A 46,031-nucleotide genomic window follows, 5' to 3' on the forward strand; every position below is an offset into this window, starting at 1 on the left:
CTTCGGTAAAGGCCCTGGGTCGCTGCGGAACTGGCAGGCCATGCTGTCTATCCTGAAATGGTTAGCCGCAGTTCGGGGGAAGCGGGCTACGCCCATTTTGCCCTCCGCCGAGCAAGGATTTTCGTGGCATTCGCAGAGTACGACGTCATCATCCACCGTGACGCCCTGAGTGTGTACAACTTCCTCCTGGACCCGGGCCATCTGCCCATGTGGCGCGAAGGCGTGCGGAGCGTGGAGCTACTCTCCGGCGCCGCCGGTGCTAAAGGTGCCGTGTACCGGCAGACGATTGCCGGGCCCGGCGGGCGCCCCGTGGCGGCGGACTTCGAAATCATCGAGGCCCGGATGGGGGCCGAGATCCAGTACCAGGTCATCGTCGGGCCGGCCCGGCCGCACGGCGGCTACTACCTGAGCACCGAGGGTCCCAACACGCGGGTCCGGTTCGCCCTGAACTACGAACCCAAGGGATTTATGGTCCGGGTGACCAACCCGTTCCGCCGGCGGATGAAGGCCGAGGTGGGCCAGCTCGAGCGGCTCAAAACTGTCCTCGAAGATATGCCCGTTGCGGAATAAAGGTGCCGGGTGCCGGGTGGCAGGTGCTGGCGCCGGGAAAGTAACACTGGGCGGCCGGGCGCGTCCGTGCAGCGCCTGTGAAGCCGTGCCGGGCGCCGTGCGGTATTTTTGAACTTGTGCTGATCTCCGACCGCGACATTCGAACCGAAATTGACTCCCAGCGGATTGTCCTCGAACCGTTCGAGCCCGCCATGGTCCAGCCGTCCTCGGTGGACGTCAGGATCGACAAATTCTTCCGGCTGTTCGACAACCACAAATACGCCCACATCGACCCCGCCGAGGAGCAGCCCGAGCTGACCCGCCTGGTGGAAGTGGAATCCGGCGAGCCGTTCATCCTGCACCCGGGGGAGTTCGTTCTTGGCTCCACATACGAGACCGTGACGCTGCCGGACGACATTGCGGCCCGCCTCGAGGGCAAGTCCTCGCTCGGCCGGCTCGGCCTCCTGACCCACTCCACGGCGGGCTTCATCGACCCCGGATTTTCCGGCCATGTGACGCTGGAGCTGTCCAACATGGCCACCCTGCCCATCAAGCTGTGGCCCGGCATGAAGATCGGCCAGCTGTGCTTCTTCCGGCTTTCCTCTGCGGCGGAGTTCCCCTACGGTTCGGGGGAGTACGGCAACCGCTACCAGGGCCAGCGCGGCCCCACTGCGAGCCGCAGCCACCAGAATTTCCACCTCACGAAAATCTAGGGCGCGGGGCCGCTGATCCGGCGGGCTCGGACCCTCCGAATCAGCCCTATGCCTGCCCGGTGGTCCGGACTTCCGGCCGTCTCACGGGACGGCGCACGAGCCGGACGAACGGCTCCACGAAGCGGGCGGCCAGCGGCCCCACGATCGCCATGATCAGGACATAGGCGGTGGCGAGGGCCGCCAGCTCCGAGGCCACCACGCCGGAGGCCACGGCCAGGCCGGCGATCACAATCGAGAACTCGCCGCGGGCGATCAGGGCGGCCCCCGCGCGGAAGCGGCCCGGAATGCCAATCCCTGCCTTTTTCGCCGCCCAGAACCCGGTGAGCACCTTGGTGGCCGCCGTCACCACGGCCAGCAGCAGCGCCCAGCCCAGGACCGGCGGGATGGACCGGGGGTCCGTGTTGAGGCCAAAGACAACAAAGAAGATCGCGGCGAAGAGGTCCCGGAGCGGCTCCAGGACGCGGGTGGCGCTGTGGGCCGTGGCGCCGGAAATCGCGATGCCGAGCATGAACGCACCGACTGCGGCGGAGACCTGCATGGCGGCGGCGAGCCCTGCCACGAGCAGCGCCGCGCCCAGCAGGTTGAGCAGGAAGACCTCGGAGTTCTCGCTGTGCACGGCCTTGGATACGTGGTGGCCGTGCCGCAGGGCCACCACCAGGACCAGGGTGACGACGGCCAGGGAGATGCCGACGGTCTGCAGGCCCATCAGGAAGCTGACGCCGGCCAGCGTGGCGGTCAGAACCGGCAGGTACACGGCCATGGCCAGGTCCTCGAACACCAGGATGGCCAGGACCACCGGGGTTTCCCGGTTGCCGATCCGGCCGAGATCGGTGATCACCTTGGCCGCGATCCCGGAGGATGAAATGTAGGTCACGCCGCCCATCACCATGGCCCCCACGACGCCCCAGCCCAGCATCACCGCGAGCCCCGCGCCGGGCAGGAAATTGAGCAGCAGGTCCAGGACCCCGGCCTGCCAGGACCTCCGGAGGCCGGTGACAAGCTCGGCTGCCGTATATTCCAGGCCAAGCATAAGCAGGAGGAGGATCACGCCGATCTCGCCGGACAGATGGGCGAACTCGTGCATGCCTTCAAGTTTGACCAGGCCGCCGGCCCCGAAGAAGAGGCCGCCCACCAGATAAAGCGGGATGGGGGACATCCCGATCCGCCCGGCCAGTCTGGCCAGCAGGCCGAGACAGAAGACGACAGCCCCCAGCTCGATCAGGGTCAGGGCGAGCGGATCCATGCCGTTTATCCGTTACGAAGGATGCCGGCCGCCGTGTCCAGGCCTTCTTGCGTTCCCACCGCAACGAGGAGGTCACCGGGGTGAAGGACGACGTCGGGTCCCGGCGAGGGCAGGACCTCCCCTTCGCGCATGATGGCCACGATCGAGACCCCGCTGCGGGTCCGGATGCACGCCTTGCCCATCGGCTGGTTCTGGAAGGGTGACTCGGCGCTGATCGAAAACTGCCGGGTCACGATGCCCGGGATTTCCCGGTGGGCCTCTGAAAGTTGCATGGCAATGCGCTGGCCGCCCAGGAGGTTGCCCAGGGTGGCGGCCTCGTCCGCGGTCAGCGGGATGGAGGCTTGGCATGTGTCCGGATCGTCCCAGGTCGAGACGATGAGTTCGCTCTGGCCCTCCCGGTACTCGACCACGCCGATCCGGCGTCCGGAGGCAGTCATGAAGTCCTTGCGCCGGCCGAGGCCGGGGAGGTCCGTCTCATCCACGTTCATATCATCAGCCTAGTGTGCGAACGGGATTTTCGGCCGCCTCAGGCCGCGGGGACGACGGCGATTTCGGTCTTGTCCGGGGCCTTGACCGGCAGGAGCACCAGCAGGCCCGTGAGCAGCACCACCATGATGCCCAGGATGCCCCAGCGCTGGGCCTCCCCGGTGGCCACGAACGGCGTGGCCACGGCGATGCACAGGGTGAACAGGGCCGGGGCCAGGAAGCTCACGGCCCGGCCCGTGGTGGCGTAGAGGCCGAAGAGTTCGCCGGATTCGCCGTGCGGGGCGAGCCGGGCGAGGTAGGCGCGGGAGGAGGACTGGGCCGGCCCCACGAAGAGGCACAGCAACAGGCCGAAAATCCAGAACGTGGTGGTCCCGGTCCAGGTCATGCCCAGGACCTCGTGGGTGTCGTTGCCGAGCACCAGGATTGCGGTGCCCGCGACCAGCAGGCCGGCGAGGGACGCGATGATCACGGCCTTGGGCCCGACTCTGTCGTCCAGGAAGCCGCCGAAGATGGCGCCGACGGCGGCCACCACGTTGCCGAAGATGGCGAAGAAGATGACGTCCTTGAGCTCGAAGCCGAAGATGCCGGCCGCGATCACCCCGCCAAAGGTGAAGACGGCGGCCAGCCCGTCCCGGAAGATCGCGCTGGCGAGAAGGAAGTAAATGGTGTGCGGGCTGGTCCGGTAGATGGCCTTGATCCGCCGGACAAGCAGGCCATAGGAGGCGAGGAACCCCAGGCCGGCGCCCCGTTCGGCGCGTGGCACTTCCGGCACCGCGAACAGCACGGGCAAGGCAAAGATGAAGAACCACAGGGCCGAGAACACGGCTACGAGCCTGATGTTCAGGCTGTCAGCGGTCGAGGCGCCAAACCAGTCGAAGCTGGGCTGCACAAAGAGCTGGAGCACGATCAGCAGTGCCACGATGCCGCCGAGATATCCCATGCCCCAGCCGAAGCCGCTCACCTTTCCGATGTTCCGCGGTGTGGAGATCTGGGCGAGCATGGCGTTGTAGTTGACGCCGGCGAATTCGAAGAAGACGTTGCCCAGCGCGATCAGGGTGACGCCGAGGATCAGGAAGTCCGGCCGGGGGAAGACGAAGAAGCACAGCCCGGTCAGGAGCGCGACGGCGGCCGTGTTGACTCCCAGCCACATCTTGCGCCGGCCGCCGGTGTCCGAGCGCTGCCCGGTGACCGGGGCCAGCAGGGCGACGGCTGCGCCGGCGACGGCCAGCGCGGCGCCCAGGACCGCCGAGGCCTGGTCTTCCCCGCCGAAGGCTTTGGACGTCAGGTAGACGGTGAAAACGAACGTCGTCATGACGGCGTTGAAGGCGGCAGAACCCCAGTCCCAGGCCGCCCACGCCAGGATCCGTCCCTTGCGCGAGACGGGACTTCCCGATTCCAGTTCCGACTCTCGCGTGGCCTCTGGGGCGGCGGCAGTGTTCATAGCCTGAATGGTAGCCGCCCGGGGTGTCCTCCGAGGGGCGGCAGGGCGGGCCAACGGCGGGACTTACGACGCAGTGTTTGGCTGCGGTCTCGTTTTTGCTACGAATTGTCCGGTGAACGGCGTCCGGGCCAAAAGAATTTGTACACGCTTGGTAAACTGTCGGCACCGAACCTAACAAATGAACCGCCTGCTCCAACTTGCTGACAATCGAAATTCTGACGTTGCGGAGACACCAGTGATCACAGTCCTTGCCGTGCTGTTTGCGGTGGCTGCTGTGGCCCCGCTGCTGTTCCGGAAATTTGGCAGGAACGCGTTCTTCGCCCTCGCCGCGGTCCCCGCGGGCTCCTTTGTGTGGCTGGTTCTGCAGCACGACGCAATTTATTCAGACGCAGGCGATCCCACCGGGGCGATCACCGAAGTGGTGCCCTGGATTCCCGGGCTGCAGCTGGATCTCGCGTTCAGGATGGATGCCCTGGCCTGGGTCATGTCCCTGCTGATCCTGGGTGTGGGCGCGCTGGTGCTGGTGTACTGCGCCCGGTATTTCAGTGACAAGGACGACTCCCTCGGCGGGTTTGGCGCCCAGCTCCTGGCCTTCGCCGGGGCGATGTTCGGCCTGGTCACCGCCGATGACCTCCTGCTCATGTTCATCTTCTGGGAACTCACCACGGTGCTGTCCTATCTGCTGATCGGCTATGCCCGCACCCGGCTCTCCGCCCGGCGCTCCGCGCTGCAGGCCCTCGTGGTGACCACCGCCGGCGGGCTGGCCATGCTCGTGGGGCTGATCATCCTCGGTTCATCCGCCGGCACCTACCGGATCCAGGCCATCCTGGACGAGGCCCCCGCCCTGCTCGCCGGCCCGGCCGGGGGAGCCGTGAGCGCCGCCGTCATCCTTATTCTGATCGGTGCGATCACCAAATCCGCCCTGGTGCCCTTCCACTTCTGGCTCCCCGGCGCGATGGCCGCGCCCACACCCGTAAGCGCCTACCTGCACGCCGCCGCCATGGTGAAGGCCGGGATCTACCTGGTGGCCCGCCTGGCACCCGGATTCGCCGACGCCCCGCCGTGGCTGCCGATCGTGCTCGGCCTGGGCCTGACCACCATGCTGGTGGGCGGCTACCGGGCCCTCCGGCAAACCGACATCAAGCTCATCCTCGCCTACGGCACAGTGAGCCAGCTGGGCTTCCTGACCATGGTGATGGGCCTCGGCACCCCCGAGGCCGCGCTGGCCGGACTCGCCCTGCTCGTGGCGCACGCGCTGTTCAAGGCCACCCTCTTCCTGGTGGTGGGCATCATCGACCACCAGTCCGGGACCCGGGATATCCGCGAGCTGTCCGGCGTTTACGGCTCGGCCCGGGCGCTGGCGATCGTGGCGGCGATCGGCACGGCCTCGATGGCGGGCATCCCCCCGCTGGCCGGCTTCGTTGCCAAGGAATCCGTGTTCGAGGCCTTTGTGCACTACCGCTCCGAGTCCGGAACCGGGCCCTGGCTGCTGGCAGGCCTGGTGGTGGGTTCCGTCCTGACCTTCGCCTACAGCGCCCGGTTCATGTGGGGCGCCTTCGCCCTCAAGCCCGGCGTGGAGCCCACAGCCTTCAAGCCGATCACACCGGCCTTCCTGGCCGCGCCGGCCATCCTGAGCTTCCTGACGGTCCTCTACGGACTATGGCCCGTCCCGGTTGATGGCTGGGTCCAGCCTTATGCGGCGCTCTTTGTGGACGGCTCCGCTGCCGGCGGCGCCACGTCCTCGCCCGGGCACCTGGCGCTGTGGCACGGCATCACCCCGGCCCTGGGCCTGACCGCGCTGACGTTCGCCCTGGGCCTGGCCATGTTCTACGGACGCAACGCCGCGTCCAGGGTGCAGTCGAGGGTGCCGGGCTGGATCGACGCCGACCGTGCTTACCAGCAAACGATCGGCGCCCTCGACGACACCGCCGTCTGGATCACCGGACGGACCCAGCGTGGTTCGCTGTTCTTCTACCTCTCCGTGATCCTGACCGTGGCGTTCGCCCTGCCGCTGACTGCGCTGCTGCTGGCCAACAAGCCGCTGCCGCCGAATATGTACTTCATTGATCCCGGCTCGCCGCTGCAGCTGGTGGCCGGCGCCGGGATCGTGATCGGGGCGCTCGCCGCCGTCCGCGCCAACAAACGCTTCCTGGCCGTCCTGATGGTCTCTGTCACCGGCTACGGCATTGCCCTGATGTTCGCGCTGCAGGGCGCACCGGACCTCGCGCTGACCCAGATGCTGGTCGAAACCATCATCCTGGTGGCGTTCGTGCTGGCCATGCGGAGCCTTCCCGCGGGCTTGCGCGACCGCACCGGAGGGAAATACCGGGTCATCCGGGTGGTGATCGGCCTGGCCTTCGGCGTCACCATGATTTTCGTGGCCATCCACGCCCTCGGCGCCCGGGTGGTGCCGCCGGTTTCCCTGCAGTTCCCGCAACTGGCCTACGAGGGCGGCGGCGGCCTCAACGTCGTCAACGTGACCCTGGTGGACATCCGGGCCTGGGACACGTTTGGCGAGATCTCGGTCCTGGCCCTGGCCGCCACCGGCGTGGCCAGCCTCATCTTCGTCCGCGGCCGCGGCGACCGCATCCGGGCGTCCGCGTCCGTCGCGGAAGGCACTGTTGGCCGGCGTGCCGGGGCCAGGGGCAGCACCCGCGATGACGCCGCCCTGGCGATGAACCGGCGGTTCGCTGCCGCCACCCGGGACGCCTGGCTGGTGGCCGGCCGGACCCTCGCGCCCGAACGCCGCTCGATCATCTTCGAGGTGGTCACCCGCCTCATTTTCCACTCGATGATCGTGTTCTCCATCTATCTGCTCCTCGCCGGCCACAACTTGCCCGGTGGCGGCTTCGCCGGCGGCCTCACCGCCGGCCTCGCCCTGACCATCCGCTACCTCGCCGGCGGCCGCTTCGAACTCCGCGAAGCCACCCCCGTCGGCGCCGGCACGCTGCTGGGGATCGGCCTGGCCACGGCGGCGGCCGCCGGGATGACGCCGCTGCTGCTGGGCGGCCAGGTGTTCCAGAGCGCGATCGTGGAGCTGTGGCTGCCCGTCTTTGGTGACATCAAGTTCGTCACCTCCACGATCTTCGACATCGGCGTGTACATCGTGGTGGTGGGACTTGCCCTGGACGTGCTGCGCAGCCTGGGCGCTGAGATCGATGAACACTTCGAGGAACAGCCCGAACCGTCCGAAGACCGGGAGGCCGCCGGCGGCCTCGCGGATGCGGAACCCGCCGAAGCGGAAAACGCTGATGCGGGAAATGCTGTCGCCGAAAATACCGACGCCGAAACTGCTGCCAAGGGGAGATCATGAGCGTCAATCTGACCTTGCTGACGGTCATGGGGGCGCTCTACGCCTGCGGCATCTACCTGATCCTTGAACGCAGCCTCACAAGGGTGCTCCTGGGCCTGATGCTGCTGGCCAACGCCACCAACCTGCTGATCCTCGCCACCGGCGGCTACTCCGGGCTGGCACCGATGTTCGAGAAGGGTATCCCGGCCGGGGATTACAACGATCCCCTGCCGCAGGCCCTGATCCTTACCTCGATCGTGATCTCCTTCGCCGTTACCTCGTTCATGCTGGGCATCATCTACCGGACCTGGGTCCTGGCCCGCCAGGACGAAATCCAGGACGACGCCGAGGACCGCCGCGTCGCGGAGACGCCGAGCTTCGATGCCGAGGACGACTCCGTGATCCCGGTCGAGACCTCGGAGTTCCCGCTGGCCATGGTCGGCTCCGACGGCGCAGGCTCCGCGGCCACGGCCGCCGGTCCACCTGCCGGTGCCGGGGCAGGGAGCAGCGCCGCGGTCATGTCCGGCGACCGCCCCGTGCGGGCCGACAAGGCCGCCTCCGAAGAACAGCCCGGCTCCCTCAACGTTGACCCCAGACCGGGCACCAGACCGGACCCCAGACAGGAAGGAGGCGGAGAGTGAACATCGCCAGCTTTGCCCCGCTCGCCGTCGTACTCCCCATCCTGGGCGCCGCCCTGACGTTCCTGCTGATCCGCTACCCCCGTGCCCAGCGTGCGGTCAGCATCGCCCTCCTGTCTTTGACCCTGCTGCTGGAATGCCTGCTGCTGGCGTCCGTCTGGGACGGCGGGACAACCGCCGTCAACATCGGCGGATGGCTGCCGCCCTGGGGCATCGTGCTGGTGGTGGACCAGTTCTCCTCGCTCATGCTCGTGGTGTCCTCGGCCGTGAGCCTTGCGGTGCTGATCTACGCCACGGGACAGGGCATGGCCGACGGCGACCGTGACGCGCCCGTCTCGATCTTCCACCCGACGTACCTGATCCTGGTGGCCGGGGTGTCCAACGCCTTCCTCTCCGGAGACCTCTTCAACCTCTACGTCGGCTTTGAGATCCTGCTGACGGCCAGCTACGTGCTCATCACCCTCGGCGGAACGGGCCCGCGCATCCGGGCCGGCGTGACCTACGTGGTGGTCTCGGTCGTGTCCTCGGTCTTGTTCCTGATCGCGATCGCCATGGTCTACGGCGCCACCGGAACCATCAACATGGCGGACCTCGCCATCAAGCTCGGGGACCTGGACCAGGGCACCCGGACGCTGCTGCACGTCATGCTGCTGGTGGCCTTCGGCATCAAGGCCGCCGTGTTCCCGCTGTCCTTCTGGCTCCCTGACTCCTACCCCACGGCCCCGGCCCCGGTCACCGCCGTGTTTGCCGGGCTGCTGACCAAGGTGGGCGTCTACGCGATGGTCCGTACGGAGACGCTGCTCTTCCCGGGCGACGCGCTCAACGCCCCGCTCATGGTCGCGGCGCTGCTGACCATGGTGGTGGGCATCCTCGGCGCCCTGGCCCAAAGTGACATCAAGAGGCTCCTGTCCTTCACCCTGGTCAGCCACATTGGCTACATGGTCTTTGGCCTGGCCATGTCCACGGTGGCCGGCCTGGGCGCCGCGGTCTTCTACGTGGCCCACCACATCACCATCCAGACCAGCCTGTTCCTGGTGACCGGCCTGATTGAACGCCGCGGCGGCAGCTCGTCCATGGACCGCGTGGCCGGACTGGCCAAACTCTCCCCGGTTTTGGGAGTCCTGTTCTTCATCCCCGCCATGAACCTGGCCGGCATCCCGCCGTTCTCGGGCTTCCTGGGCAAGCTGGGGCTCCTTCAGGCGGGCGTCGAGCTGGGCACGCCGCTGGCCTACGCCCTGGTGATCGGCGGCGTGCTGACCAGCCTGCTGACCCTGCTGGCGATCGCGAGGGTCTGGAACCGGGCGTTCTGGCGCAAGCCCGAGGACGCCGAACACCCCGATCCGGTGCTCCTGGCGGCCCCGGCGGACTCCGCCACCGGGGACCGGGCCGGCCGGGCGAACGTAACCCTGCTGCCGCGCACCATGGTGGGCTCCACCCTGGGCCTGGTGGTCTTTGGCGTGGCCCTGACGGTCTTTGCCGGACCGCTGTTCAGGGTGGCAGACCAGTCCGCCGCAGAAATGCTGGACAGGTCCCCCTACATCCATGCCGTGCTGGGCCAGGACGCACCTGTGCCGCCGGTGCCAGGTCAGGTCCAGTTAGGCCAGGTCCAGCCAGGGCAGGCCCCGCCCGGCCAGGTCCAGGAGCAGGGCGGCGGGAAATGAGCCGGAAAAGGATCTCGCTGCGCCAAGAACTGCCGCTGCTGGTGTGGCTGGTTTTCGTCTGGGGCGCATTGTGGCAGAACTTCAGCCCCGGCAATCTCCTCTTCGGGGCCCTCATCGCCGTGCTCGTGGCACGCATTTTCTACCTGCCCCCGGTGGAGCTCGGCGGCCGCTTCAACGTGCTCCGCGCCGTCCCCTTCGTCCTCATCTTCCTAGGAAAAGTCGTCGCGGCCAGCTTCCAGGTCCTGTACCTCGCCGTGGCCCGCGGCCCCAAAGTCGTCAGCGCAATCGTCGCCGTGCCGCTGCGGAGCCATTCCGACCTCCTGGTCACGGCCACCGGGCACGTGATCTCCCTGATTCCGGGATCCCTTGTGGTGGAGGTGGACAGGTCCACGTCCACGCTCTACATCCACGGCATCAACGTCCGCAACGCCCAGGACGCGGCCAAGCTGCGCAAGGAGGTCCGGGACACCGAGGCGGGGCTGATCAGGATCATGGGCTCCAAAGACGAACTCTCCGCCCTTACCCAGGAGGTCACCGCATGATGCAGATCGTCCTGACGGTGACCGCCGTCGTACTTTCCCTTGCCGCGCTGGGGGCGATCATCCGGATCGCGCGGGGCCCCTCACTGCTGGACCGTGTCCTCGCCGCCGACGTGCTGCTGGCCATCTTCGGCGCGGCCCTGTGCATCGACATGGCTGCCAACCGGCACCTGAACAACCTGATGCTGCTGGTGGCGATCTCCCTGATCGGCTTCGTCGGCTCGGTCACCTTCGCCCGGTTCGTGGCCGACCGGAGGGAGAGCGTCCGTGAATCCTGACACAGTGATCGACTCCGTCTCGGCCGTGTTCATGGTGACCGGCGCCCTCATGTCCCTCGGCGCCGCTGTCGGGCTGTTGCGCTTCCCGGACCTCATGAGCCGGATGCATGCCGCCACCAAACCGCAGGTCCTGGGACTGTTCCTGCTGCTGGCGGCCCTTGGCCTGCAGATGCGCACCTGGTGGGTGTGGCCCGTGCTGGTGGTGGCGTGGCTCTTCCAGCTGCTGACCGTCCCCGTATCGGCCCACATGGTGGGCCGGGCCGGTTACCGGACCAAGCACCTGCACCCGGAGCTGCTGACCTCCGACGAGCTCGAGGCAGTGGTCCAGCAGGCGGCCGCCAAGCACGGAGCGGACGACGGCGACGCCGGCTGACCGAAACGGCTGACCGCAGCGTCTAATCCGGAGGGGGCCAGCCAGGTCCGTCCAGCCAGGTCCGCGCAGCCCGAGCCGCCCTGACGATGTCCGGCCATACGATGCCTGTTTAGACGATGTCCTGGGTTTTGGAGAAGCGGGTGATCGCCCGCTGCGTGCCGCGGTTGGCGAGCACCTGGATGATGGCGCTGACCGATGCCGAGATCAGGGCGAACGTCAATGCCGTGCGCAGCGTGGTGGGGACGTCGTCGTCGTGGCCCTTGGGCGGCTTGTTGCCCGTGGACTTTTCCCAGATGGTGTCCACCAGCTTGGTGCCGGCAAAGCCGGCCGCGAGGCTGACGCCAGTGCCGAGCAGCTTGATGAGGATGGTCATTCTTCGGTCTCCTTGGGGCGGGAACAGGGGCTACCCCCAGCCTAGCGTTCCGGTGTGAGGACGTTCCGCAGGGCCTCGACAACAAGATCGTGGTCCGCCTTCTGGGGCAGGCCGGAGACGGTGACGACCGCGACGGCGCCCGTGCCGCGGACGTAAATGGGAAACGCTCCGCCGTGGGCGGCGAACTCCATCTGGTCGAACCAGGCGTTGTCCTCGATCCTGCCGCCGGCAGCGCGGGCGCGCAGGCCCACCAGCAGGGACGGGACCTCGTAACGCATGGCCGTGCGCTTCTTGGCGTTGATCCAGCGTTCGTTGTCCGGCGTGGCGCCGTCCAGCGCGGCGTGGAAGAGCACCTGCTCGCCCTTGGTGATGTCGACGGCGATGGGCAGCGAGCGTTGCCTGCCCAGCTCTACGAGGAGGAGTCCGAGGTCCAGGGCATCGTCCTTGCTGAACGAGGCGAACTGGAGGGCCTCCATCTCGGCCAGCACGCGGCCGATGAGCGCCGCGAGGGATCCCTGCGGCTGCGGCTCGCTCGAATCGGGGTCGTATTCCCCGGAGGGATCTGGTGTGAGCGTCAAAATAGTCCAGCTTTCCGGTGCGTGACTGGGCCGCCCGCAGGCGGGTCCGGGTGTCCGACACGTCGACTCTACCAAGCGGCAATTCCCGGCCGCGGCGACCGGCTTTGCCCGGCCGCGGATTGTGACGGCACGCCACTGAAAACCCGGCCGTCCGGGTGTAAACTGAGCCAGCCCACAAGGGCAGAATAATTTACGACAGGGGAGCGCCGCCGTCGGGCATCGCCGGAAAAATCCGGGGAAAACCGCTGGTGGGCGCTGAGAGTGCGGACAGCCGCAGACCCTCGAACCTGATCCGGTTAGTACCGGCGCAAGGGAGTCGAGATCTCAGGGTGCGCGGAGGGCGGCGGAAGCCGAACCGGCCGGAGCATCCTCCCCTCCTGTTCCTCAGGAGGACGACATGACAGATATTTCAGCACAGCATGGTTCCACCAGCCGCCCAGCCGCCCGCCGCAACTACACCTGGCGTGTGGTGGACATTGTGGTGGCCGCCTTGATCGCCGTTGCCGGCGGCGTCATCTTCTGGGCCTGGTCCCAGGGCGCGAACCTGATTTCAACCCCGGTCAACGCCATCTACCCGCCGCTCAGCGGACTCTACGCCGGCGGCTGGATGATTCCGGCCGTATTGGGCATGCTCATCATCCGCAAGCCGGGTGCGGCGCTCTTCTGCGAGAGCGTGGCGGCCACGGGCGAGCTCATCATGGGTTCCCAGTACGGCACCACGGTGCTGATCTCCGGTGTGCTGCAGGGCCTTGGCGCGGAGCTGGTCTTCGCGGCCTTCCTCTACACGAAGTTCAACCTGCCGGTATCTCTGCTGGCCGGGGCGGGTGCGGGCCTCTTCTGCGGCCTGAACGATTCCTTCCTCCCGTGGGGCTGGAACATCGCCTACGAAGCCGGCGACAAGCTCGCCTACATCGTCTTCACCACCATCTCCGGTGCAGTGATTGCCGGCGGACTGTCCTGGCTCGCCACCCGAGGCCTGGCCAAGACAGGCGTGCTGGGCTCCTTTGCCTCCCGCAAGGCCGCCACGGAGCCCGTCTTCTCCTGAGTCGACTGCTGAACCTACATCTGAAACCTGCAGACGACTCATGAGACCTTCACCGGAAGTCAGGCCGGCCGCCGTCACGGCCCGCGGCTGGGGCTGGCGGCACGCCGGAAGGCCCCGGCCCGCGGTCAGCGGCCTTGACCTGGACATCCGGCCGGGGGAGCGCGTGCTCCTGCTCGGCCCCTCCGGCGCCGGCAAATCGACGCTGCTCCACGCCCTGGCCGGCGTGCTGGGGGACGGCCCGGCCGGGCCTTCCGGCGACTCCGGCGACTCCGAAGATTCCGACGAGACCGGAAGCCTGCTGATCGACGGGGTCCCGCCGCGGGCGCAGCGCGGCCGCGCCGGGCTGGTGCAGCAGGACCCGGAAACGCAGGTGGTGCTGTCCCGCCTCGGCGACGACGTCGCCTTCGGGGCTGAGAACCTCGCCGTCCCGGCGGAGGAGATCTGGCCTCGGGTGGGCGAGGCGCTCGAGGACGTCGGCCTGGGCAGGCTGCCGCTGGACCATCCGACGTCGGCGCTCTCCGGGGGACAAAAGCAGCGGTTGGCGCTCGCCGGGATCCTCGCGATGCGGCCAGGGCTGCTGCTGCTTGATGAGCCGACGGCCAACCTGGACCCCGCGGGCGTTCTGGAGGTCCGCGACGCCGTGGGCCGCTGCCTGGACAAGACCGGCGCCACCCTGGTGGTCGTGGAGCACCGGGTGGCGGTCTGGAAGGACCTGGTTGACCGGATCGTGGTGCTCCAGCCCGGCTCCGCCACGGACTCCGGGGTCCTGATCGACGGGCCGCCGGACCGGGTCCTGGCCCAGGCGCGGGACATGCTCATCGGTGCCGGCGTGTGGGTCCCGGGCCACGTGCCGGCAACGCGGGCGCGGCGGCAGGCGCCCGGCGCAGGTCAGCTCCTGCTGGAGGCGGAAGGCCTCGCGGTGTCCCGCGAGCGGCCGCGGCGGGCCGGGCTGCGCGAGCGGTTCCGCACGATCGCGCCGCGTCCGGTCCAGTCCGGGGTATCTGCCCAGGTCCGTGCCGGGGAGGCCCTGACCATCACGGGGCCGAACGGCTCGGGGAAGTCCACCCTGGCGCTGACGCTCGCCGGTCTCCTGCGGCCCGTTGCGGGGACGGTCACGGCCGCGCCTGGTCTCAGCGGCGGTCTCAGCGCGGGCCTCAGCGGCGGCCCCGGCGCGGGTGCCGCGGGCGGCGCCGGAACCGACCCGTACCGGTGGAAGGCCCAGCAGCTGATCGCCAGGATCGGAACCGTGTTCCAGGAACCCGAGCACCAGTTCGTCACCGGCAAGGTCCTCGATGAGCTCATGTTCGGCCCCCGCCACCTCGGCTACGGCGAAGACCGCGTCGCTGAGCTGCTGGAACGGCTGCGGCTGACGGAACTCGTCGACGCCAACCCCTACACGCTCTCCGGCGGCGAGAAGCGGCGCCTGTCGGTCGCCACCGTGCTCGCGGCGCATCCGCGGGTGCTGGTCCTGGACGAGCCCACCTTCGGCCAGGACGCCAACACCTGGGCCGAACTCGCCTCATTCCTGTCCGAACTCCTCGACGCCGGCACCGCCGTCGTGTCCGTGACGCACGACGCCGAATTCAGCGCCGTACTTGGCGGCACGGAACTCCGCCTCCGGCCGCGGGAAACTGCCGCCGCAGACGCTCCCGGCCCGGACCTTGAACTCCCGGAGAGGGCCTCACCATGAGGGACACACTGAGCCTTCGCGGCAACCACGCGATGCTGACCCGCGCCAACCCGCTCGCCAAGTTCGCAGCGGTCTTCCTGATCACCCTGGTCCTGGCGCTGTCCATCGACTGGGTCTCGGCGTCGGTGGCCCTGGCCTTCGAACTGCTGCTCCTGCCGTTGGCCGGCCTCACCCTGGCCCTGCTGTGGCAGCGCGGCTGGCCGCTGATCCTCGCGGCGGCGCTGGGCGGCTGGAGCACCGCCATCCTGGCGCCCGACGCAGGGGCCATCCTCGTCGACGTCGGGATCTGGTCCATCAGCGCCGGCTCCCTGCAGCTGGGGATCGGCTTCATGCTCCGCGGGCTCGCGATCGCACTGCCGGCGGTGCTGCTGATGAGCTGCACCGACCCCACCGACCTCGCCGACGCCCTGGCCCAGAACGCAAAACTGCCGCACCGGTTCGTCCTGGGCACCCTGGCCGCCATGCGGCTGGTCGGGATCATGGCCGAGCAGTGGCAGACTATCGGCATGGCCCGGCGGGCCCGGGGCGTGGGCTCGAGCGGGAACCCCTACCAGCGGTTCCGCGCCGCCCTGGGCCAGAGCTTCGGCCTGCTGGTGCAGGCGATCCGGAGCGCGTCCCGGCTCGCGGTGACCATGGAGGCGCGCGGGTTCGGCGGCGCCGCCCGCACCTGGGCCAGGCCGTCCACGTTCAGCGGGCTCGACGCCTGGGTGCTCCTGGGCGGGCTCGGTATCGCGGCAGCCGCCGTCGCAGCGGCCCTCGGCGCGGGCACCTGGAACCTGGTTTTCCTCGCCCGCCAGTAGCCGGCCCAGCCGGCACGGCCCGCCGCAGGCCGGCGGTTTTTGCTGTGCAGGTCGGCGGTTATCGCATGGTTCGGGTATTTGTGTGAGATTGGCGCCATTCCGGCCGCAATTGCGGCAAGGCGTAGCTCATGCGTGATATTTTCGGGAAATGACTCAACCGACTGCCGAACACGTAGGCCTCCTGCTCCGCGAAGCGCGCGGGGCCAAGGGCTGGACCCAGGGACAACTTGCCGCCGAGCTCGGCACGAGCCAGAGCGCCATTGCCCGGATGGAACAGGGCAAGCAGAACCTGAGCCTGAAGATGATCCAGCGCCTGGAGGCGATCGTCGGGCACAGCATCGTCAAGGTGGGCCGGCCCCAGATGACGCACCTGCGTGTCGAGGGCGGCCGCACCCTCTCCGGCGCGGTGGACGTCAACAGCAGCAAGAATGCCGGCGTCGCGCTTTTGTGCGCCAGCCTCATTAACCGCGGCACCACTACGCTGCGGCGGCTCGCCCGGATTGAGGAAGTCAACCGGATCGTGGAGGTGCTGACCAGCATCGGCGTCGAATGCACCTGGCTCAACGCCAACGACCTCCAGATCCGCCGCCCCGCGGTCCTGGACCTGGCATCCATGGACGTGGAGGCGGCCCGCCGGACCCGCAGCGTCATCATGCTCCTGGGCCCGCTGCTGGACGAGGCCGAAACCTACCAGCTGCCCTACGCCGGCGGCTGCGACCTTGGCACCCGCACCGTGCAGCCGCACATGCAGGCGCTGCGCCAGTTCGGCCTGAGCGTGGAGGCGAAGTCCGGGTTCTACGCGGTCCAGGCCCCGCCGTCGGACGGCCATGACCGCTCCTTCGTGCTGAGCGAACGCGGCGACACCGTCACCGAGAACGCCATCATGGCCGCAGCCCACCGCCGCGGCACCACCGTCATCCGCAACGCCAGCCCCAACTACATGGTGCAGGATCTCTGCTTCTACCTGCAGATGCTCGGTGTGGAAATCGCGGGGGTTGGCACCACCACCCTGGAGATCACCGGCCGGCCGTCGATCGACGCCGACATCGAATACTTCCCGTCCGAGGACCCGATCGAGGCGATGAGCCTCATCACCGCCGGCATCGTGACGAACTCGGAAGTCACCATCCGCCGTGTGCCGATCGAGTTCATGGAAATCGAACTCGCGACGCTCGAACAGATGGGCCAGCGGCTCGAGGTCTCCGGGGAATACGTTGCCCGCAACGGCCGCACCCGCCTGGTGGACGTCACCACCAAGCCCTCGGAGCTGCGGGCACCGGAGGACAAGATCCACCCCATGCCGTTCCCCGGCCTGAACATCGACAACCTGCCCTTCTTCGCGGTCATCGCCGCCAACGCCCACGGCCAGACCATGATCCACGACTGGGTCTACGAGAACCGGGCCATCTACCTGACCGAGCTGAACAAGCTGGGCGCCCAGGTGCAGCTGCTCGATCCCCACCGTATCTACGTCAACGGGCCCACCAAGTGGCGTGCCGCCGAGGTGGGCTGCCCACCGGCCCTCCGTCCCGCCGCCTGCCTGCTGCTGGCCATGCTGGCGGCCCGCGGCGTCTCGGAGCTGCGGAACATCTATGTCATTGAGCGCGGCTACGAGGACCTGGCCGAGCGGCTCAACACCATCGGCGCGAAGATCGACTACTTCCAGGACTAGTGACCCCGCGTTGGTTGAGGGGCGTTTCGGCCGATCCTGACGCACAATAGATTCATGCGCACGTTCGGCGTGGAGGAAGAACTGCTGATAGTGGATCCCGAGTCGGGGATGCTGCTCGCACTGGCCGATCTCATGCTGCCCACGCTGCTTCCGCAGCTGCCGCATGAGGAGGTCGCCAAGGTTCTCCCGCCACACAGACCGGTATACGAGGGCGGCGCCGACTTCAGCTACGAGCTCAAGCTCGAACAGATCGAGACCCAGACGCATCCGTGCCTGGACTACACCGAACTGCTCCGGCAGCTCAGGCGCGGCCGTGCGCTTGCGGACCGCGCCGCGCGGGTCCACGGCGGCCGCGTCGCAGCCCTGGCCACCTCGCCCCAGGGCGCCGCGACCCACCTGACGCCCAAGCCGCGCTACATGACCATGCAGGAACGCTTCGGGCTCACAGTCCGGAACCAGCTGACCTGCGGCCTGCACGTCCACACCTTCGTGGAATCCCCGGAGGAGGGCGTGGCCGTGATGGACCGGATCCGGGACAAGCTGGCCGTGCTGATAGCCCTCAGCGCCAATTCCCCGTACTGGAACGGCGCCGAGACAGGATTCGAAAGCTACCGCACCCAGGCGTGGAACCGCTGGCCCGGGTCCGGTCCCACGATGATTTTCGGGAGCCTGCCGGTCTACCGGCGGGTGGTGACCCGGCTGGTGGAAAGCGGCGTCCTGATGGACGAGGGGATGGTCTATTTCGACGCGCGGCTGGCCCGCCAGCATCCCACCGTGGAGGTCCGGGTCGCCGATGTCTGCTTGCGGGCCGAGGACGCGGCGCTGATCGCCGTGCTGGTGCGCGCCCTCGTGGAGTCGGCGTCGCGGGAATGGAACGACGGCGTCGATCCCGCCCCGGTGCCCACGCTGCTGTTGCGGATGGCCGCCTGGCAGGCCAGCAACTGCGGGCTCCGCGGGGAGCTGCTGGACTTCGGCACCTTCACCCCGGCCCCGGCAACGGACGTGGTCTGGGCCCTCGTGGACTTTGTGGCCCCCGTGCTCCAGGAGCAGGGCGAGCTGGACCTGGTCCGGGACGGGGTCGCCCGGATCCTGGCGGAGGGCACCGGCTCGCAACTGCAGCGCGGGCCGTTCCGGGTAGGCGGGCTGCCCGCCGTCGTCGAACGGGCCGTCGAAATGACCGCGCAGGGCGCCACTCCCGAGCCCCGGGTAGACGAGGGTTCGTCCCTGGGCCCGGCACGCCGGGGCTGACGGCGCCGGCAACCCCACACCCGTGAAGAAAGTATGGCCGAATCGGTGCCGTATTTTTCCTGGATGATTCGAACAACTCGCGGCTGTTTATCAATTTCCCCTGAGCTGATTCCCAGCTAAATGTGCCGCGCGACTCTCTACGTCGGCGCCCGGACTTCGAAACGCCCAGACCGGGTAGTCGGAACACGAAATGCGAGTACTACCTGCGCCGGCCATTAAACCATTCGCTGAGGTTTCAGGTAGGGCCTACTCGGGTGCACCGATAAGCCTCTCGCCTTTACTGGAGGAGCAAGTCCAAGGTTTCCAAGAGGTTTCCAGAAGGTCTCTCAATGTCACGTAATTCGCCGGGGGGCGGTTGCGCTGAGCCACATAAGCGCTGGTCAATGCCCCGTAGTGTCCGCACAGCCCGCCTAAGCTGCACCCTTCGCCGGCAGATGCCCCGCCAAGGGTGCGGCCGACGTCCACGGGAAACAGCCCACCTCATTTCCCAAAGCCGGATCCGATTCTGCGGTCCGGCGTGAAGATCAAAACCGCATTATCCGGCCCGGCACTGGGGTGCCGAACTTCTACATAGGAATTGAATTTACATGGTCTCGATTTATGTTTTGCTCATTGTTTTACTGATCACTTTTGTGGTCGCCGTCGGCCTAGGCAGATCATGGTTCCACCGCCGTCTGCGCAGCCCCGAACTGCTCCGCAGGATATGCCTCCTGGCCGGCTCGACGCTGTTGGCGGCAAATGCAGCCTGCCTTATCTTCGACGCGCCAGAGCTGTGGCGGACTGCCAGCCTCACGGCCACGCTTGGCGGGCTCGCGTCCCTGGGCGTTACCCTGGCGGCCCTGCGCACCGGCGGAGTCCCGGCCCGCCAGCCCCGCAGGGTGCTGGCCATCGGTGCCCACCCCGACGATCTTGAACTTGCCTGTGGCGGGACCCTGGCGAAGTTCGTCGACTCCGGACATGAGGTGCAGGGGCTCGTCATGAGCGATGGCAACCGCGGCGGCGATGCCCTGGAACGCTCGCTCGACGCGCAACGCGGTGCCGCATTCATGGGCCTGACCGGCATGACCCACCACAACTTCACCGACACTGACCTGGGCCGGCACAGCCAGGAAATGGTGGGCGTGATCGAATCGGCCATTGCCCGGTACAACCCGGACATCATCCTCACCCACTCCAACCATGACCAGCACCAGGACCATCAGGCCGTCCACATGGCCACGCTCCGCGCGGCCCGCCAGCACCACTCGATCCTCTGCTACGAAAGCCCGTCGGCAACCCGGGACTTCAGCCCAAGTGTCTTCGTCGACATCGACGACTACGTCGACGCCAAAGTCCAGGCCGTCAAGATGCACAGCGACCAGCTCGCCAAGCCGTACATGACGCCCGAACGGGTCCGCGGCATCGCCTCGTTCCGCGGAGGACAGGCGAGGCGCCGGGTCGCCGAAGCCTACGAACCGGTCCGCCTGCTCAGCACGGAAATGGAAAAGCTGTGAAGCCCCGTGTGCTGGTCACCGGCGCCGGAGGCCCCGCCGGCCGCGCCCTTGCAGCCCAGCTGAAGTCCCGCGGCATTCCCGTCCTGGGCACCGATATCCGCGAGCTGCCCGCCGGGGCAGGAGTCACCGTCGTCCCGGTGCCGCCGGCCTCGGACCCGGACATGGTCTCAACCCTGCGCAGACTGGTGGTCCAGGAGCGCATCAACCTTCTCATCCCCACAGTGAGTGAGGAACTCCCGCAGCTTGCGGCGTTCCGTGCCGCCTTCGGGGCCGAGGTGCGCGTCATCATCGGCGACCCCGGTCCGGTGGCCCTGGCCAACGACAAGCTCTTCACGGCCTGGCAGCTGCACGCTGCCGGTGTGCCTGTGCCGAGATTCGGCGTGCCCGGGGACTTTGCCAACGCCGCCGCGGCCATGGCTGCGCTCGGGGGCCCCGTGGTGGTCAAGCCGCGGGTCTCCCGCGGCGGGCGCGGCGTAATGGTCATCGACGGCAGCAAGGACGTGGACTGGAACCACCTGCCGGAAGGCCAGATTGTCCAGGAGTTCATCCCTGGTGCCGAATACGGCCCCATGGTGTTCGGCACGCCGGCGCGCAACGGGACCACGCCTTTCGTCGTCGTCGTCGAGAAAACCGAACTGGCTCAGGGCAACGTGGGCAACGCCGTGACCACCCGCCGCGTCGAAGCCGGCGAGTCCGTGGACGTCGGCAACGTGGCGATGGCCGCCGTCAGCTCGCTGGGCCTCACCGGCCCCGTCGACGTCGACGTCCGCCGGCGTGCCGACGGGACCCCCGTGGTTCTTGAAGTGAACGCACGGTTCGGCGCGAACAGCGAGCGGGCCCCGGAACTGCTCGACGCCGTCCTGGCCTCGTTTGCCCTGCCAGCCTTTAACCCGGCGTCCTTCCGGCAAAGCGCAGGAGCGTACGCCGATGTCCTGGTTTGAATCAGCCTCCACATCAGCCGTCCCCGGGGCCGAGTTCCTCTTGCTCCTTCTCGGCCTGCCAATCCTGGTGTTCGGGCTCGTGAAACTGCTCGTGCTGCCGCTGTCCGTCGGATTCGAACTCCGGGCAGCGCGGCGCCGCCGGCGCGAAACGCCCACCCTTCTCGATGAGTGGCCCAGCGTTTCGATCATTGTCCCGGCGTTCAACGAGGCGACCGTGATCGAAAACTGCGTCCGCTCGATCCAGCTCACCCGGTACGACCGGTACGAGGTGGTGCTCGTCGATGACGGCTCCACTGACAATACGGCCGAGCTGATGCACCGTCTCGCCGCTGCGGATCCGCGGATCACGGTCCTGACGCAGGCCAACGCCGGCAAGGGGGCCGCCCTGAACCTGGGCATCCGCAAGGCCACAGGCGACATCCTCATGTTTGTCGACGCCGACGGGATCTTTTCCCAGCGCACGGTCCAGCGGATGCTCCAGGGCTTCGCTGATGCGCGCACCGGGGCCGTGTGCGGCGATGACCGGCCGGTGAACCTGAACCGGGTCCAGACCCGGATGCTGGCGTTCATCAGCCATGTCGGCACCGGGATGGTCCGCCGGGCACTGACCATGATCCGCTGTCTTCCGATCGTCTCCGGCAACATCGGGGCGTTCCCCCGTCGGGTGCTGGAGGAAATCGGGCCGTTCCGCGAAGACACCGTGGGCGAGGACCTGGAACTCACCTGGCGGGTGCACAAGGCCGGCTACCGGGTGGTCTTCGCTCCCCGCGCGCTGGTCTATGCCGAGTCACCGTCAACCGTCCGTGCGCTCTGGCGCCAGCGGGTCCGCTGGGCCCGCGGGCTGCTGCAGACCATGGGCGTCCACAAGGGCATGATCGGCAACCCCCGGCACGGCCCGTTCGGCGCGTACCTGCTCTTCAACACCATCACCATGGTGGTCCTGCCGGTGCTCCAGATCCTGGTGCTCCTGGATCTGGTCTTCCTCATGGCGCTGGGCCGCAGCCCGGTCGGCGCCGACGTCTGGGCAGTCCTTGGCTGGGTGGGGCTGTTCATCACCGTGCTGCTCACGGTGTTTGCCCTGGCCATGAACAGGGCGTGGAAGGACCTGCGGCATGTCTGGGCGCTTCCGCTCATCCCGCTCTATTCCGTGTTCACGAGCCTGACCATGGTGGCCGCGCTGGTGCAGGAACTGCGCGGCACGGAGGCGCGCTGGAACAAGCTGGCGCGGACCGGAGTGGTCAGCGTTAAAGCCTCGGCGGGGCGCGCGGAGGTCAGCGTTTGAGGCGCAGGCCTGCCGGCGTCCCTGCCCTGGCGCTCCTGTCGGTGCTGGCGCTCGCTGCCACGGGATGCGGCGGGCCGCGGGAACCGACGGCATCCGCCGCGGAGCGCACAGTCGGCGTCGGCTACGAGACAGTGGTCGAGGCCGCCTCGACGCTGCCGGAACTGGCCAGGCGGCTCGACGAGGTGAACGCCAACAGCGTCACCATCAGCGTCGGGCGGCTGGACTGGACGGCTTTCCTCTGGGACGCCCACCCCGGGATTGAAGCCGTCCCCGGCCGTGACCACGTGGCCGACGCGGTCAAGGCCCTGGGGACCGGCAGCGATGGGAAGAAGCGCAGGATCACACTGACCATCGACCTGCTGATTCCGGGCTGGATCAGCACGAATCCGGGCCTGGCGGGCATCAACTTCGACGGCACCCGCTCGAAGGACTTCGCCAGCGTCACCGCCCTCACAACGGGGCCTGTGGGGGAACGGCTGGTGGATTTCGTGGCCGAGGTGACCAGGCGGTACCAGCCGGACGCCGTGGCCTTGACGGAGCTGATATTCGACAACAACACCTATGGCGGCGACGACCGGGATTCCTACCTGCTGGCCACCGGCGGGACGGACTGGCCGCGGCTCGCGAACGGGGACATCGACGTCGGACACCCCAGTCTCGGCGCCTGGCGGTCGAAGGCCGTGGCAGCCCTCGTGGCCAGGGCGGCGGCGGCCGCGCACGCCAACGGCGCCACCCTCGACATGGATGTCCGGGCGCCCTGGCACGATCCTGCCGGCGACCGGCCCGAAAGCGGCCATGACTACGGGCTGCTCGCCGCGGCCGCGGACCGGCTGGTCCTGTGGGACTATTTCGGGCTCAGCGGCGCCGCACCCTCCTACTCCGCCGAGCTGGCCAGGGCCATGGCGAAGCGGCCCGGCAAGTTCGCCATCTCGGTCGGCATGTGGGCCAAAGACGGGCGTATCCCGGCCGCGGACCTGGCGGCCGGGCTGGAGGCAGCCGTCTCCGGCGGGGCGGCCGCCGTCGCCGTCACACCGTCCAGCATGCTCGACGACGATGCCTGGCGGGCCCTCAAGATGGCCTGGACCTAAGCGCCCGCGTTGGACTAGACCTGCTTGAGCGCCTGGCCGAGGTCCCGGATCAGGTCCTCCACGTCCTCCAGGCCCACCGAAAGCCTGACCACGCCGTCGCTGAGCCCGATTGCCGCGCGGCCTTCGGGGCCCATCGCGCGGTGCGTCGTGGTGGCCGGGTGCGTGATCAGGGACTTCGCGTCGCCTAGGTTGTTGGAGATGTCGATGATCCGCAGCGCGTCCAGCAGCGCAAAGGCTGCCTCTTTCGCGGTGCGTCCCGGGGAAGGCGAAAGCTCCAGCGTGAGCACGGTGCCGCCGGCCTTCATCTGCTTCACCGCGAGCTCGTGCTGCGGGTGGGAGCGCAGCAGCGGGTACTTCACCCAACTCACCGCGGGCTGCCCCTCAAGCCATTCGGCCAGCCGCAGTGCCGAGGCCGAGGAATGGTTGACGCGCAGGGCCATGGTCTCCAGGCCCTTGGTGAGCACCCAGGCGTTGAACGCGGAGAGCGCAGGGCCGGTGTGCCGCATGAGCTGCTTGACGGGACCGTCAATGAATTCCTTGGTCCCCAGGATCGCCCCGCCGAGCACGCGTCCCTGGCCGTCGATGTGTTTGGTGCCCGAGTAGACGACCACGTCGGCGCCGAGGTCCCCGCAACGCTGCAGCAGCGGTGTGGCGAAGACGTTGTCGACCACCACCGTGGCGCCCGCCGCGTGCGCCAGCTGGCTCACGGCGGCGATGTCCACGAGTTCCTGCATGGGGTTCGACGGCGACTCGAAGAACACCGCCGTCGTCGGCTCTGACAGAGCAGCCTCCCACTGCTCCAGGTCCGGGCCGTCCACGAAGACCGTCTCGACACCCCAGCGCGGCAGGATCTCGTTGAGGATCACAAAGCACGAGCCGAACAGCGAGCGGGCGGCGACCACGCGGTCGCCGGCCGCCAACAGCGCACCGAGTGCGGTGAACACGGCGGACATGCCGGACGCCGTCGCAAAACATGCCTCCGTTCCCTCGAGCAGCCGGAGCCGCTCCTGGAAGGTGGCGACGGACGGGTTGCCGTAGCGGGAGTAGACGAAGCGCTCGTCCTCGCCGGTGAAGGCGCGCTCGGCGGCGGCGGCGGACTCGTAGACGAACCCCGAGTTGAGGAAGATCGGCTCGGTGGTTTCCTGGAATCCGGTGCGGTCAAGGCCGCCGCGGACAGCCTGCGTGTCGGCGGCCCAGCTGGCGGCGTCGGGGTTGAAAGTCACTTAAATCTTTCCAAGGTTGGTGGGCAGGCCGCGGTTCTTCCAGCCGTTGACGGTGCGTTCGCCAAAGCGGTCGGTCTCGCCTTCGAAGCCCTCAAGAACGTTGTACGCGGTGTAGCCGGCGGCCGTCGCGGCCGTCGCGGCGGCGATCGACCGGGCGCCGGAGCGGCACAGGAACACCAGTTCGACGCCGGTGTCCTCCGGTGCCTGCCGCCTTAGCTGCTCCACGAAGAGCGGGTTCGGGGCGCCTCCGGCGACGTTCCACTGGATGAAGAGCGGATCGTTCGGCTTTTCGCCTGCGGACGCAGTGTCCGGGATGCCGATGTGGGCCCATTCGCCCTCGGTCCGGACATCCACCAGAATGGCTCCGGCCTCCAGCTTGGCCCACGCCTCCTGCGGGCTGAGGTCTCCGGCGTAGCTCACGCGTGGCCCTCGAATGCTTCATCGGCGCCAAACTCGTCGGCGTCGAGCTCATCGACTGCATTGGCCACGGCGGCGTCCGCGCTCGCAATCGCGGCCGGCAGGACCACCGCCTGCGCCACGATCACGGTGCTGCCGTTGAAGCTGGCGGCCGGGCTTCCGTGCAGGACATAGCCCTCGGCCAGGGCTGCCGACACCCGCTCGCAGAAGGCGCGGTCATCGGCCCCCGTGAAGAGGCGGTAGGCGAGCTTTTCCTCGCCGGCGTTGGGGGCGCTGGGGGCTGCATTGGGGGCAGCGGTAGTACTGGGTATGGCAGGGGTGGACGTGTCGGGCACGACGGATCTCCTCTTCACGCTTGCAGCTCGAATGGTCGATATGCCGAGTATTCACCTGAGGCACCCCGCCGCGAAAGGGAGGGTTGCCGACCGGCCAGTCAGGGCTTGGCGCCGGTTCTCATTACTCCCCAAAAACGTAACACCTGCGACGCCGGCCCGCACCGCCGCCGTCGTCATGTTCCGTAACCGGACCCTGCCCACGGCGGCCGGCTCAGGCTGGTGGATCAGATGGGGCACCCGGACCACCCGGACAAGTAGTAGCGGGCTCCAGTTTCGGGTACTGCCCACTCGTGCTGGCCGGGACCATTCGCCGTCTACTAGGAGGACAGGTCTGACGCGTCGGCCGGAGCAGCTGATTCGCCCAGTCCGTGAATCAAGCCGTCCCCCAATCGAAACGTCTTTCCACTCATTAGTTGTCAGCAAATCGGTGGCTGGAACCGCCGGAGCCGCAGCCGCGGCCCTGCCGGGGACGCCGGAATGGAGCGATCGTGGGCCCGCGAATACTGGTTACCGGGATAGCAAGCGCTGCCGGCCGGACCGTCGCGGCCCAGCTCGAAGCCCGCGGCCTCCCGTATCTGGGCTCCGACGCCCGTGCCGACACCCGCCAGGACGGGGACGTTCCCGCCACCGCGGCGGTGAGGCTCCTCCCGGCGACGGACCCGGACATGATCCTGGACCTGCGCCGGCTGGTTGACCGGGAAGCCATCAACCTCATCATTCCGACGCTCACCGTGGAGCTTCCGGTCCTCGCCGCGGCCCGTGGCGGATTCGCGCAGGACGTGCGGATCATCGTGGGCGACCCTGCGGCGGTGGCCCTGGCCAATGATCAGCTGTTCACCACCTGGGCACTGCAGGCAGCCGGCATTCCGGTGCCCCGGTTCGGGGTCCCGGGCGACCTCGCCGCCGCGCCGGCATCGCTCGCCGGCCTCAGCGGCCCCGTGGTCATCAAGCCGAGGGTCTTCAAAGGCTCCCGCGGTGTCCACGTGCTGGCCGGAACCGCCACCGTGAGCTGGCGGAACATGCCGGCCGGGCAAATTGTCCAGGAGTTCATCCCGGGCGCCGACTACGTGTGCCTGGTGTTCGGCACTCCGGCGCGCAACGCGATGGCGCCGGTGGCCGTGGTTCTCGAGAAGACGAAAACCCCGTATGGACGAGCCGGCAGCGACGAGGTCAGCCGCAGGGTGCCGGCGGGCCAGGCCGGGGACGTGCGGAAGCTGGGGCTGGCCGCCGTCCGAACCCTCGGGCTGACCGGGCCCGTGCAGGTCCAGATCCGGCGCCGCGCGGACGGCACCCCCGTGGTCCTGGGCGTGTGCGCGACCCTCGGGGAGAACAGCACCTGGGCCCCGGAAATGCTCGACGCCGTGTTGGCAACCTTCATGCTCCCGGCGTTCAACCCGGCCTCTTTCCGGCGGTGCCCGGCTGTTCCCGCGGACGCACTGGGCTGAGGCGCCCGCGCCCGCCGGCCCGGAGGCAGTGTGCGCGCCCCTTCGCCGATTCTCCGGTCAGTGCGTGATGAGGTCGGAACCGTGCCGGGCCCCGGGGGTGCTCCTGCGCAGGCTGCTGCGGGCGCTCTTGAAGAGCCCGATCAGCCCGACGGTCAGGGCGGTCGCCAGGAAGAGGATGAGCCGCACGGCACCGGCCAGGAGCATGAGCAGCACCAACCCGATGGTGAAGGGCAAACACAAGATGAAAATGACGATGAAGGTTGCCAGATAGCCGAATGCGAAGCCAACGAGGGTTGCCTGATCCATTGGACTGCCGTTCGTTGCGAGAGGGCGATTCCCTGAATGCTGCCGATGACTTTCCGCAGCTGTGCGGCACGTGGTCCGGGGCCACTTCCGCAGTACATACACCTCCGGGCCAGGCCGAACCCCGCGCCGAAGCGCTTTGCGGGACCAGCTCAGCCGGGTTAATGACCGTCTACCAAGTGCCCTACGGACAGGACGGTGGCGGCTCGCGCGCCCCAATGTACGGTTCGCGTCTAAGCCGGGTCTCCTGCCGGCGTTGCTCCCGCGCGGACTGTTCCTGGCTCAAGCTCATGGATGGATCGTCCCACTTGCCCCCTGCGCCGGACAGGGTCTTCAGGCCTTGCTGCGGCGCCCGTATCTGACCCCGCGTTGCTATTCGATCGTGGAGAACAGCTCGCTGAGTTCGGCCGTGAGCTGGCGCCGCAGTTCCGGGGTGCCGATTTCCTGGCCGTCGATGTGGTTCACCGGCGCCAGGAGCCGGATGCTGGAGATCAGCCAGACGGCGTCGGCGTCCAGCAGGTCCTTGGGCTCCAGCGGGCCGTAGCCCAGCTCCCAGCCGGCGGCCTTGGCGGCGGTGAACAGGGCACCTTGTGAGGTGCCCGGCAGGATGCCGCTGTCCAGCTGCGGGGTGATGAGCCGCCGGACCGTGCGGACGCCGCCAGCGCCGTCGTCCTCGGTTTCGAGGTGGGCCAGCAGAACGGTCGACGTCGGCCCCTCCAGGACCCGGCCGTCCGCGGACGTGAAGATGACGTCGTCGGCGCCCTGCTGGTGGGCGTAGCGCAGCGCTGCCATGTTCACGGCGTAGGAGAGGGTCTTGGCGCCAAGCAGGAGCCAGGGGGCGCGCTCGCCGACTTCGCTGTCGTAGCCCCGATCCAGCAGGATGACGTCAACTCCGGTCTCGCGCTGCCGGCGGCCCGCAGCCGCGGGCGCGGAGGCCTGGACCCAGCAGGTGGGGGCCGAAGCGCCCTCCGGGCCGCGGGTGACGATCAGCTTCACCACTACTTCGTCCTTTTCACCTCCGGCAGCCACGGTGGGATCCTGCCGCCGGAACTCACCGATGGCCGTTTCCACCGCCCGCCGCCAGCGGTCCCCGGCAGGGATATCCAGCTCAAGCAGCCGGGCCGAGCTCGCCAGCCGGGTCAGGTGCGCCTGGATCTTGCGGGGCCTGCCGCCCACGGCCAGAAGCGATTCGAAAACGCCGTCGCCGCGGGTGGCGCCCAGGTCCGTGGCCATCAGTTGCGGCTTCGACGCGTCGGCAACACGGCCGCCGTCGAATGCCGGGTCGAGGAACACCAGCACGGTCGCGGGCGCGGGAACAGAGGCGGGAATGGTCATGGCTCCAGCTTAGTCGCGGTGGTCCCGGGATAGGATTTGCTCGTTGCCCGTTCCGGAACTGTTCCGCGGGCTTTGTACTTTGAGGGGTTCGCCTGTGCTGTGGCCATTTCCGCTGGCGGAAACTTTACCGTCGTGGGCGGTCGTGATCCTGACCCTGATCGACGTCGCCATCCGTGTGCTTGCCCTGGGCATCATCCCCGGAAACCGGCGGCCCACCACTGCGATGGCCTGGCTGCTGGGCATCTTCATTTGGCCCACGCTGGGCCTGATCCTGTTCCTGCTGTTCGGCAATTTCCGGCTCTCCCGCCGCCGCCGCGCCCAGCAGGACGCGGTCAACACCCGGATCCGGGCCGGAACGTCGGAACTGCAGGCTGTCGAAAGCCGTTACAGCGGACCGGAATGGGTGGCGTCGGCCGCCGAACTGAACAAGACGCTGGGATCACTGCCCATGGTGGACGGCAACAGCGTGGAGCTGCTGCCCGGCTACCCCGACTCGATCAAGGCCATGGCCGAGGCGGTCCGCGGGGCCAAGTCCTTCGTCAACGCCGAGTTCTACATCATGAGCACGGACCACGTCACCGACGACCTGCTCACCGCACTGGAGGAGGCGGCGGAGCGCGGCGTCGAGGTCCGCGTCCTCTTCGACCACCTCGGCACGCTCCGGATCAAGGGCTACCGCCAGCTGAAGGCCCGGCTCAACGCCAGCAAGATCCGCTGGCGGCCCATGTTGCCGCTGCGCCCGGTGCACGGCCAGTGGCGCCGCCCGGATCTGCGCAATCACCGCAAGATCATGGTGATCGACGGCGAGATCGCCTTCACCGGATCGCAGAACCTGATCGAGCCGTCCTACAACAATCCCAAGCACCGCAAGGTGGGCCGCGAATGGGTGGAGCTCATGGCGTGCCTGCGCGGGCCCATTGTCACCACCCTGAACGTGGTCTTCGCGACCGACTGGCTCAGCGAAACCGACGAATCCCTTGAGGAGCAGCTCGAGCACGAGCCGGAGTCCCACCCCGGAAACATCACGGCCCAGGTGGTCCCCAGCGGCCCCGGGTTCATCACCGAGAACAACCTGCGGCTCTTCAACACCCTGATCTACTCGGCGCAGCATAAGGTCTCGCTCTGCAGCCCGTACTTTGTCCCGGACGACTCGCTGCTCTATGCAGTGACGACGGCGGCGCAGCGCGGCGTCGAGGTGGAACTTTTCGTCTCGGAAAAGGGAGACCAGTTCCTTGTCCACCACGCGCAGCAGTCGTACTACCAGGCCCTGCTCGAGGCAGGCGTGCGGATCTACCTGTACAAGGCGCCCTTCGTGCTGCACGCCAAGCACTTCACCATCGACAACGAGGTGGCCGTGCTCGGCTCCAGCAACATGGACATGCGTTCCTTCTCGCTGAACCTCGAGGTCTCCGTGATGCTCCTCGGCGAGGACATTGTGCAGCGGATCCGCGCGGTGGAGGACACCTACCGCAGCATCTCGCACGAACTTTTGCTGGAGGACTGGATGAAACGTCCCATGAAGGTCAAATATGTGGACAATGTGGCCCGGCTGAGCGCAACCCTGCAGTAGCCAAAGCGTCCACGTGAGTCCGGTAATCGAGATTCCACCGGGCAACCGATTCCCGGGAAAATCCGGGGTGCAGGAATTCCGGCCATGACGGCGTCACCGGATATTTAGCTCCAGGCCATCAATGCCGCGTCAGCATGGGGTAGCTTGAGCCTTATGTTGACCGGATTCAAGAATTTCATAATGAAGGGCAACGTCGTAGACCTTGCCGTCGCCGTCGTGATTGGTGCGGCTTTCGGCACCGTCGTCACGGCCCTAGTCCAGAGTGTTCTCATGCCGTTCATTGCCGCCTTGGTCGGCTCGCCCAACTTCGACAGTTTCGCCGTCGTGACCCTGAACGGAAACGACATCAAATTCGGCGTGCTGCTCACCGCGATCGTCAACTTCGTCCTGGTGGCCGCAGCCATCTACTTCGTCATTGTTGTGCCGATGAACCACATGGTGGAACGACGCAACAGGCGCCTGGGAATCAACCCGGAGGTCAAGGAAGAGGCGGCGGAAGATCCGCAGATCGCTTTGCTCACCGAAATCCGCGACTCCCTGCAGCGCGACTCCTTGCAACAGGAGCGGCGCCACTAGCCCCCCGGAACGCGAAGCCCCATTCTGGCCGTTTAGCGCGGTAAATCTGATGGTGAATTTAGATGTTTTGTTGGTGGCTCTGCGATAGCGTATCTGGCAGGGGCGCGGGCAGGATTCGGCGTCCGTGCACGCCCATTCCTGCATATGCGGGGGCCGTCTCGGGTGTGCTGTTGTTCCGCATCGATGAAAGGAAATCAACATGGCTGTTTCCATTGAATTGGGCAAGGCACTCGATAAGGCCTACGAGAACGCAACCCTCGATGAAGTTCTCGACGCACCGCCCTCAGCGCTTGCCGGACTCACCGAAAAGCACGACGAAATGCTCGCGAGCATGGGAATCAAGACCGTTCGCGACCTGGGCAGCAACAAACATTTCGCAACCGCCGGTGTGCTGGTGGCCTTGGCCGGCAAGGTCGGATAGTCCGTCCGCGGTAGGCGGCATGGGCGCCGCAAAAAGGTCCCACCGGCCTGAACCGGTGGGACCTTTTCCTTGCCCGCGTTCCTTGTCCGCGCCGATCCGGATGGGGCTCTGCACAGCAAACGCGGCTCTCAGCCTTGGGGGAACTCAGCGCCCAGCGCCGAGAGCACGCCGAAGGCCTTGGTCCGGACTTCCTCATACTCCTCCTGCGGGGAGGAGTCGGCGGTGACGGCGCCGCCGACGCCGAGACTCAGCTCCGCCGTGCCGTCGCCGCTGGCGGTGATCACCAGGGTCCGGATCGCCACGGAAAGGTCCGCGGCGCCGCTGAGGGAGAAGTAGCCGATCGCGCCGGAGTACACGCCCCGCGGCGCGGCCTCCAGCCGGTCCAGGATGGCCATGGTGCTGACCTTCGGGGCGCCGGTCATGGAACCGGCGGGGAAGCAGGCGGCGACAGCCTCGGCCCGCGGCATTCCGGGCCGCAACTGGGCATCGATGGTGCTCACCATCTGGTGCACCGTGGCGTAGCTCTCGATCGCACACAGCCGGCTGACGGACACCGAACCCGGGACGGCGAAATGGCTGAGGTCGTTGCGCAGCAGGTCCACGATCATGATGTTTTCCGCGCGGTCCTTGGCCGAAGACGCCAGTTCCCGGCGCAGGGCGGCGTCCGTGCCTGGGTCGGCATCCCGACGGCGCGTGCCCTTGATCGGTTCGGCCCGCATCCTGCCGTCCGCGGCGATCTGCAGGAAACGCTCCGGCGAGGTGCTCGCCACGGCGAGCCCGCCGAACCGCAGGTAGCTGGCGAAAGGGGCCGGGTTGCGGCGCCGGAGGTCCAGGTAGGTCTGCCACGGCTCCGTGCCCTGTGAGCCTTCGGGCGAGGCCGCGGTGAGCGCCGTGGTCAGGCAGACCTCATATGTGTTGCCTTCGGCAATCTCGCGCTGGGCCTCGGCGACTTTGGCCTTGTAGCCGGTTTCCGTGTCCCGGGCGGTGAAGAGAGGGGCGGCCGGCGGTGCGGCGTGGCGGCCGGTGACGTCCGGCGCGAATGAGTCCGGTGCGGGGGAGGCCTGCGCCCGTGACGCCGGGGCGGTCGCGGCGACGGCCGCACGGGCCGCCTCGAGCCAGCCGTCGGCGTCGGGGGAGTCCAGGGTCAGCAGCCAGGCCGTGCCCTCGGCATGGTCAAGGACCACGGCGCGGCCGGCGAAGATCAGGCACGCGTCCGGCGTGCTGGCGGCCACGTCAGTGCCGCCGGTTTCGCGCTTGAGCTCATAGCCCAGGTACCCGAGCCAGCCCAGGGCGAATTCGCACGGGTACGCCTCCGGCGCACGGAGCGCACGGCGCCCCCACGCGCCGTCCAGCCAGCGGAAGAACGGGCCGTCGGCGGTCACGGTGGCCTGTCCCGTACTGATGAGGGTCTGTCCGGAACTGTGCCGGACGGCCTGGCCGAAGCGGCCGCCGTCGTCGGCCAGGATGCTGAAGCGGCTGCGCTCCGCGGCCTCCGGGGCGAGGCCTGCCGGGTCCAGCGAGGAGTCGAGCCACACGGCGTTGGGCGATCCGCCGAAGAGCGCCGTAAACAGCTGCGCGGCCTCCGGTTCGGCGTCGATCCGTTCTGCGCGCAACTGCAGGCCGCGCCGGGCGGCGAGCTCGGGCAGCAGGGCGGGGGCGACGGCGGGAAGGTACTGCAGGGCCTGCAGGACGTCGTCCGGGGCGGTGCCGTCAGCAAGGTTGAGCACGTGCACATCCGCGCGGGCCGGGACGTCGTCGCCGGCCAGCCACTCGGCTTCCTGGGCGGCCCATTGGTCCCAGTACGGTTCATAGGTGTCGCCGTCCCGGGCCAGCGCCCGGGCCCGGCGTTCGGAGTCGGAGGAGTCCGCCCAGATCACGGCGTCCAGCATCGGGTGCGCCGCCGCAGCGGCAGCGCCGACGCCCTCCACCAGGACAATTTCTGCCGGTCGCGTGGTGCGGGCCTCGCCGTCGTAGTGCCGCTCCCAGTCCCAGCTGACCCATTCCGCGCTCTCCCCGCGCCGCAGGGGCGAAAGCACGGTGGTGACGTACCGTTCGATCCCGGCCGCAAGCCCGTTCCAGCCGGGATAGATGTCCTCCAGGTGGAAGAGCGAGACCTTGTGGTGTTCCCTGAGCCGCGCCGCCAGTTCGATGGCCAGGGTGGTCTTGCCGGAGCCGGACCGCCCGTCGATTGCGATGATGACGGGTGCTGGGCTCATGAAATAGAGCGTACCCGCTGCCCTTCACTGCCGTGATGTTGCCCGTCCCGCCGTTCAAGTTGGGTGCGGACGTGCTGCACAATCCCCGGAACGGAGGCCCGGATGAGGTCCCAGGTGGCGTCGAAGTCGGCGTGGCCGCCGTACCAGGGGTCCTCTATGCCCTGCTCCAGCGGGTCCTTTTCCGCCACGGCGGGGTCGAAGCTGCGGAGCATGCGGATTTTGGCCAGGGCGTCCCGGTCCGGTGCCGCCTGACGGAGCCAGCCGTAGTGGTCGACGTCGAGGGCCAGGATCAGGTCCCGGCTGGCGAACCATTCGTGGCGCCATTCGCGTGCCATGTGGCGGTCCGAAGCGATGTTCTGAGCTGTGAGTTTGCGTGCGGCCCGGGGGTCGATGGGCCGGCCGGCCTCATACGCGGTGGTGCCGGCGGAATCGATGACGACCTCGGCAAGGTGCTCGGCCCGGAATGCCTCCGCCAGCATGAGTTCGGCCATCGGAGACCGGCAGATGTTTCCGGTGCAGACCGCGATGATCCGGTACTGGCTCGACATTGAGGTCATAGCTAAGCATGAACGATCCCGGACGTCTTGGCTAGCGGACGCCCGCGAAGTGTTACAAAACGTGTCAACCGATATTTACTCATTGTCATAGCCGGATTCGTCCCGTGCGGCCGGGCCGGGACCAAGGTGCCGGACCAGCGCGTCGAGGACCGGCAGTTGGCCCTTGACCAGCCTGGACCGGGCATCTTGCTCCGTGGTCCATTCGGCACGGTCGATCTCCGGGAAGCTGCTGACGGTGCCGGATCCCCTCGGCCACTCCATCGTGAAGGTGTTGCTCACTACCTGGTCGGGCTGGAAGTCCGATTCCGCGGTGAAGACCGTGATGACCTTGCCGGAGGGCTGCCTGAAGTCGCCAAGCCGGTGGTAGTCGCCCTCAGGTGCCGGCGTGCCGATTTCCTCCGCAAACTCGCGGTGCGCGGCAACCAGCGGGTCTTCGTCGGACAGGTATTCACCCTTGGGGATGGACCAGGACTGATTTTCCTTGCGGGCCCAGAAGGGTCCGCCCATGTGGGCTATCCAGACTTCCAGTTGGGGTGCGCTGCCGGATTGGGGCGGCGCGCCGCTGGGCGGGGATGCATTCCTTAGCCGGTACAGCAGGATGCCGGCGCTCCGAACGGTCATGGCTCCTCCTGACCTTAGGGTATTCCTCCGGCCCGGAACCGGCCCCGTGGTCAGGCCGCCTGCCGCCACAGTGCTTTGCGGAGCAGTCCCTTGAGCGCCGCGATCTCGGCGCCGCTGAGACCTGCCAGGGCCGCGGATTCCGCCTCTCGCGCCGCGGCCTCGGCCTGCCGGAAGATGGCTTCCCCTTCCGCGGTGGCTGAGACGATCTTGGCGCGCCGGTCCTGCTTCCCGGGCGCCCGGATCACCAGCCCGCGCTTTTCGAGCTCGTCAATCAAGGCGACGATCTGGCTGGGATCCAGGCTAAGGAATTCGGCCATCTCCCGCTGGGTGGGTTCCAGCTCGCTGTTGGCCAGGGCCAGCACCGAATAGGAGCGCTCCTTAAGGCCGAATCCGGCCAAGGCGCGGTTGTTCAGGACCGAGCCGGCGGCATGGAGTTTAGCGAGCAGGAAGCCCGCGTCCTGGCTGATGGTCGCCGCCTTTAGCTTTTCTGCTGGTTCGGTGTCCAGCTGTTCGTCTGCTTCGGTCGCCATGCCCAACTCCAATAGTCCAAAAAATAAATCATTGACTTTTTCAACTATCCATATTTTCATGGATGCAGAACAGCATCCCATGCCGCAGGGTCGGATGCACGGCAGCTAGCAAAGGAGCGGCAATGAGCCTGTCAGGAAAAGTAGCGATCGTCACCGGAAGCGGCCGGGGCCTCGGCCTGGCCTACGCCCGGGAACTGGCCCGCCAGGGCGCCGCCGTGGTCGTCAACGACGTGGACGCCGGCGTCGCCGCCGAAGCGGTCCGGACCATCGAGTCCGACGGCGGCCGGGCCGCCGCCGTCGTTGCCCCGGTGGGCAGCTCCGAGGTCGCCCGGCAGCTGGTGCAGGCAGCCGTAGCGGAGTTCGGCCGGCTGGACATCCTGGTCACCAACGCCGGCATCCTGCGGGACAAGAGCCTGCTGAAGATGACGGATGAGGACTTCGACCTGGTCATCAACGTCCACCTGAAGGGCACCTTCACCTGTGTCCGCGAAGCGTTTGCCTACTTCAAGGAGAACGGCATCGCCGGGCGCATCATCACCATCGGCTCCCCGACCGGCCAGCGCGGCAACTTCGGCCAGACCAACTACGCCGCCGCCAAGGCCGGAATCGTGGGCATGGTCCGCACATGGGCACTGGAAATGAAGAAGGCCGGCGTCACCGCCAACGCCGTCATCCCGGTGGCCGCCACCGCCATGACCAAGACCGTCCCCTACTTCCAGAAGGCCGTTGAAGCGGACGAGCGCGGCCAGGCCATGCCGGCCTTCTTCCGCCACGAGCTGGGCTTCGGCACCGCCGACGACGTCGCCGGGCTGGTCGCCTTCCTCGCCTCCGACGCGGCCGCCGGGATCACCGGCCAGGCGATCGGCGCCGGCGGCGACCGGCTGCAGCTCTGGACCCACCCCGAGGCGGCCGCCACCGAATACCGCGAGGGCGGCTGGGGCTACCAGGACCTGACGGAGAACTTCGGCCGGTTGTTCGGGGACAAGCTGCAGAGCGTCGGCGAGGACTTCCTGCCCCTCCCGGAAGAACTGAAGCCCGAACCGGCGGAGGTCCGCTGACATGGTCTCCCAGCGCTACGAACTCGGCATCGACGCCGCCGCCTTGGATGCGATCGACATGCACGTCCACCTCGAAGTGGACGGCCACGGCCACGAATCCCTGCCGCCGGCACTCACGGAAGCATCAGCGAAGTACTTCAAGGCCGAGGACCGGAGCCCGTCGCTGGACCGGATCGCCGAGGTCTACCGCGAACTGAACATGGCCGCCGTCGTCTTCACCGTCGACGCCCGGACCCAGCTCAGGCACGAGCCCAACAGCATCCCCGAACTCATTGCCGGGGCGGCCCGGAACAACGACGTTCTGATCCCCTTCGGCAGCGTGGACCCGCGCACCGGCACCGAGGCGATCCAGGGCGCCAAGCACCAGGCCATTGACCTCGGCGCGCGCGGGTTCAAGTTCCACCCGAGCCTGCAGGGCTTCGACCCCTCCAACGAGCAGTTCTATCCGCTCTGGGAAACCCTCCAGGAGCTGGGCCTGCCGGCCATCTTCCACACGGGCCAGAACGGCATGGGCGCCGGTCTCCCCGGCGGATACGGCATCAAGCTGGCCTACTCCAACCCGCTCCTGCTCGACGCCGTGGCTGCCGACTTCCCGGAACTGCAGATCATCATGGCCCATCCCTCGGTGCCGTGGCAGGACGAGGCCAACTCGATCGCCACGCACAAATCCAACGTGTTCATCGACCTCTCCGGCTGGTCCCCGAAGTACTTCCCGGAGTCCCTGGTCCGCATGGCCAACTCAGTCCTGCAGGACAAGGTTCTGTTCGGCACCGACTTCCCCCTGATCACGCCGCAGAAATGGCTGGGCGCCTTCGCGGACCTGCCGCTCAAGGACGAGGTCCGGCCCAAGATCCTCAAGGACAACGCCGTCCGCCTGCTCGGGCTGGGTGGTTGAAGTGAGCGTCAGCGCAGCCCCGGCCGCGGGAGCGTCACCCGCCCCCGCCTCTGACACAGCGGACACCGCCGCGACGGAGCGCCTCTACAGCGTGTGCGACTACTACGATGCCGAGTCGCTCCTCACGGAGGGGGAGCGGAGGGTGCTGGGCCGGCTGCGGGATTTCCTGGACACACAGGCCCGCCCGCTTCTGGCCGACTACTGGGAACGCGGCGAGTTCCCGGACCAGCTGGCCCAGCCGCTGATCGACCTGGACCTCATGGAACCGGCGGAACTGACCGGCGCCGCCGGTGCCGAGCGAGTTCCCGCCCGGGGAATCTACCAAGGTTTCAGGATCTTCGAACTCGCCCGCACTGATGCCTCGCTGGCCACCTTCTACACGGCCCAGGCCGGGCTGTTCCGGACCGCCATCCGGGTCGGTGCCTCCGCGGAACAGCAGGCAGAGTGGATGCCCAAGGTCATCGACTTCTCGCTCAAGGGTGTCTTCTCGCTGACCGAACCGGAGTCCGGCTCGGACATCGCCGGCGGCCTGGCGACCACAGCCCGCAAGGAAAGGGGGAGTGAGTCGGGTCCAGACGGCGACACCTGGATCCTCGACGGCGCCAAGCGCTGGATCGGCGGCGCCGCCACGGCCGACGTCCTGGCCGTCTTCGCCCGCGACGTGGCCGACGGGCAGGTCAAGGCCTTCCTTGTGGACCGCGAGGCCGCGGGCGTGACCCTGGAGAAGATCCGCGGCAAGACATCGCTGCGGATGATGCAGAACGCCAACATCACCCTCGACGGCGTCCGGGTTCCCGAGGCCAGGCGGCTACACAACGTGAACTCCTTCCGGGATGTGGCCGCGATGCTCCGGGCAATGCGCTCGGACGTCGCGTGGATCGCGACGGGCATCCAGGCCGGGGCCTTCGAAGCCGCGCTCCGGTATGTCACCCAGCGGCAGCAGTTCGGACGTCCGCTGGGCTCCTTCCAGCTGGTCCAGGAAAAGCTCGCCCGGATGCTCGGAAACCTGACCTCGTCGCTGTCCCTCGTGGTCCGGCTGACCGAACAGCAGGCCAAGGGCATCTACCGGGACCAGGACTCCGCCCTGGCCAAGATGCAGACGTCCCTGCTGATGCGGGAAACCGTGGCGCTGGCCCGCGAAGTGGTGGGCGGCAACGGCATAACGCTGGACACGGACGTGGCGCGTTTCCACGCCGACGCCGAGGCCGTCTATTCCTACGAGGGAACCCACGAGATCAATGCCCTGATCGTCGGCCGCGCCCTGACCGGCGAAAGCGCCTTCACCCGCTGACCCGGCCGCCGGCGCGTCCCGCCGTCGTCCTCCAACCCATCCAAACCATCACAGGAGCCAAAGATGCCCAACCTCGTCGTCGACTTCGACAAACTGCTCACCCTAGCCGGTACCGACCTCGGTGTCACCGACTTCCGCGAAATCACCCAGGAACAAATCAACAAATTCGCCGACGCCACGGGCGATGACCAGTGGATCCACGTTGACCCGGAACGCGCCAAGGACGGCCCCTTCGGCGCCCCGATCGCCCACGGCTTCCTCACCCTCTCGCTCATCATCCCGTTCTGGGGAGAGCTGTTCGACGTCGACGGCGTCACCACCAAGGTCAACTACGGCCTCGACAAGGTCCGCTTCACCTCCCCGGTCAAGGTGGGTTCACGCATCCGCATGCGGGCCACCATCGCAGAGGTCACCGAGGTCAAGGGCGGCGCCCAGATCAAGGTGGCCAACACGATCGAGATCGAAGGACAGGAGCGCCCCGCCGTCGTCGCCGAGTTCCTCGCCCGCTTCTACAAGTAAGCCGCGCCGGCCACCCATCCCTTAGCCCACACCCCTCTGCCATAAGGAACAACGATGTCCCAAATTTCGCAGTTGCAGGCCATGGACGCGGGTACGCGTCGCCGTGAAGCACGGACCGTCATTGCCTCCAGCTATCTCGGCAGCACCATCGAGTACTACGATTTCCTGCTCTATGCCACGGCCGCCGCCGTGGTCTTTCCCAAAGTGTTCTTCTCCGGCACGGACGAATGGGTGGGGGTGGTGGCCGCCTACGGGACGTTTGCCGCCGGCTATGTGGCGCGGCCCCTCGGCGGAATCATTTTCGGCCACTTCGGCGACAGGCTCGGTCGCAAGAACATGCTGATTGTCTCGATGCTGGTCATGGGCATCGCCTCCACCCTGATCGGGCTCGTGCCCGGCGCCGCGGTGGCCGGAGCATGGGGTGCTGTGATGCTCGTGGTCCTCCGCGTCTGCCAGGGCATTGCCGTCGGTGGGGAGTGGGGCGGCGCCGCCCTCATGGCGCTTGAGCACTCGGAATCGGGCAAGCGCGGTTTCGCGGCCTCGTTCGTCAACGCCGGCGCCCCCACCGGCGCGGTGCTGGGCACCCTGGTCATGGGCGCCTTCGCGGCCCTGCCCAACGAGCAGTTCCTGGCCTGGGGCTGGCGCGTGCCGTTCCTGCTGTCCTTCGTCCTGCTGGTCGTCGGCATGTTTGTCCGGCTCAAGGTCTCCGAAAGCCCGATCTTCAAGGCGGCGCTGGAACAGGAGAAGGCCGAACAGGAGAAAGCTGAGCAGGACAACGTCCGGCGGCAGGCAGCGCCAGGCGGCGCGCCGGTGCGCCGCGAGATTCCCCTCCTGCAGGTCTTGCGCCGGCCCAAGACCCTGATCTTCACCATGCTGGCCGGCGCAGCGGGGTTTGCGCTCCAAGTGGTGCTGGCAACGTTCTCCGTGACCTATGCCGTGTCCAAGGGCGCTGACAGGCAGGGCGTTCTCTACGCCTTTGCTGCAGCCTCCTTTGTGTCCATCGCCTTCGTGATCATGGGCGGCCGGCTCTCCGACAAGCTGGGACGGCGGCCCGTGATGATCGGCGGCCTGGTGCTCTTCATCCTTTACCTCACGCCGATGTTCCAGCTTCTGTCCTCCAACAACATCGTGCTGATCTTTGTGGCTTTCGCTGTCGGCCTCATGATCCACTCCACCCTGTTCGGCCCGCTCGCGGCTTTTGTGTCCGAGCAGTTCGGCACCACCTCGCGCTACACCGGAGCCTCGCTGGGCTACCAGCTCGCCACTCTCCTCGGCGCGGGGTTCACGCCAGGCATCGTGGGGCAGATCTTCAAGGACTCCGGACAGAACACCGCCGCCGTTGTCTGGTATCTGGCCGTCATGTCCGTCGTGTCGATCGTCTTCATCGTGCTGACCCGTGAGCCCAAGAACAACGATCTGCAGACTGTCGGGTCCTAACCCGGCCCGCTGGCGCTACCGTCTAACTAGAAAGGATTTTCCGTGGAGAATTTTGGCATCGGCTCGTGGCTGCAGCGGCGCCGCCCGAAGTCGGGCACCAAGACCGCCGTGATCGCCGGGGCCCGGGAGCTCAGCTACGTCGAGCTCGCGGAACGTTCCACCCGGCTCGCTAACGCTTTCCGGGACCGCGGCGTGGCCAAGGGCGACCGGGTGGCTTACCTGGGCGATAACGATCCCTCCTTCCTGGAGACCCTCTTCGCCGCAGGCCTGGCCGGGGCCGTCTTTGTCCCGCTGAACACCCGGCTCGCGCCGCCGGAAATCCAGTTCCAGCTCCGGGACAGCGGCGCGGTCCTGCTGGTCCACTCGGCGGCGCTCGACGGGCTCGCGGAAAGCGGCTCAGCGGGGACCGCGGTGGGTAGGCGGATCCTCGTCGAGGAGTCAACGGGGCCCGAGCCAACGGTGCTCGACGGCGGCGTTGGGGCCGGCGGAACCGCCGTGGAGGCGTTTGAGGCGGTGATCGCCTCCGGTGCGGCGCTGCCGCCGGATGAGCCTGTGGGCCTGGACGACGCCGCCATGATTCTCTACACCTCCGGCACCACCGGAAACCCCAAAGGGGCGCTCCTGACCCACGGCAACATCGCGTGGAACTGCGTCAACGTGCTGGTCGACTTCGACTTTTCCTCTGCCGATGTTGCCCTCATGATCTCCCCGATGTTCCACGTCGCCTCCCTCGACATGGGCGTCCTGCCCACACTCCTGAAGGGCGGCACCGTAGTCCTGGAAGCCAAGTTTGATCCCCGCCGGACGCTGGAGCTGATCGAGCGGCACCGCGCAACGACCATCAGCGGGGTGCCCACCACCTACCAGATGCTGTGCGAGCATCCCGACTGGGACGCCACGGACCTCAGTTCGCTGAACAAGCTGACGTGCGGCGGGTCCGCCGTGCCCATGCGGGTCCTGGAAGCCTACGAACGGCGGGGGTTGCGCTTCTCCAACGGCTACGGCATGACCGAGACAGCCCCGGGTGCCACCACCTTGCCGGCGGCCAGGTCCCGTGACAAAGCAGGATCCTCGGGGCTGCCGCATTTCTTCACTGATGTCAGGGTGGCCGACCCCATGGACCCGGAGGCCGGTCCCGCCGCGCCCGGAACCGTGGGGGAGATCCAGATCAAGGGCCCGAATGTCATCCGCCAGTACTGGAACCGGCCCGAGGCCTCCGCGGGGTCCTACACCGCTGACGGCTGGTTCAAGTCCGGTGACATGGGCTACAAGGACCCTGACGGTTTCGTGTTCATCTCCGACCGGCTCAAGGACATGATCATCTCCGGCGGGGAGAACATCTACCCGGCCGAGGTGGAGCAGGCGATCGCCGAGCTCGACGCCGTCGGCAGTGTCGCGGTGATCGGCGTGCCGGACGAGAAATGGGGCGAGGTGCCGCGGGCCGTGGTGCTGCTGCGGGAAGGTGCCAGGCTCACGCAAGAGCAGCTGCGCTCCCACCTGGAGGGCAGGCTCGCGCGGTACAAGATCCCCAAGTCCGTGGTCTTCGTGGACGAGATGCCCCGGACGGCCAGCGGCAAGATCCGGAAAGCGGACCTGAGGAAGCTCACGCCCGGCCACGTCTGACCGGAGCCGGGACGCTGCCGGACCCGGACTGTGAGCAGGTCCCTGCTCCGGTCCGGGGGGCCGAGCGGCCGCCGCGCTTAGTGGATTGAGGCCAGCAGGACGCCGACGCCGACGAAGAGCCCGCCGAACGTCCGGTTCAGGACCTTCTGCCCGGCGGCGTCGCGCGTGAAGCGCTGGAACGATCGGGCCGCTGCCGCGAAGAAGAACCACATGACCAGGATGTCGATCACGATCACGGTGGCGGACAGGACCGCGTACTGCGGGAGCAGCGGCTGCTCCGGCCGAATGAACTGGGGCATGAAGGCCAGGAAGAAGACCACGGCCTTGGGATTGAGCAGATTGACCCAGAGTCCGCGGCGGAACATGGACAGGGCCGGCTCGTTGCGCAGGGCGGCGGCCTTCTCCTGGTCCAGGTCCGGTTTGCTCAGGAACTGCCGGATGCCCAAGTACACCAGATAGGCGGCTCCTGCGTAGCGGATCACGTTGAAAGCGAGCGGCGAGCTTGCCACCAGCACCCCGACGCCGAGGGCGACGATCAGGATGTGCACCACCAGGGCGGCCTGCTGGCCCAGGATGCCCCACAGGGAACGTCGGAATCCCGAGTTCAGGGAGTTGCTCATGGTGTTGATGGCGCCCGCGCCGGGAGTGAAGCTGATCAGGACGCCGGCGCCGGCCAAGGCCAGCCAAAGGGAGGGTTGCACGAACCAAGTTTACTGTCCGGGCGGTGGCCAACCTGGCGGGACCCCGGGGCAGCCGACGGGAGTCAGCTGCCGCGGAGGCCGTAGCTGAGAATCATGTTGCCCTTGCTGGTCTGCTGGGAGGACAGCAACTCCAGCCGCGTCTGGGGATCGCCGTCGTTGAAGAGCCGCCGGCCACTGCCGGCAATGACCGGGTGGACAATCAGCATCAGCGAGTCGAGCAGGCCCGCGAACAGCAGTTGGCGGACCAGCGAGATGCTGCTGAAGACGCCGATTTCGCCGCCGTCGCCGTTCTTCAGGTCCGCCACGAAGTCTTCCAGCGGCCCCTCGATCAGGGTCGAATTCTGCCACTCGAGGCTTCCGGCCAGCGTCCGGGACGCCACGAACTTGGGCAGCGGGTTGATGAACCCGCCGAAGTCAGCGTCGGCTTCGGCATTGGGCCAGTATTCCGCCCACTGCTGGTATCCGACGCGGCCCAGGAGCCCGGTGTCGATCCGGCCCATCATCTCGCCCATCCCGGCGCCCAGCTCATCGTCGAAGCTGTCGAACTGCCACAGGAAGGGATCTTCAACTACGCCGTCCACGGAGCAGAACAGGCCGGCCGTAACTTTGCGCATGGGGTTCTCCTTACTCAAGGGTGTCCTGCGTGCACCCTATCGGGAGATCGGGAGGCAGGGAATGCCTGATGAAAATTCGCGTGCGCGGACCTGGTTCGCGGGCATTGGGCACGCCGGGCATGCCCAAGGCCCGCTCGGGGTTAGCCGTTGGAGGTGTAGCCGTCCGCGGCCGCATCGCCTTGGCCGCCGCGACCGCCGCCCGGTCCGCCCTGGCCCTCCTGGGTTCCGGTCACCGTGAAGTTCGCATCCAGCAGGACGGTGGCGCGTGTTCCGTCCGCCTTGGTGATGTGGGCTTCGTAGGTGGCGCCGTCGGCGTCGGTCTCCATCCGTTCGATCGTCGCATCCGGCTGGGCGGCCTTCACCGCCGCTTCAACCTTTGTGGCGGTGTCGCCGGTGAGGATCTCCTCGGTCTTCCCGTTGGCCTGGTGCGGGCCGCGCTGGCCGCCCGTGCCGTAGCCGTCGGTGGACTGGGTCGAGGATGAGCTGCCGCTGGAATCGGCAGCCATCGCGGGGATGGCCGTCGCGCCGATGGCGCCGCCACCGATCACCGCGGCGAGCATGATGCCCGCAGTTGCCTTGTTGATCTTTGCCATTGTGAAACTCCTTTGCTGGGGCCCGGATTGGGCCGGCCGAAGATTCGGCCTGGAACCAGCCTCGGACGCGGAGTTATGGCTGCACTTTCGGGCGGCTGTGCCGGCGCTGTGACCGCAGCCCAGACGGAGTGCCTCACGCCCGGGCGATGACCTCGCCGTTGGGAATCAGGAACCAGCCGTCTTCGGTCGAGCCCCACCGGTGCCAGCCGGCGGAGATCCGGGCCAGGTCCGCCTCGCTGGCAAAGCCGTACTCGAGCGCCTGGTCGGCGAAGGATGAATGCACCACCCGCTCGCCCCACACCCGCGCCTGCCACCGCCGCTGCTGTCCGGTGGCGTAGAGCCAGTTGCTGCTGGACGGCGCCACGTCCGTGAATCCGGCGGCCTGCGCCCAGGACACCAGCCGGCGTCCGGCATCCGGCTCGGCACCGTTGCGGCGGGCGATCCGCTGGTACAGCTCCATCCAGTCGTCGAGCTCGGGGATGGCCGGGTACCAGCTCATGCCGTGGAAATCGGCGTCGCGCACCGCCACGATCCCGCCGGCCCTGGCCACGCGCCGCATCTCCCGGAGGGCTGCGACGGGATCCGTGAGGTGCTGGAGGACCTGATGGGCGTGGACGACGTCGAACGACTCGTCTTCAAAGTCAAGGTCGTAGACGTTGCCGGTCGCAAAATCGACATTGCCCACGCCGCGCTCAGCGGCAAGGGCCGCGGCCTGGGTGATGATATCGGGGGAGCGGTCCAGTCCTGTGACCCTGCCCGGCCCCACCAGCTCCGCGAAGTCGCACGTGATGCTGCCGGGCCCGCAGCCGACGTCGAGCACTGATGCCCCGGGCATGAGATGCGGGATCACGAACGCCGCCGAGTTTTCCGCCGTGCGGGAGGCGTGGGCGCGGACCACCGACTCGTGGTGGCCGTGCGTGTACACATCGTCAGGCTGCTGCGCACTCATAATGGAACGCTACCTCCCGGGGTCGGAAATGGGCGGACCCACCGAACTGCTCAGCACCTGGGACCTCACGGTGACCGGTCCCTTTCGGGATCCGGTCACCGTGGACGATCCCCCGCCGGCTGCCGCTGTGGTCAAGACGAAGGAGCCGCAAATCGTGTTGGCTACTTCGCCTTAGTCTGCACCTGTGGGTATCAGGGAGGAACTGACCGTTCATATAGGCCGGACGGATCGATCTTCGACAGTCAAACGACTACTGCTGTGGCGGCGGAGGTCTTCGCGGTGGTGGTGTAGCCGGTCTTGGTTCCGGTGACGGTGACGGTGAGGGTCTTGCCAGCTTGGGCCGCGGCTACTTTGTAGGTCGCGGCGGTCGCGCCGACGATGGCGACGCCGTTGGCCTTCCACTGATACGACAGGGCCACCGGTGACGGTCCCCAGGTGCCCGGTACGGCGGTCAGGGTCGAGCCGACCTTAGCCGTGCCGGTGATGGTCGGCAGCGGCGCCGTCAGGGAGCCTTTCGCGACTACTGCTGTGGCGGCGGAGGTCTTCGCGGTTGTGGTGTAGCCGGTCTTGGTTCCGGTGACGGTGATGGTGATGGTCTTGCCGGTATCGGCCGCGGCGACCTTGTAGGTCGCGGCGGTCGCGCCGGTGATGGCGACGCCGCCGGCTTTCCACTGATATGCCAGGGTGACGGGTGACGGTCCCCAGGTGCCCGGGACCGCGGTCAGGGTCGATCCAACTTTCGCGGTGCCTGAGATGGTCGGTACCGGAGCGGCCAGGGTACCTGGGGTGACCGCTGTCGTGGCGGCGGAGGTCCTTGTCGCGCTGGGGTACCCCGCCTTGCTGCCGGTTACTTTCAGGGTGATGGTCTTGCCAAGGTCGGCGGCAACCAGCGTGTAGGTTTTGCCCGTTGCCCCGGTAATGGCGGTTCCGGAGCGGAACCACTGGTATCCGAGCACGTCCGGCGTGGGCGACCAGGTTCCCGTCACAGCCGTCAGGGTCCGACCCACCTGGGGAGTCCCGGAGATGCCTGGCACAGGAGTTGCGGCCCAAATCCAGCCAATGTTGAGGGTGTAGGTCTTGCCCCAGCTTGCTGCGCCGTCATAGCCGTAGATCCGGATGTAGGCGCGGCCTGCGGGGAGGTTGATTTGTTGGCCGGCCAGCCAGCTGCCGTCAGCATGAGAGCCATCCAGGTCGAAGCTGTAGAGGTTGGTGCCATTGGCACCATAAATATTGACCCTGTAGGTGAATCCCGCTCCAAGCCCGACGGGAAACTTGAAATTCAGGCCGACCCGGCCCGCCTTGGGCAGATCGACAGCGTAGTAGTCGTAATCCTCCGAGCCTGCACTCAACGCCGAACCCGAAACCGTGGACCCCAGCGG

The 46,031-nt window shown here is 67.7% G+C and carries 46 protein-coding genes, 1 pseudogene and 2 riboswitches; of the genes and pseudogenes, 28 read left to right on the plus strand and 19 right to left on the minus strand.

Going from position 1 to position 46,031, the window contains the following annotated elements; all coding sequences use genetic code 11:
* Window positions 1–123 precede the first annotated feature (123 nt).
* Window positions 124–570: an SRPBCC family protein gene (locus tag AC1DDO_RS19095; protein ID WP_476972509.1), complete on the plus strand. Its 447-nt coding sequence runs from the start codon at window positions 124–126 to the stop codon at window positions 568–570.
* Window positions 571–686: 116 nt separating this feature from the next.
* Entirely contained in the window at window positions 687–1,262 is a 576-nt protein-coding gene (dcd, locus tag AC1DDO_RS19100) for a dCTP deaminase (protein WP_441409510.1), read from the plus strand.
* Window positions 1,263–1,308: 46 nt separating this feature from the next.
* On the opposite strand, the gene AC1DDO_RS19105 is transcribed toward dcd, so the two are convergent.
* From AC1DDO_RS19105 to AC1DDO_RS19115, 3 genes are read right to left on the minus strand one after another with little or no spacing between them, the layout of a single operon-like run.
* Entirely contained in the window at window positions 1,309–2,505 is a 1,197-nt protein-coding gene (locus tag AC1DDO_RS19105) for a cation:proton antiporter (RefSeq protein WP_476972510.1), read from the minus strand.
* Window positions 2,506–2,510: 5 nt separating this feature from the next.
* On the minus strand, window positions 2,511–2,993 hold the full coding sequence (locus tag AC1DDO_RS19110) for a cation:proton antiporter regulatory subunit (RefSeq protein WP_441409512.1): 483 nt from the start codon (window positions 2,991–2,993) through the stop codon (window positions 2,511–2,513).
* Between the two features lie 38 nt (window positions 2,994–3,031).
* Window positions 3,032–4,432 (minus strand): MFS transporter, encoded by a 1,401-nt coding sequence (locus AC1DDO_RS19115; protein WP_476972511.1) that lies wholly within the window; start codon window positions 4,430–4,432, stop codon window positions 3,032–3,034.
* Between the two features lie 235 nt (window positions 4,433–4,667).
* On the opposite strand from AC1DDO_RS19115, the gene AC1DDO_RS19120 reads away from it, so the two are divergent.
* The 6 genes from AC1DDO_RS19120 to mnhG are packed head-to-tail and all read left to right on the plus strand — an operon-like array spanning window position 4,668 to window position 11,213.
* Window positions 4,668–7,745: a Na+/H+ antiporter subunit A gene (locus AC1DDO_RS19120; protein ID WP_476867938.1), complete on the plus strand. Its 3,078-nt coding sequence runs from the start codon at window positions 4,668–4,670 to the stop codon at window positions 7,743–7,745.
* Window positions 7,742–8,365 carry a Na(+)/H(+) antiporter subunit C gene (locus AC1DDO_RS19125; RefSeq protein WP_476867939.1) on the plus strand — a complete coding sequence of 208 codons (624 nt, stop codon included), beginning with the start codon at window positions 7,742–7,744 and terminating at the stop codon, window positions 8,363–8,365. The genes AC1DDO_RS19120 and AC1DDO_RS19125 overlap by 4 nt, the downstream gene beginning before the upstream one ends.
* Window positions 8,362–10,023: a Na+/H+ antiporter subunit D gene (locus AC1DDO_RS19130; RefSeq protein ID WP_476867940.1), complete on the plus strand. Its 1,662-nt coding sequence runs from the start codon at window positions 8,362–8,364 to the stop codon at window positions 10,021–10,023. The genes AC1DDO_RS19125 and AC1DDO_RS19130 overlap by 4 nt, the downstream gene beginning before the upstream one ends.
* Entirely contained in the window at window positions 10,020–10,565 is a 546-nt protein-coding gene (locus AC1DDO_RS19135) for a Na+/H+ antiporter subunit E (protein WP_476867941.1), read from the plus strand. The genes AC1DDO_RS19130 and AC1DDO_RS19135 overlap by 4 nt, the downstream gene beginning before the upstream one ends.
* On the plus strand, window positions 10,562–10,840 hold the full coding sequence (locus AC1DDO_RS19140; protein WP_441409518.1) for an MrpF/PhaF family protein: 279 nt from the start codon (window positions 10,562–10,564) through the stop codon (window positions 10,838–10,840). Before AC1DDO_RS19135 ends, AC1DDO_RS19140 begins: the two co-directional genes overlap by 4 nt.
* Window positions 10,830–11,213: a monovalent cation/H(+) antiporter subunit G gene (gene mnhG / locus AC1DDO_RS19145; RefSeq protein WP_476867942.1), complete on the plus strand. Its 384-nt coding sequence runs from the start codon at window positions 10,830–10,832 to the stop codon at window positions 11,211–11,213. Before AC1DDO_RS19140 ends, mnhG begins: the two co-directional genes overlap by 11 nt.
* Before the next feature lie 109 nt (window positions 11,214–11,322).
* Here mnhG and AC1DDO_RS19150 read toward each other — a convergent pair whose 3' ends face one another.
* Both AC1DDO_RS19150 and AC1DDO_RS19155 read right to left on the minus strand, forming a co-directional pair.
* Window positions 11,323–11,586, minus strand: coding sequence for a DUF4235 domain-containing protein (locus AC1DDO_RS19150; RefSeq protein WP_441409520.1), 264 nt, complete (start codon window positions 11,584–11,586; stop codon window positions 11,323–11,325).
* 41 nt (window positions 11,587–11,627) lie between these two features.
* Window positions 11,628–12,164: a heme-degrading domain-containing protein gene (locus AC1DDO_RS19155; protein WP_441409521.1), complete on the minus strand. Its 537-nt coding sequence runs from the start codon at window positions 12,162–12,164 to the stop codon at window positions 11,628–11,630.
* Window positions 12,165–12,351: 187 nt separating this feature from the next.
* Window positions 12,352–12,496, plus strand: a riboswitch (TPP riboswitch).
* Between the two features lie 65 nt (window positions 12,497–12,561).
* Between AC1DDO_RS19155 and AC1DDO_RS19160 the strand changes: the two genes are divergently transcribed.
* From AC1DDO_RS19160 to AC1DDO_RS19200, 9 genes are all read left to right on the plus strand, one after another.
* On the plus strand, window positions 12,562–13,209 hold the full coding sequence (locus AC1DDO_RS19160) for an ECF transporter S component (RefSeq protein ID WP_441409522.1): 648 nt from the start codon (window positions 12,562–12,564) through the stop codon (window positions 13,207–13,209).
* Window positions 13,210–13,249: 40 nt separating this feature from the next.
* On the plus strand, window positions 13,250–14,899 hold the full coding sequence (locus AC1DDO_RS19165) for an ABC transporter ATP-binding protein (RefSeq protein WP_476867943.1): 1,650 nt from the start codon (window positions 13,250–13,252) through the stop codon (window positions 14,897–14,899).
* On the plus strand, window positions 14,896–15,699 hold the full coding sequence (locus AC1DDO_RS19170) for an energy-coupling factor transporter transmembrane component T family protein (protein WP_476972512.1): 804 nt from the start codon (window positions 14,896–14,898) through the stop codon (window positions 15,697–15,699). Before AC1DDO_RS19165 ends, AC1DDO_RS19170 begins: the two co-directional genes overlap by 4 nt.
* A 148-nt stretch (window positions 15,700–15,847) precedes the next feature.
* Window positions 15,848–17,371 (plus strand): UDP-N-acetylglucosamine 1-carboxyvinyltransferase, encoded by a 1,524-nt coding sequence (locus AC1DDO_RS19175; RefSeq protein WP_476867945.1) that lies wholly within the window; start codon window positions 15,848–15,850, stop codon window positions 17,369–17,371.
* A gap of 54 nt (window positions 17,372–17,425) precedes the next feature.
* Entirely contained in the window at window positions 17,426–18,619 is a 1,194-nt protein-coding gene (locus AC1DDO_RS19180; protein ID WP_476867946.1) for a glutamate--cysteine ligase 2, read from the plus strand.
* 587 nt (window positions 18,620–19,206) lie between these two features.
* The gene (locus AC1DDO_RS19185) at window positions 19,207–20,112 is read left to right on the plus strand and encodes a PIG-L deacetylase family protein (protein ID WP_476867947.1); all 906 of its coding nucleotides are present in this window, start codon (window positions 19,207–19,209) and stop codon (window positions 20,110–20,112) included.
* Window positions 20,109–21,053 (plus strand): ATP-grasp domain-containing protein, encoded by a 945-nt coding sequence (locus AC1DDO_RS19190; RefSeq protein WP_476867948.1) that lies wholly within the window; start codon window positions 20,109–20,111, stop codon window positions 21,051–21,053. Before AC1DDO_RS19185 ends, AC1DDO_RS19190 begins: the two co-directional genes overlap by 4 nt.
* A complete protein-coding gene (locus AC1DDO_RS19195) occupies window positions 21,040–22,335 on the plus strand; it encodes a glycosyltransferase family 2 protein (RefSeq protein ID WP_476972513.1) in 1,296 nt (431 codons plus the stop codon). The genes AC1DDO_RS19190 and AC1DDO_RS19195 overlap by 14 nt, the downstream gene beginning before the upstream one ends.
* Window positions 22,332–23,423: a hypothetical protein gene (locus AC1DDO_RS19200; RefSeq protein WP_476972514.1), complete on the plus strand. Its 1,092-nt coding sequence runs from the start codon at window positions 22,332–22,334 to the stop codon at window positions 23,421–23,423. The genes AC1DDO_RS19195 and AC1DDO_RS19200 overlap by 4 nt, the downstream gene beginning before the upstream one ends.
* A gap of 14 nt (window positions 23,424–23,437) precedes the next feature.
* Here the strand turns inward: AC1DDO_RS19200 and AC1DDO_RS19205 are convergent, their stop codons facing one another.
* Genes AC1DDO_RS19205 through AC1DDO_RS19215 form a run of 3 tightly spaced genes read right to left on the minus strand, consistent with a single transcriptional unit; the run spans window position 23,438 to window position 25,374 of the window.
* A complete protein-coding gene (locus AC1DDO_RS19205) occupies window positions 23,438–24,646 on the minus strand; it encodes an O-succinylhomoserine sulfhydrylase (protein ID WP_476972515.1) in 1,209 nt (402 codons plus the stop codon).
* On the minus strand, window positions 24,647–25,066 hold the full coding sequence (locus AC1DDO_RS19210) for a rhodanese-like domain-containing protein (RefSeq protein WP_476972516.1): 420 nt from the start codon (window positions 25,064–25,066) through the stop codon (window positions 24,647–24,649).
* A complete protein-coding gene (locus tag AC1DDO_RS19215) occupies window positions 25,063–25,374 on the minus strand; it encodes a DUF1737 domain-containing protein (RefSeq protein WP_476972535.1) in 312 nt (103 codons plus the stop codon). Before AC1DDO_RS19215 ends, AC1DDO_RS19210 begins: the two co-directional genes overlap by 4 nt.
* A gap of 35 nt (window positions 25,375–25,409) precedes the next feature.
* Window positions 25,410–25,524: riboswitch (SAM riboswitch) on the minus strand.
* A gap of 362 nt (window positions 25,525–25,886) precedes the next feature.
* On the opposite strand from AC1DDO_RS19215, the gene AC1DDO_RS19220 reads away from it, so the two are divergent.
* Window positions 25,887–26,843, plus strand: coding sequence for an ATP-grasp domain-containing protein (locus tag AC1DDO_RS19220; protein WP_476867953.1), 957 nt, complete (start codon window positions 25,887–25,889; stop codon window positions 26,841–26,843).
* Window positions 26,844–26,900: 57 nt separating this feature from the next.
* Here the strand turns inward: AC1DDO_RS19220 and AC1DDO_RS19225 are convergent, their stop codons facing one another.
* Entirely contained in the window at window positions 26,901–27,149 is a 249-nt protein-coding gene (locus AC1DDO_RS19225) for a hypothetical protein (RefSeq protein WP_476972517.1), read from the minus strand.
* Window positions 27,150–27,518: 369 nt separating this feature from the next.
* Window positions 27,519–28,481 (minus strand): aminodeoxychorismate lyase, encoded by a 963-nt coding sequence (locus AC1DDO_RS19230; RefSeq protein ID WP_476972518.1) that lies wholly within the window; start codon window positions 28,479–28,481, stop codon window positions 27,519–27,521.
* Between the two features lie 94 nt (window positions 28,482–28,575).
* On the opposite strand from AC1DDO_RS19230, the gene cls reads away from it, so the two are divergent.
* The 3 genes from cls (at window position 28,576) to AC1DDO_RS19245 (ending at window position 31,048) form a co-directional block, all read left to right on the plus strand.
* Window positions 28,576–30,051 (plus strand): cardiolipin synthase, encoded by a 1,476-nt coding sequence (gene cls, locus AC1DDO_RS19235; protein ID WP_476972519.1) that lies wholly within the window; start codon window positions 28,576–28,578, stop codon window positions 30,049–30,051.
* Between the two features lie 153 nt (window positions 30,052–30,204).
* On the plus strand, window positions 30,205–30,627 hold the full coding sequence (mscL, locus tag AC1DDO_RS19240; RefSeq protein WP_441409533.1) for a large conductance mechanosensitive channel protein MscL: 423 nt from the start codon (window positions 30,205–30,207) through the stop codon (window positions 30,625–30,627).
* A 199-nt stretch (window positions 30,628–30,826) separates the two neighbouring features.
* A complete protein-coding gene (locus AC1DDO_RS19245; protein WP_441409534.1) occupies window positions 30,827–31,048 on the plus strand; it encodes a hypothetical protein in 222 nt (73 codons plus the stop codon).
* A gap of 128 nt (window positions 31,049–31,176) precedes the next feature.
* Here AC1DDO_RS19245 and pabB read toward each other — a convergent pair whose 3' ends face one another.
* The 4 genes from pabB to AC1DDO_RS19265 form a co-directional block, all read right to left on the minus strand.
* The gene (pabB, locus tag AC1DDO_RS19250; protein WP_476972520.1) at window positions 31,177–33,264 is read right to left on the minus strand and encodes an aminodeoxychorismate synthase component I; all 2,088 of its coding nucleotides are present in this window, start codon (window positions 33,262–33,264) and stop codon (window positions 31,177–31,179) included.
* Window positions 33,261–33,821 carry a low molecular weight protein-tyrosine-phosphatase gene (locus AC1DDO_RS19255; RefSeq protein WP_476972521.1) on the minus strand — a complete coding sequence of 187 codons (561 nt, stop codon included), beginning with the start codon at window positions 33,819–33,821 and terminating at the stop codon, window positions 33,261–33,263. The genes pabB and AC1DDO_RS19255 overlap by 4 nt, the downstream gene beginning before the upstream one ends.
* A 75-nt stretch (window positions 33,822–33,896) precedes the next feature.
* Window positions 33,897–34,442: an NUDIX hydrolase gene (locus tag AC1DDO_RS19260; RefSeq protein ID WP_476972522.1), complete on the minus strand. Its 546-nt coding sequence runs from the start codon at window positions 34,440–34,442 to the stop codon at window positions 33,897–33,899.
* Between the two features lie 50 nt (window positions 34,443–34,492).
* Window positions 34,493–34,972, minus strand: a complete 480-nt coding sequence (locus AC1DDO_RS19265) for a MarR family winged helix-turn-helix transcriptional regulator (protein WP_476972523.1) — start codon at window positions 34,970–34,972, stop codon at window positions 34,493–34,495.
* A 122-nt stretch (window positions 34,973–35,094) separates the two neighbouring features.
* On the opposite strand from AC1DDO_RS19265, the gene AC1DDO_RS19270 reads away from it, so the two are divergent.
* The 6 genes from AC1DDO_RS19270 (at window position 35,095) to AC1DDO_RS19295 (ending at window position 41,795) form a co-directional block, all read left to right on the plus strand.
* Window positions 35,095–36,030, plus strand: a complete 936-nt coding sequence (locus AC1DDO_RS19270) for an SDR family NAD(P)-dependent oxidoreductase (protein ID WP_476972524.1) — start codon at window positions 35,095–35,097, stop codon at window positions 36,028–36,030.
* A 1-nt stretch (window position 36,031) separates the two neighbouring features.
* Window positions 36,032–36,925: an amidohydrolase family protein gene (locus tag AC1DDO_RS19275; protein ID WP_476972525.1), complete on the plus strand. Its 894-nt coding sequence runs from the start codon at window positions 36,032–36,034 to the stop codon at window positions 36,923–36,925.
* 91 nt (window positions 36,926–37,016) lie between these two features.
* A complete protein-coding gene (locus AC1DDO_RS19280; RefSeq protein ID WP_476972536.1) occupies window positions 37,017–38,216 on the plus strand; it encodes an acyl-CoA dehydrogenase family protein in 1,200 nt (399 codons plus the stop codon).
* 63 nt (window positions 38,217–38,279) lie between these two features.
* Window positions 38,280–38,735, plus strand: a complete 456-nt coding sequence (locus AC1DDO_RS19285; protein WP_476972526.1) for a MaoC family dehydratase — start codon at window positions 38,280–38,282, stop codon at window positions 38,733–38,735.
* A 54-nt stretch (window positions 38,736–38,789) separates the two neighbouring features.
* Window positions 38,790–40,172 carry an MFS transporter gene (locus tag AC1DDO_RS19290; protein WP_476972527.1) on the plus strand — a complete coding sequence of 461 codons (1,383 nt, stop codon included), beginning with the start codon at window positions 38,790–38,792 and terminating at the stop codon, window positions 40,170–40,172.
* A gap of 42 nt (window positions 40,173–40,214) precedes the next feature.
* A complete protein-coding gene (locus AC1DDO_RS19295; RefSeq protein ID WP_476972528.1) occupies window positions 40,215–41,795 on the plus strand; it encodes an acyl-CoA synthetase in 1,581 nt (526 codons plus the stop codon).
* Between the two features lie 77 nt (window positions 41,796–41,872).
* On the opposite strand, the gene AC1DDO_RS19300 is transcribed toward AC1DDO_RS19295, so the two are convergent.
* The 4 genes from AC1DDO_RS19300 to AC1DDO_RS19315 all read right to left on the minus strand — a co-directional run bounded on the left by AC1DDO_RS19300 (window position 41,873) and on the right by AC1DDO_RS19315 (window position 44,652).
* Window positions 41,873–42,496, minus strand: coding sequence for a LysE family transporter (locus tag AC1DDO_RS19300; RefSeq protein WP_476972529.1), 624 nt, complete (start codon window positions 42,494–42,496; stop codon window positions 41,873–41,875).
* Between the two features lie 62 nt (window positions 42,497–42,558).
* On the minus strand, window positions 42,559–43,110 hold the full coding sequence (locus AC1DDO_RS19305; protein WP_476972530.1) for a dihydrofolate reductase family protein: 552 nt from the start codon (window positions 43,108–43,110) through the stop codon (window positions 42,559–42,561).
* A 140-nt stretch (window positions 43,111–43,250) separates the two neighbouring features.
* On the minus strand, window positions 43,251–43,703 hold the full coding sequence (locus tag AC1DDO_RS19310; protein WP_476972531.1) for a hypothetical protein: 453 nt from the start codon (window positions 43,701–43,703) through the stop codon (window positions 43,251–43,253).
* 133 nt (window positions 43,704–43,836) lie between these two features.
* Window positions 43,837–44,652, minus strand: a complete 816-nt coding sequence (locus tag AC1DDO_RS19315) for a methyltransferase domain-containing protein (RefSeq protein ID WP_476972532.1) — start codon at window positions 44,650–44,652, stop codon at window positions 43,837–43,839.
* A 1-nt stretch (window position 44,653) separates the two neighbouring features.
* Here AC1DDO_RS19315 and AC1DDO_RS19320 point away from each other — a divergent pair, with 1 nt between their 5' ends.
* Window positions 44,654–44,827 (plus strand): hypothetical protein, encoded by a 174-nt coding sequence (locus AC1DDO_RS19320; protein WP_476972533.1) that lies wholly within the window; start codon window positions 44,654–44,656, stop codon window positions 44,825–44,827.
* 67 nt (window positions 44,828–44,894) lie between these two features.
* On the opposite strand, the pseudogene AC1DDO_RS19325 reads toward AC1DDO_RS19320, so the two are convergent.
* A pseudogene (locus AC1DDO_RS19325) lies at window positions 44,895–46,031 on the minus strand (hypothetical protein); the annotation flags it as partial.

It is taken from the genome of Arthrobacter sp. 10N43 (assembly GCF_056394525.1).

Bases quoted from the DNA above. Each gene is read 5' to 3' on its own strand.
- AC1DDO_RS19105 (WP_476972510.1), bottom strand. From the start codon at position 2,505: ATGGATCCGCTCGCCCTGACCCTGATCGAGCTGGGGGCTGTCGTCTTC.
- AC1DDO_RS19110 (WP_441409512.1), bottom strand. From the start codon at position 2,993: ATGAACGTGGATGAGACGGACCTCCCCGGCCTCGGCCGGCGCAAGGAC.
- AC1DDO_RS19115 (WP_476972511.1), bottom strand. From the start codon at position 4,432: ATGAACACTGCCGCCGCCCCAGAGGCCACGCGAGAGTCGGAACTGGAA.
- AC1DDO_RS19125 (WP_476867939.1), top strand. From the start codon at position 7,742: ATGAGCGTCAATCTGACCTTGCTGACGGTCATGGGGGCGCTCTACGCC.
- AC1DDO_RS19135 (WP_476867941.1), top strand. From the start codon at position 10,020: ATGAGCCGGAAAAGGATCTCGCTGCGCCAAGAACTGCCGCTGCTGGTG.
- AC1DDO_RS19140 (WP_441409518.1), top strand. From the start codon at position 10,562: ATGATGCAGATCGTCCTGACGGTGACCGCCGTCGTACTTTCCCTTGCC.
- AC1DDO_RS19150 (WP_441409520.1), bottom strand. From the start codon at position 11,586: ATGACCATCCTCATCAAGCTGCTCGGCACTGGCGTCAGCCTCGCGGCC.
- AC1DDO_RS19160 (WP_441409522.1), top strand. From the start codon at position 12,562: ATGACAGATATTTCAGCACAGCATGGTTCCACCAGCCGCCCAGCCGCC.
- AC1DDO_RS19165 (WP_476867943.1), top strand. From the start codon at position 13,250: ATGAGACCTTCACCGGAAGTCAGGCCGGCCGCCGTCACGGCCCGCGGC.
- AC1DDO_RS19170 (WP_476972512.1), top strand. From the start codon at position 14,896: ATGAGGGACACACTGAGCCTTCGCGGCAACCACGCGATGCTGACCCGC.
- AC1DDO_RS19175 (WP_476867945.1), top strand. From the start codon at position 15,848: ATGACTCAACCGACTGCCGAACACGTAGGCCTCCTGCTCCGCGAAGCG.
- AC1DDO_RS19180 (WP_476867946.1), top strand. From the start codon at position 17,426: ATGCGCACGTTCGGCGTGGAGGAAGAACTGCTGATAGTGGATCCCGAG.
- AC1DDO_RS19185 (WP_476867947.1), top strand. From the start codon at position 19,207: ATGGTCTCGATTTATGTTTTGCTCATTGTTTTACTGATCACTTTTGTG.
- AC1DDO_RS19195 (WP_476972513.1), top strand. From the start codon at position 21,040: ATGTCCTGGTTTGAATCAGCCTCCACATCAGCCGTCCCCGGGGCCGAG.
- AC1DDO_RS19225 (WP_476972517.1), bottom strand. From the start codon at position 27,149: ATGGATCAGGCAACCCTCGTTGGCTTCGCATTCGGCTATCTGGCAACC.
- AC1DDO_RS19230 (WP_476972518.1), bottom strand. From the start codon at position 28,481: ATGACCATTCCCGCCTCTGTTCCCGCGCCCGCGACCGTGCTGGTGTTC.
- mscL (WP_441409533.1), top strand. From the start codon at position 30,205: ATGTTGACCGGATTCAAGAATTTCATAATGAAGGGCAACGTCGTAGAC.
- AC1DDO_RS19245 (WP_441409534.1), top strand. From the start codon at position 30,827: ATGGCTGTTTCCATTGAATTGGGCAAGGCACTCGATAAGGCCTACGAG.
- pabB (WP_476972520.1), bottom strand. From the start codon at position 33,264: ATGAGCCCAGCACCCGTCATCATCGCAATCGACGGGCGGTCCGGCTCC.
- AC1DDO_RS19255 (WP_476972521.1), bottom strand. From the start codon at position 33,821: ATGACCTCAATGTCGAGCCAGTACCGGATCATCGCGGTCTGCACCGGA.
- AC1DDO_RS19260 (WP_476972522.1), bottom strand. From the start codon at position 34,442: ATGACCGTTCGGAGCGCCGGCATCCTGCTGTACCGGCTAAGGAATGCA.
- AC1DDO_RS19265 (WP_476972523.1), bottom strand. From the start codon at position 34,972: ATGGCGACCGAAGCAGACGAACAGCTGGACACCGAACCAGCAGAAAAG.
- AC1DDO_RS19270 (WP_476972524.1), top strand. From the start codon at position 35,095: ATGAGCCTGTCAGGAAAAGTAGCGATCGTCACCGGAAGCGGCCGGGGC.
- AC1DDO_RS19275 (WP_476972525.1), top strand. From the start codon at position 36,032: ATGGTCTCCCAGCGCTACGAACTCGGCATCGACGCCGCCGCCTTGGAT.
- AC1DDO_RS19285 (WP_476972526.1), top strand. From the start codon at position 38,280: ATGCCCAACCTCGTCGTCGACTTCGACAAACTGCTCACCCTAGCCGGT.
- AC1DDO_RS19290 (WP_476972527.1), top strand. From the start codon at position 38,790: ATGTCCCAAATTTCGCAGTTGCAGGCCATGGACGCGGGTACGCGTCGC.
- AC1DDO_RS19305 (WP_476972530.1), bottom strand. From the start codon at position 43,110: ATGCGCAAAGTTACGGCCGGCCTGTTCTGCTCCGTGGACGGCGTAGTT.
- AC1DDO_RS19310 (WP_476972531.1), bottom strand. From the start codon at position 43,703: ATGGCAAAGATCAACAAGGCAACTGCGGGCATCATGCTCGCCGCGGTG.
- AC1DDO_RS19315 (WP_476972532.1), bottom strand. From the start codon at position 44,652: ATGAGTGCGCAGCAGCCTGACGATGTGTACACGCACGGCCACCACGAG.
- AC1DDO_RS19320 (WP_476972533.1), top strand. From the start codon at position 44,654: ATGGAACGCTACCTCCCGGGGTCGGAAATGGGCGGACCCACCGAACTG.